Raw genomic sequence first — 55,572 nt, 5'->3', positions numbered from 1 at the left:
ACCAGGGCCTGGATACCGGACAGGAAGATGTTGCCGGTCCTGGCGGTGTATTTGTCGTCGAGGGTAACGGTGGTCAGGCGGGACGAATAGTCCGGCGTCGCCGCTTGTGGCGTGACGGTATCAGGCATGGGTGTCTCCAGAATCGTGAATCGGGTGTTCCGGGCTGGCTGCCGGGTAGGCAGGGCGGATGGAACGGGGTCGCGGTAGCGACAAGGCGTGCTAAGGCACTTTTATTCGCGTGGAGTGTAGGGACTTCGACCCGCCAGGGCCAATAGGGAATGCGGATGGGGGTATAAGTAAATCTGATGACCGTTATGCGACCAGCCGCGCGCCTGGCCAGGCGCCGCGTTCACACAGGTCTTCGGTCACTTCGCGCACCAGTTTCGCGATCGCCGCTGAGGCATTCGTCAGCGGGATATTCCGTGAGGCGCACAGGGTCACGCGGCGCGTCACCGCCGGCTCGCCCACCGGCCAGGCGGCCATCGCGCCGCGTTCGATGTCGGCCAGCAGCGGCGCGACCGGCAGCAGGGTAGCGCCCAGGTCGGCCAGCAGGGCGGAGCGCAGAATGGCGAGCGAATTGATTTCGAGGACAGTGCCGAGCGCCAGGCCGGCGCCTTGCGCCGCCTGCTCGACCAGCGGCCGCACGCCGTGCTGGCGCGCCGGCAGGATCAGGGTGCTGGCCAGGGCCTCGCGCAGGCTCAGCCTGTCCACCGTCGGTGCGAAGTGCGAGCCGGCCCGGCAGATGAACATCAGGTCTTCCTCGACCAGCGCGGTGGCGGTGAATTGCCCGGCCGGGACGACCTCGAACAGCACCGCCAGGTTCAGGCGGCCCGACTTGAGCTGTTCGGTGAGGCTGCCCGAGATTTCCTCGGTCAGTTGCAGGGTGATTTCCGGATACCTGGCCCGGGTGGCCTTCAGGAGCGGCAGCGCCAGCGCGCCCGAAATACTGTGCGGCAGGCCGAGCGACACGCTGCCCGAAGGCCGCGTGGTCGACTGCACCACCGCCGAACGGGCATCGGCCACCTGCTTGAGGATGGCCTGCGCGTGTTCATAGAAGATCTTGCCGGCGTCGGTGCTGACGACGCCATGGGCCGAGCGGTGCAGCAGCTGCGCGCCCAGTTCCTCTTCGAGCTGGCGCAGCTGCTGGGTCAAGGCCGGCTGCGCCACGTGCAGGACCAGCGCGGCGCGCGATAGCGAGCCGTGATCGACAATGGCGACGAAATACCGGAGTTGACGAAGTTCCATCCTGCAGTGTTGTGTCCAGCAAGCAACAAATAATGATTGTCTGTAACAAAATTGTTATACTGCCCCGCGGCCAATGGGCGCCGACATTATTACAGAGCAGAGTAGCGACATGTTGAAAAAGGTGGATGCATCGCAGCTGAGGATTGGTATGTATATCCACGATCTCGATTGCGGCTGGATGGACCATCCGTTCGTGCGCGCCCGTTTCGAGCTCACCACGGACGAAGAAATCTACAAGATCCGCAATGCCAAGATCCGCGCTGTCGTCATCGACTGCAGCAAGGGCCTCGACGTGGACGACGCGCCGACCCTGGCGCAGGCCGACGCCGCCACCGAAGCGGAAGTGACGGCGATCGCCGCCGCGCCGCGGATCGTCACCCGCGTGTCCCTGGGTGAAGAGCTGCAGCGTGCCGTGCATATCCGCAAGCAGGCCGCCGGCCTGGTGCGCACCGTGATGGCCGACGCCCGCCTCGGCAAGGCCGTCGAGCTGGACAAGGTGGGGCCGGTCGTGGAGAGCGTGACCGAATCGATCCTGCGCAATTCCGGCGCGCTGCTGGGCCTCCTGCGCATCAAGAACAAGGACGACTACACCTTCCTGCATTCGGTCAGCGTCTGCGCGCTGCTGGTCGCGTTCTGCCGTTCGCGCAAGATGGACGAGGACACGATCTACCAGGCCGGCCTGGGCGGCCTGTTGCACGACACCGGCAAGGCGCTGGTGCCGGACAGCATCCTGAACAAGCAGGGCCGCCTGACCGACGAGGAATTCGACATCATCAAGCGCCACCCGCGCGACGGCTACGACATCCTGGCCAAGACCCCGGAGATCGGCCCGATCCCGCTCGACATCACGCTGCATCACCACGAGCGGCGCGACGGCAGCGGCTATCCGGACAAGCAGGGCGAAGGCAGCATCAGCGAACTGGCGCAGATGGCGGCGATCGTCGACGTCTACGACGCCATCACCTCGGACCGCTGCTACCACAAGGGCATGTCGGCGGCCGAAGCGCTGCGCAAGATCTACGAGTGGAGCAAGTTCCACTTCAACCCCACGCTGGTCCAGGAGTTCATGCGCTGTGTCGGCATCTACCCGGTCGGCACCCTGGTGCTGCTCGAATCCGGCCGCCTGGGCGTGGTAATCGAGCCGCACGAAACCAGCCTGCTGACGCCGAAGGTCAACGTGTTCTTCAGCACCAAGAGCCAAGGCTACATCAAGCCGCAGACCCTCGACCTGTCCAAGCAGCTCGGCTTCGGCGGCGGCGACAAGATCCTGCGCCACGAGTCGGCCGAGAAGTGGAACGTCAATCCGCTGCAGTTCATGAACATCGCCTGAGCTCCAGGCCGCGCCTCACAAGCCGCCCGCGCAGCGCAAGGTCGTCCCGGTGACGTAGGACGCGGCGGGCGACAGCATCCACAGCACCGCTTCCGCGATCTCGTCGGGCGTGGCCAGGCGCCCCATCGGGATGGCCGGCGCCACGCGCTCCGGCCGGCCCGGCTCGCCGGCCGCCGCATGGATGCCGGTCAGCGTCGAACCGGGCGCCACCGCGCACACACGGATACCCTCCGGCGCCATCTCGCGCGCCAGTCCCAGCGTGAAGCTCTCGACCGCCGCCTTGCTGGCGGCGTAGTGCACGTACTCGCGAGGGCTGCCGGTGCTGGCCGCGATCGAGGACAGGTTGACGATCACCCCGCGCGTGCCATGGCGCCGGAAGGCGTCGATCGCCGCGCGGCAGCAGTGCATGGTGCCGTACACGTTGGTGCGGAATACCGCTTCGATGGTGGCGGGATCGGTATCCATGAAGCGCGCGATGCGCCCCGTGATGCCGGCATTGTTGACCAGCGCCGCAGGCGGTCCGAGTTCCTGCTCGGTGCGCGCGAACAGCTGCGCCACTTCCGCTTCGGCCGCGACGTCGGCCTGGATCGCGGCAGCCTGCCCGCCATCGGCGCGGATCGCCGCCACCAGCGCCTGCGCCGCCGCTTCGTCATGACGGTAGTTGACCGCCACCGCATGGCCGCCGGCGGCCGCCTGCCTGGCGATGGCGGCGCCGATGCCGCGCCCGGCGCCTGTCACGATCAGTACCTTGCTCATCCCGACACTCCTGTTGTGGTGGCAGGCAACTGCCTGCATACTCCTCACACTATACAAGCGAGGAAGGCGGCCATGCACCCACCCATCGAGTTCTGGTTCGAGTTCGGCAGCAACTACAGCTACCTGTCGGCCATGCGCATCGAGGCGCTCGCACGTAGCGCCTCCGTGCCGCTGCACTGGAAGCCCTTCCTGCTCGGGCCGATCTTCCGTGAACTCGGCTGGCAAAGCTCGCCCTTCGCGGAGCAGAAGGAGAAAGGCGAGTACGTCTGGCGCGACATGGCGCGCCGCGCCGCGAAATACGGAATTCCTTTTACGCGTCCCTCGGCCTTCCCGCGCCGGGCCCTGCTGCCGATGCGGGTCGCGCTGCTCGGCGCGCAGCAAGCCTGGATGGGCGAATACTGCCGCCGCATCATGCTGCGCAACTGGTCCGAGGATGCCGACATCGACGATGCCGGCGCCGTGCTGGCGGCGCTGGAGGGGCTGGTCGCCGAGCCGGAAGCGGTGCTGCGCGAGGCGGAAGGGGAGGCCAACAAGGCGGCACTGCGCGCGCAGACCGCGGCCGCACGCCGCTTGGGGCTCTTCGGTGCGCCTACCTTCATCGTGCAGGGCGAGCTGTTCTGGGGCGATGACCGCCTGGAAGACGCTCTTGAATTCGCGCAGGCCCGGCAGGCGCCCTAGAAGAACTCGGCGGTGTCGTTGGTGGCGACGGTCTGCAGCAGGCCGTTCGCCACCAGTTCCTCGTAATGGCAGGCGCGGTTGCGGCCGTTGGCCTTGGCGAAGTACAGGGCCTGGTCCGCGTGGCCCAGGGTCACGACCGGCGAATCGGTGGCGCTGATGCTGGTGAAGCCGACGCTCACGGTGACGCGGCCTACCTGGGGGAATACGTGCGCCTCGACGTTGGTGCGGAAGCGGTCGATGATCTTGCGGGCATTCTCGAGCGTGGTCGAACGCAGCAGCACCACGAACTCTTCGCCGCCGAAGCGGAACACGCGGTCCTGCGAACGGAACGAGGACTGCAGCAGGTTCGCGACGAGGATTAGCACTTCGTCGCCGTACAGGTGGCCGAAGCGGTCGTTCACCATCTTGAAATGGTCGACGTCGACCACGGCCAGCCACTGCTTTTCCTCGGCCCCGTGCTGGCGCCGTTCCAGCTGGCCCGGCACCAGGGGTTCGGTGTCGCCGCTGTGCAGCATGCGCGCCAGCTGGTCGTCGAAGGTCTTGCGGTTCAGTAGTCCGGTGAGCGAGTCGCGCTCGCTGTAGTCGAGCAGGTTCTGGAAATTGCGGTAGACGCCGACGATTCCGCTGATCGTATGGATCGATTCGGCGGTGAAGCCTTGTGCGTGCACGATCTCGAGGCAGGTATCGGCCTTGTCGCCGAACCAGATCGGCAGCCACAGGCGGCGCAGGCCGTCGCGGCCCAGGCCTTCGGCACGCGAATCATGATGTTCGAGGCAGTGCGCCAGTTCGGGAAAGGCCGAGAGCGGCTCGCCCGGGCTGCCGCTATCGTGCTGCTCTTCCGGGCAGGCGACGCCGCCGGCGCGGATGCAGGCGCGCGAACGCACGAATCTCTGCCCGCAGACCGTCGTGATGGTCAAGACCCGGGTCTGCAGCGCGCCCGCCAGTTCCTGTACCGCCGAAATCACGGAGATGTCGAGCATCGTGTGATCGCGGTGGCCAGTCATGTCCACCATGTGTCGCAGCAGGGAATCCATGTCGGTTTTTTTCAGAAACGCAGAGAAACTGAGTCAAGCAAGAGCACGGCCGGGTTGGTAGTACGGCTGCCGCTTTTTTAGGCGGGCAAGAGGGACAGCATAAAGCGTTTTTGTATTGTAGGCAACTATTCTTAACAATATTTATCTTTTTAATGCCCGGAAGGTAATGCTTGGTGGCCGTCTGCTTGTGCACGCGCAAGTCCATGCAGAAACACGAATTTCCACATGGCAAGCTTGCCCGACGTCAACTTGCCGTGCGGCACTATTCGGTACAGTGAACTCACTGACAGACGCAGTCGAAAGCAGCAAAAGACGGGGCCCCGTCTGTCAGTAAGACCCAGTAGTAGATGTTCCATCAACCATCACAAGGAGTTCATCATGAGCACCATTACCTCCGCCATCAAAACCTTCATTGCCGATGAAAACGGGGTGACGGCCATCGAATACGGCCTGATCGCTGCACTGGTCGGCATTGCGTTGGCAGGGGCTGCCGAGGCTCTCGGCGCTGATATTACCGCGCTGTTCAACAAGATTGGCGAAGAGCTGAACCCGACTCCGCCTGCAGGCCCTTAATATCGCTAACGCCTCCGGTGCCATTCGGCCCCGGGGGTTTTTTTTTGTGAGACGATCATGGTTGTCGCACCTTACCTCGACATACTGCTCCTGCTGCTCGTAGCCGTCGCTGCGATCAACGACCTCGCAAGCCGACGTATTCCGAATCTCCTGCTGCTGACAGGCCTTATCGCCGCCTTGTCCCTTCACGCAGTATCACCGCAGCCCGGCGCAGCCTTGCTGGCCTGTTTCGGTGGTGCCGCCGTCGGACTGCTGGTTTTTCTTCCTTTCTACCTGATGCGCGGCATGGCCGCCGGCGACGTCAAGATGATGGCCACGGTAGGCGCCTTCACCGGTCCGGCGGCTGCCTTGCACATCGCGATCTTCGCCTGGTGCGCCGGTGGTGTGATGGCCCTGGCCTTCATCCTTTTCCAGGGCCGCTTGCGGCTGGCGCTGACCAACGTCTGGAGCATGGTGCGCCAGGCTGCCTTGCGTCTTCCCATCACAAGAATGGAGGCGCAGCCGAGCGCCGGTTCGATACCTTACGGCGTCGCGATTGCCGCCGGGACGATCTACTTCCTGATGAGCCGTTAAGCCCTGTTTTTGGTGTTCCCGCTTCCTTGCCGGAAGTCAAACGGGGAGGGGGAAGCGATGGTTAGAATCAATTTAACAAATGTAAGAAATATCCGCACCTCATCAGGAGGTTTCCTTATGGAAGTGTTTTCGCCACCCAGGCCAAGCGCTCCTTGCGACGCGCGGCCGGCAGCTGGAGCCGGCAGCGGACCCGAGGCCGATCCCGCTCCGGTCCTGCCGCGCCAGCCACGCACAGTGCGGGATACCGGCCTCGACGCGCGTCTGGTCACCGCACTCACGGTCAAGATCATGCATGCCAGCGGCAAGATTCCGCTATCGCTCCTTACCGGACGGCTGCGCCTGTCGGTCAGCGTGGTGCGTGAAGTGCTGCAGGGGCTGGTTGCGGAGCAACTGGCCGAGGTGGCCTGGCAAGGCGATTCCGACATCGACGTGCATTACCAGCTGACCGCCTTCGGGCTGCGCGCTGCTGCCGAGTACCTGGCGGAATCGCGCTATATCGGGCCGGCCCCGGTGACGCTCGACGCTTACCGCAGCGTCGTGGAAAAGCAGTCGCTGCGCCAGCCCGGCGCCCCCCGCGTCACGCCCACAGAGCTGCAGGCCACCCTGGCGGAGGACGGCATCGATCCCGCGGTGCAGGAGTTGATCGGTGCGGCGCTGCATTCGAACCGTCCGCTGATGCTGTACGGTCCTTCCGGCAGCGGCAAGACGAGCCTGGCGCGCAAGTTCGCGCGGCTGCGCCAGGAGCCGGTGGCCATTCCGTACGCGGTGCTGGTCAACCACGAGATCGTGCAGATATACGCTCCGGACCTGCATCCCGCGCCGCTGCAGCCGCGCGCCCTGGAAGAACGGCGCAGCTGCGACGCGCGCTGGGTACTGTGCCAGCGCCCGCTGGTGCATGTGGGCGCCGAACTGGCGTGCGACATGCTGGAACTGCGCATCGACGCCGCCAGCGGCGTGCTGCGTGCACCGCCGCACTTGCTGGCCAACAATGGACTGCTGGTGCTCGATGACATCGGCCGCCAGCGGGTGCCGGCTGCCGAGGTGCTGCACCGCTGCCTGGGCGCGCTCGAGAGCGGCACCGACCATGTCGCGGTGCCGGGTGGGGCCAGCCATGCCCTGCCGTTCGACGTGTCCCTGGTGCTGGTCACGAGCCTGGCGCCGCAGGCGGTGCTGGATGAATCCTGCATGCGCCGCGTCGGCTACCGGATTCCCGTGGGCCCGCTTTCCGAAGCCGGCTACCGCGCGCTGCTGCGGCGCCAGTGCCGGATGCGCGGCATCGAGGCCGACGACGACGCGGTCGATTACCTGATCAACGAACTGCACCGCCGCACCCGGCGTCCGTTGCTGGCTGCCTGGCCGCATGAGCTGCTGGGCCGGATTGCCGACTTCGCCGGGTTCGCCGACCACACGCCACGTCTCGACGTGAATAGCGTGGTCCAGGCGTGGAGCAGCCTGTTCGGTTCTTGCGCGGCGCTCGAACCCGGTAACCTGGGAGATGCTCGATGAAAAACAAGCGTGCCGTGATCGTGATGACGCTCGCGATCCTGTTCGGCCTGACGGCCGTCCTGCTGGCCTCGCGCTGGCTGCTGACACAACCGGCCAAGCGCGCCGATCACATCGTGGTGGCGGGGGCCGACATCAGCATCGGCCAGCGCCTGACGCCCGAGATGCTCAAGCTGGTCGAATGGCCGGCCCACAGCGTGCCGAAAGGCGCGTTCGACGATCCGCAGAAGCTTGGCGGCCGGGTGCTCAAATCGAGCATCCTGATGGGTGAGCCCCTGAGCGAGGCCAAGCTGGCCCCGGTCGGCACGGTGGGCGGCCTGTCGGCCCTGATCACCGAGGGCAAGCGCGCCATCACGGTTCGCGTCAACGACGTGATCGGCGTGGCCGGTTTCGCGCTACCCGGCAACTACGTCGACATCATCGTCAGTACCCAGACCGAGACCAAGGCGCAGGACGGACAGCAACGCGAGCGAAGCATCTCCAAGATCGTGCTGGAACGGATCCTGGTGCTAGCGGTGGCGCAGGAAGTCAACCGCGACGAGACCAAACCGAAGGTCGTGAATGCCGTCACGCTCGAAGTCACGCCCGAGCAGGCCGAAAAGCTCGACCTGGCGCGCAGCGTCGGAACCCTGTCGCTGGCGCTGCGCAACCAGATCGACCCGGCTCCGGCCGAGACCCTTGGCGCCACCAAGGAGAACCTGTTGCCGGCGCCGGCCTCGCCCGTGCGGGCCGTGGCGATGCCGGTACGCGCACCCCGGCCGCAGGCGCAGGCGCCGCGTCCGGTCCCTGCAGCGGCACCGCGGCGCGACTGCGTCAAGGTCATCAATGGCCTGCACGCTTCACAAGAATGCTTCTGACCTTATCGATCCGGGATGGATGCCATGAACAGACGCCTCAATCTTGCACGGTTTGCCGCTGGCCTGGCGCTGGCCGCCGCCGCGCCTTCCCAAGCGGCTTCCGCAGCCAAGCCTGCAGCTGCCGCTCCCGCCAAACCAGCTGACAGTGCCGCTGCCAAACCGGCAGCCGCCAAGCAAGCGGAAACGCGTTCCCAGCCCGCGATGGGCTGCAGCGGCGAAGCCGCGCGCCCTGCCACGCTGTCGCTCAACATGGGCAAGTCCACCATGCTGCGCCTGCCCGAGCGGGTGCTCAACCGCAGCGTCGGCAATCCGGCGATCGTGCAGGCGATGCTGGTGTCGCCGGACACGCTGTACATCGCCGCTGTCGACGTCGGCACCACCAACATGATCGTGCAGGGAAAAAGCGGCTTGTGCAGCGTGGTCGACATCGTGGTCGCGATGGACCCCGCCGTACTGCAGGCGACCCTGGCCGCAGCAATGCCCGAGGAAAAGGATATACGGGTGATGGCCGCCGCCGATTCGCTGGTGCTGACCGGCACCGTCAGCGACGCCGGCGCGCTCACCCGCGCGGTCGAGCTGGCGACGGCGTATGTGCGGCGTCCGCTGCGCCAGCTGCCGTCCGCCGACAAGGCCAATGATAACGACGGCGTCATTCCGCTGGCCAACAACAACGGCGGGGGCAGCGCCGGCGGCGCCGCCGCGGCAGCCACGCGCGTGATCAACCTGCTCAATGTCAGCGCACCCCAGCAAGTGCAGCTTGAAGTCAAGGTGGCCGAGGTGTCGAAGACCCTGCTCGAGCGGCTCGAGACCGACGCGGCGTTCAGCTTCGGCTCGGGCAGCTGGACTACCCGGCTGGTGTCGAATTTCCTGACCGGACGGACAACCAACGGCATTCGCTTCGACAAGGACAACGGCAACCGGCTGGTGGGGGCGGCCGATAAACAGGACGGCCTGGTGCGCGTGCTGGCCGAGCCGAACGTACTGGCCATCAGCGGCCAGGAGGGCACCTTCCTGGCCGGCGGCAAGTTCTACATCCCGGTTGCCCAGGACAACAACAAGGTCACGCTTGAGGAAAAGGAATTCGGCGTCGGCCTGCGCTTTACCCCGACCGTCCTGTCGGGGGGACGCATCAACCTGAAGGTGGCGCCGGAAGTGTCCGAGCTGTCGCGCGAAGGGATCGGCGTGTCGGCGTTCGGCATTACCGGCAGTTCGATCCTGCCGGTCGTGACCACGCGCCGCGCCAGCACCACCGTGCAGCTGTATGACGGCCAGAGCTTCGCCATCGGCGGCCTGGTGAAGAACAACCTGGTGGCCAGCCTGAAGGGCCTGCCGATGCTGGGCGAAGTCCCGGTGCTGGGCGCGCTGTTCCGCAGCACCGACTTCCAGCAGGACCGCACCGAACTGGTGTTCGTGATCACCGCGCGGCTGGTCAAGCCGATCGCGGGCGCCGGTTATTCGCTGCCGACCGACAAGGTGGGCATACCGACGCGTGGCGAGGTGATGCTCGGCGGCCGCCTCGAGGGCGATGCCCCGGCCGCGACCACCGCCGCCGCGTCCACGCCGCAAGTCGCGCCCCCCGCTGCGCAGACCGCCGGCGGCTTCGAACTCAAATAGGAGGCATCCGTGAAGAACCCGACCTACTTTCTGCTGCCGGCGCTGGTGGCCGCCTGTCTGCAGGGCTGCATGCATACCACGCCGGAGTGGGACAGGCAATTCGGCACCGCCACGCGCGCCAACCTGGCCATCCAGGTGCTCGACCCGGCCGCAGCCAGCAACCGCGATCCTGCCGTCGGGGTGGACGGCCGCGCGGCCAAGGGAGCGCATGAGCGCTACCAGCGCAGCTTCGCCCAGCCGGAAGCGGCACCGGCGCCGATCTTCGTCACCGCTGGCAGCGTGCGATGAGCGCCTGCCTTCCACTTTGACCAGATGCGCCAGCAACGAGGCCCGCCATGAAAGCGCTACTTATCAGCCGCGACAGCCAGCTCTATGCGGAGATCGCCTCCCAGGGGGCGGCCCGCGTGCCGCCGCTGAACCTCGGTGCCGTTCGCGCCAGCCTGCGCGAGGCACTCGACCGCCCCGAAGCCGACACCCCGCAGCTGGTCATCATCGACGCCACCCAGACCGAACCCTCGGAAGCCCCCCTGCTTGAACGCCTTGGCCGCCAGTATCCCGAAGCCCATCTGATGCTGCTGACCGACCAGAACCATCCGGACCTCCTGATCCACGCCATGCGCGCAGGCGTGCGCGAAGTGCTGCAGCTGCCTCTGGTGCACCGTGCCTTTCACGAGTCGATGGACCGCATTTCGGCCGCGGCCGGGGTGTCGGGCCTGCGCGACGGGAAGATCCTCGCCTTCATCGCCTGCAAGGGCGGCAGCGGCGCCACCTTCATCTCGACCAATTTCGGCTACGCGCTCGCTACGCTGGCCGCCAAGAAGGTGCTGCTGATCGACCTGCACGGCCAGTTCGGCGACGCCGCGTTGTACGTGTCCGACCAGAAGCCGAGCATGACCCTGTCCGACGTCTGCGCCCAGATCGCGCGCGTGGACGGGCCCTTCCTCGATTCCTGCGTGGTCCATGTGACCCCGGGCTTTGGCGTGCTGGCCGCGGCCGACGACGCCGCCCACGCGAAGGAAGCCAAGCCGGAGCACATCGACACCATCCTGCGCGTCGCGCGCCAGCACTACGACTACGTGCTGCTCGACGTCGGCCGCCAGATCGACGCGGTGTCGCTGCGCGCCCTCGACGTCACCGACACGATCTATCCCGTGCTGCAGCTGGCGCTGCCCGACATCCGCGATGCGCGCCGCCTGCTCGACATCTTCCGCTCGCTCGGCTACGTGCTGGACCACATCCGCCTGATCGTCAACCGCTACGAAAAGGGCGGCAAGCTGCGCCTGCAGGACCTGCACGCGGCCTTGGGGTGCGAAGTGGTGCACACCTTCCCCAACGACTACGTCGCCGTCACCGACTCGGTCAACCAGGGCGTCCCGGTGCTGCAGCTGTCGCGCTCGAGCGCGGCCGCGCGCAGCCTGGCCGACATGGTCGAACTGGTGACGACGCGGCGCGTCCAGGAGAGCAGGGGACTGCTCGACCGCCTGTTCGGCCGCGGCGAAGACGACTGATCAACACGAAACAGAACGACACGGAGCCACCCATGTCCTTACGTGAACGCCTTGCGAGTACCGGTCAGGAACGCCAGCCCGGCGTGGTCGTGCCGGAAGTCGCCAACCAGGCCTATCAGGAGCTCAAGAAGCAGATGCACCAGATGATCCTGGACCGCATCGACCTCGAGCGCCTCAAGCGGCTCACCGCCGAGCAGTTCAAGCACGAGCTGGCCCTGCTGATCCAGCGCATCATCGAGGAGGAGCGCATCGTGCTGAACCAGCACGAACGCCACCACCTGGTGCTCGATATCCAGCACGAGATGCTCGGCTTCGGCCCGCTCGAGCCGCTCCTGAACGACCCGAGCGTTTCCGACATCCTGGTCAATACCGCCAGCAAGGTGTATGTCGAGCGGCGCGGCAAGCTCGAACTCACCGACATCAGCTTTCACGACAATGCCCACCTGATCAAGATCATCGAAAAGATCGTCTCGCGCGTGGGCCGGCGCGTCGACGAATCGAGCCCGATGGTCGATGCGCGCCTGCCGGACGGTTCGCGCGTCAACGCGATCATCCCGCCGCTGGCGGTGGACGGGCCGCTGCTCTCGATCCGCCGCTTCGGCTCTTCGCCGCTGTCGGTGCAGAACCTGCTCGACTATAAAAGCCTGACCCCACCCATGATCCGGGTGCTGGAGAGCCTGGGTGCGGGCAAGGTGAACATCCTGATCTCGGGCGGCACCGGCAGCGGCAAGACCACCTTGCTGAACCTGATCTCCGGGTTCATCCCGGCCACCGAGCGCGTGCTGACGATCGAGGACGCGGCCGAGCTGCAGCTGCGCCAGCCGCACGTGGTGCGCCTGGAAACGCGTCCGCCGAACATCGAAGGCAAGGGCGAGGTGACCCAGCGCGCGCTGGTGCGCAACGCGCTGCGGATGCGTCCCGACCGCATCATCCTGGGCGAGGTGCGCGGCGCCGAGGCGCTCGACATGCTGCAGGCGATGAACACCGGCCATGAGGGCTCGCTCGCGACGATCCACTCCAACACGCCGCGCGACGCGCTGTCGCGGCTGGAAAACATGGTCAGCATGGCCGGCGTCAACCTGACGGCGCGCGCGATCCGCCAGCAGATCGCTTCCGCCGTGACGGTGGTGGTGCAGGTATCGCGCCTGACCGACGGCACGCGCAAGGTGGTCAGCCTGCAGGAAATCACCGGCATGGAAGGCGACATCATCTCGATGCAGGAGATCTTCCGCTTCGAGCAGAGCGGCGTGGACGCCGACGGCAAGGTGAAAGGGCGTTTCAGCGCCACCGGCGTCCGTCCGCGCTTCGCCGAGCGCCTGAAGATGTTCGGCGTGCCGGTGCCGGAAGACACCTTCGATCCCGACCGGATTTTCGACTGAGGAGGCAGCATGGACGTGCTCTTCTACGCTTTCGTGGTATTCCTGTTCGCGGCCGCGGTCCTCGCGATCGAGGGCACCTACCTGTGGTGGATGGGCACGCATGGCGCGGCGGCGCGGCGCATCGCGCGCCGGCTGCAGGTCATGTCCGGTTCGTCCGGGCGCAGCGGCGAGCGAATCTCGATCCTCAAGCAGCGTCCCTACAGCCGCAACGCGGCCTTCGACCGCTTCCTGCACCGCATCCCGCTGGCGGACCGGATCGATGCCCTGCTGGTGCAGGCCGGCACCACCAACACGGTCGGTCAATTCCTGGCCTGGTCGCTAGGCTGCATGGCCCTCGCCGCCGTGGTGTCGCTCGGCTGGCAACTGCCGGCCGCATTGCGCGCCCTGGTGGCCCTGCTCGGGCTGGGCGTGCCGTGGGTCCTGCTGCGCCGTACGCGGCAGCGACGCCTGATCCGCATCGAGCAGCAACTGCCGGATGCCGCCGATTTCATCGCCCGCGCACTGCGCGCCGGCCACTCGTTCAGCAACGTCCTCCAGATCGTCGGCAACGAGCTGCCGGAGCCGCTCAGCGGGGAGTTCCGCATCGCCCGCGAGGAGATCAACTACGGCGCCCCGATGAACGAGGCCTTGCACGCCATGGCTGCGCGCATCCCGCTGACCGACCTGCGCTACCTGATCATCGCGGTGCTGATCCAGCGTGAATCGGGCGGCAACCTGGCCGAGATCCTGGGGAACATCAGCCAGATCATCCGCGCCCGCCTGAAACTGGTGGCACACGTGCGCGTGCTGTCAGCGGAAGGAAGAATGTCGGCGATGATCCTGACCGTGCTGCCGTTTGCCGTGCTGGGCATGATGCTGGCGATGAACCCGAAATACATCAGCGTGCTCTGGACCGACCCGAACGGCGTGCGCATGATGTGGTACGGCCTTAGCATGATGCTGGTCGGCGTCGTCTGGATGCGCAAGATCATCCGCATCCGCATCTGAGTCCGGCCCGCATCCCTCCAGAGGTGAACATGACATCCTCCCAGCTGATCTTCCTGTTTATCGTCCTGTGCGTCGTCACCGGTCTGGCCTGGCTCGGCCTGGTGCTGTTTGCGCCGCTGGCCCTGCGCGATCGCCTGCGCCGCTTCCTCGGCAATGCAGAGCAGAGCCAGCTCGATGCCGGGGGCGGCTGGGTCGAACGGGTTGCGAGCGCAGCCAAGCCCCTGACCAAGCTGTCGGTGCCCGAGGAGGGCTGGGAGAAATCCAGCCTGCGCACGCGCTTCATGAATGCCGGCTGGCGCAATCCGTCCGCCCTGTCGCTGTATTTCGCGTCGAAGACGGCGCTCGCACTGGTGCTGCCGGCACTGGTGGTGCCGCTGACCATCGTCTACAGCAAGGCGCTGCTGGGCTGGCGGATGATGGCCTTGCTGCTCACCGCGGCCGCCATCGGCTATTACCTGCCCAACATGATCCTCGAACGTATCGTGCAACGCCGCCGCCGCGAGATTTTCGAAACCATCCCCGATGCGCTGGATCTGCTCACGGTGTGCGTCGAGGCAGGCCTGAGCCTGGAGCGTGCGCTGGTCAAGGTGGCGAACGAGATCCACATCAAGAGCGCGGTGCTGGCGCAGGAATTGCAGCTCGTCCTGATGGAAATGCGCGCCGGTTTCTCCAAGGAGAAGGCGCTACGCAACTTCGCGCTGCGTTCGGGTGTCGAGGATGTCGACACGCTGGTGGCCATGCTGATCCAGTCCGAGCGTTTCGGCACCAGCGTCGGCGATGCGTTGCGCGTCCAGTCCGACAGCCTGCGTCACAAGCGCCGCATCGTGGCCGAGGAATGCGCCGCCCGCATCGGCCTGAAGCTGTTGTTCCCACTGATTTTCTGCATATTCCCCATGCTGCTGATGGTACTGCTCGGCCCCGCCATGATCCAGATTTCGCGGACCCTGGGCAAAGTGGCCGGTGCGGATTGAACACGAAGGAGCCCCCCATGCCAAGCCTTACCTTGTTCGCACGTCTGGCGCTGCTGTGCGCCGGCGCTACCCTGGCGGCCTGCGCGCCCTTCGGCGCCCGTCCCGCCTTCGACGGCGCCGCGCCGGCCGCCGACGACGCCTATCTTGCCGGCCGCAACCACCACCTGGCGCGCCGCTACGAGGAAGCGCGCGCCGCCTACCAGGCCGCGCTGCAGATGGCGCCCGCACACGTGAACGCCCGTAACGGGCTGGCCACGCTGTATGCGGAGCAGCGCGAGTTCGCCACCGCGATCGCCTTGTGGCGCGCATTGACCGAATCGCTGACGATGTCGTCCGGTCCCGGCAAGGCCTACCTGTTCAGCAACCTCGGGCAGGCCCATTTCCTCAACGCGGAATATGACGATGCGCTGGTCGCGCTCGAGAAAGCCTGCCTGCTCGACCCGCTCAACCACCGTTCCTGGCAACTGCTGGGCGAAACCTTGCGCAAGCTCGGGCAGGAAGAGCGCGCGCAGCAGATGCTGAGCCAGGCGGATGCCTTGCGCGCCCACGACCTGCGCGCGGACTATGCCGCTGCCGGCAGCCAGAGCCAGGTGGCGGCGATCGACCGCGCGCTCAAGGCGCCGGCGCGCGAGGAGGCGGGCTGGAGCCAGGTGCAGCTGCTCGTCGGCGCGGATGGCATGCTGGAGCTGCGCCGCGCTCCGCCGCCGGCAGGCCCGTCCGCTCCGGCAAGGCTGCCGGAACCGGCGCCGGCGCCGGCCACGCCGGGGCGGGACGCGCCACTCCTCGCGCTGGTAGAGATGCGCAATGGAAATGGCGTCTCGGGCATGGCACGCTCGCTGGCACGCCAGGTCGGCACGGGCGGGCTGAAAGTGACGCGCCTGTCGAACCAGAAGGGTTTCGGCGTGCGCCAGACCCGCATCGAATATGAAGCGGCCTACCGCGAGGCGGCCGAACGCCTGGCCAGCCGCTTCGGCAGCGCGCAGCTGCAGGAGGTGCCCAGCTGCGCCCCCGCCAACCTGCGCGTGGTGCTCGGGCGCGACGTCGCCCACCGGGGTTTCGCCTTGCGTCCTGCGGCCCCGGCTGGCGATGCGGCAGCGCCGGTACTGGCATTGAACAAAGCTGACTAAAAAAAGGTCCGTCTGCACGTTTGGCCGGCATCAAACGTCGACCGCTGGTACCCGAGAGAATGGGCTGGTCTGCCTTCTCTTGGGAGCCCTCCATGAACCTTTCCTACCGCATCCATCTGATCCTGCTCGGCGTGGTACTGGCTATCCTCAGTGCCTGCGCGCCGTCCGGCACGCACCGCGGCACCGGTGAATACATCGACGATGCCGCCATCACCACCCGGGTCAAGACCGCTTTGGCCACCGATCCGCAGGTCAAGGCAACCGAGGTCCAGGTCGAAACCTACAAGGGAACGGTGCAGCTCAGCGGTTTCGTCGATTCGTCCGAGAGCGTCGCGCGGGCGGCACAGCTCGCCCGGGAGGTGCCCGGGGTGAAGGAAGTGCGGAACAGCATGGTCGTCAGGGATCGGCTCCGCCAGTAGGGCCGTTCCCGGGCAGCTTACTTCCAGCTGACCTTGCCCATGCCGTTGGTGTTGGCATTGCGCGTCGCCGGGTTGCCATAGACAGTGGCCGAACCCATGCCGCTCAGGTCGATCTCGGCCGCGCGGGTCGCGTGCACCGTTGCGCCGCCGAGGCCGCTCATGTCGAGGTCGACCGATTCGGCGCGCAGGCCTTGGGCTTCCAGGCTGCCGACACCTGCCAGCTTGGCGCGCAGCAGCTTGCTCTCGCCATTGACGCTGATGCGGCCGGCGCCGCGCAGGCTGAGGTCGACGCGTTCGGCGCGCACGCCGTTCAGGGCGAGTCCGCCGACGCCGCCCAGGCGCGCGTCGATGGTGCGGTAATTGCTGTTCATGGTGACCGATCCGGCGCCGTCGAGGGCAAGCTGGATCGCATTGCCCGAGAAGCCGGTGACGGTCGATGCGCCCACGCCCTGCGAGGTGAACTCGGCGAGGTTGGGCACGGTCAGTTCGGCGCGCAGCTTTTCGCTCATGTCGCCGCGGCGGGTATTGAAGGATTCGGTACCGATTTCCAGCGTGTCGCCGCGCTGGGCGGTGGTGATGCGTTGCACGAAGCGGCGGTCACCCGAGACGACCAGGGACGGCGTATTGCCCTGGCGCAGGACCAGGTCGACGATGCCATCCAGTTTCACCTTGGTGACCCTGGCATCGACGCTGCGGTTCTCGCGCACGACGTCGTCGGCGATGACGGGGCTGGCGACCAGTGCGAGCGTGGCGGCGACGGCGGCGGCACTCAACAGTTTTTTCATGCTTGTTCTCCGGTAGGTTGTCGATGGAGGCACTATAGGCCGCTGTCGTGCCGCATCCGAGCCGATTGCGATGAACTGCGCAAACCACGGTCTGGAGCGTAAAAAACCGGCATGGCGCGAACAGGCCGCATGGCGCGCCGGCAGCGGCGCAGCCTGCGGCCAGGGGCTTACTGTCCCGGCGTGGCGCGCCGGTAGACGCGCACATAATCCACCAGCATCCGCTGCGGCAGGACCGTGCTGCTGTCCGGATTGCCGGGCCACGCGCCACCGACGGCCAGGTTCAAGAGCACGAAGAAGGGATGCTCGAATACCCAGTCTCCCTTGACCAGGTTCGGCCGCGCCGTATGGTAGTGGATGCCGTCGCGATACCAGCGGATCTCGCCGCGCTCCCACTCCACTGCGAACACGTGGAAGTCGTCGGCAAAGATGCCGCTCGCCAGGGTCGAATGGGTAGTAAAGGCCTTGTCGCCCGAATAGCCGGGACCGTGCAGCGTGCCGTGCACGTTCGACGGCTCCTTGCCGATGATCTCCATGATGTCGATCTCGCCGCTGCGCGGCCAGCCGACCTTCCCGATGTCCGCGCCCAGCATCCAGAAGGCCGGCCAGATGCCCTGGCCCTTCGGCACCTTGATGCGCGCCTCGAAGCGGCCATGCATCTGTTCCATCAGGCCGGCGGTCTTGAGGCGCGCCGAGGTGTAATCCTTGCCGCCATAGGCTTCCCGGCGCGCCTCGATGACAAGCATGCCATCCTCCACCCGGACGTTCTCCGCCCGGCCGGTGTAATGCTGCAGTTCCTGGTTGCCCCAGCCATGGCCACCGGTCTCCGCCACCCATTTCGTGCGGTCGAGCTGGTTGCCGTCGAATTCGTCGCTCCATGCCAGCGTCCAGCCGGCCGGTGCGTCTGCGGGCGTGGAGGCGCAGCCGGTGGCGGCCAGTGCAAGCAGGGTGGACAGGGTGGCGGCGAAAAGGCGGATCGGTTTCATGGGTCTCCTTGTGGCCTCAGGGCGCCGCCGGGGGACGGGCCTGCTGCTGCCTGACGTGCTGCATGATGTTGATGAAGGTATCGGTCCAGACCAGCTGGCGCTTGTCCGCCAGGAAGCGCAGCAGTTCCACGTGGGCCTGCGCGGAAACGCTGAGGTAGTCGCCGCCGATGCCATGGAAGGTGAAGTTGACCATGGTGCCGCGCTGAATCGCCTGCTTGACGATGGCGATCAGCTCCGCGCCGCTGCTGCCGCTAGGTGTCGCCACCGGCACCGCGAGTGGATCGAGCGTGTGCATCGCATCGATGACGCCGCTGCCGCCGGTGACCTTGATCGCGACGAAGGCGGCGCGCACCGCGGGCAGGTAGTCGCGTCCGCCGGCCTGGGTGTCGCCGCAGGGCAGCGTGAAGGTGCGTTCCTGGCGTCCGTCGATCGCCGCCAGCATGGTATTGGCCAGCAGGACCTGGTCGCCCATCTGCGCCACGCTCATGGCATCGAGGTCGCGGTGCGGCTCGACCCAGTCGCGCCCGGGCTTGCTGCGCGCACACTGGTGGAACAGGCTGTGGTTGCCGAGTTCGTGCCCGGCCCGTGCGGCGGCGCGCCATCCCTCCATGCGCCGCGCCACCGCCGGATTCGACAGGGTCAGGTAGAAGCTGCCCTTCAGGCCGAGCTTGTCGAGGGCGGGCAGGGCATGGTCGAGCTGGGAATCGAGGGCGTCGTCATAGGCGAGGCTGACGGCGGCCCGCGCCCCCTGCGGCCAGGCGAAGCCGCTGCGGGTGTCGGCTACCGCGGCGGCAGGCATGGCGCCATGCAGCCCTGCGGCCAGCACACAGGCGAGCACGCGGCGGCGCCACGTTCCTCTCTCCAGCAGGTCCGCACGCGGCGCGCTACCGGCAACGTCGTCCGCGTTTTCAGCTCGCTCCATGTTCATCCTTTTCCGCCCTTATTTGGAAACGTTACCAGAATGTCAACCCGACTATAGCACTGAGGATTTTTCAGTGTCAATTGCGCGGCGGCGCGGGAGACAGGCACGAACGAACGCCAGTCTTCACTCTCACGTGTAAGCAATGTTGCAAATCAGCCGCATTTCGACACGTACCTACGCGGAATATTCCGTTGACAATTTTTTTTGCTAACCCTAATATTCAAACAACTTTACATGGAAACGTTTCCATGTGCCTGACGGATGGTTGAAGAATTGCTTGATCAACGAAGCATCGCAAGATGCGAGCCTGAGCGATTACAGATGAACGAGCGCAGCGCGCACCGCTTTACCCGCTACCTGGCAGCGAGGACATCGGCACCGGCCGCATGTCCTCGCTGTGCCGTCTGGTGGCAGGACGCGCCATGCGGCCAGGACCGGCGCCTGAAGGCACCGCGGCGAGGAGGTGCCCAGCGATAGGGACGGCAGCAGGGACGACAGCAAGGACCGCCGGCGGCGTGCAGCCTGGATTCAGCCGGCACAGGTAGTGGAGACACCGTTGGATTGGGTGACGGTCATTTAAAAAAAAACAGGAGAGCACCATGTATTACCCCAAGGCTAAGCAGACATTGATGAGCCTGGCAGTAGCCAGCGCATGCGCGGCATTCATCCCGGCGCATGCCCAGGAAGTCGCCTCGACCTCCGGCGCCGCCGCGACCACCGACCCGGCAGCCCTTACCCCGCAAGAGGCCAGCACCCCATCCTCGCCGGCCGGCGTCCAGACCGTCGTCGTGACCGGCCTGCGCGCCAGCCTCGAATCCTCGATGGCCCTGAAGCGCAACGCGCAGGGCTTCGTCGACGGCATCGTCGCCGAAGACATCGGCAAGTTCCCGGATACCAACCTGGCCGAATCGCTGCAACGCATCAGCGGCGTGTCGATCGACCGCAGCATCGGCGAAGGTTCGAAGGTCACCGTGCGCGGCGTCGGTCCCGACTTCAACCTGGTGCTGCTCAACGGCCGCCAGATGCCGACCTCGATCCTGGGCGATCGTCCGGGCCGCGCCTACGATTTCGCCAACATCGCGTCCGAAGGCATCTCCCAGCTGCAGGTGTACAAATCGGCGCGCGCCGAGACCCCGACCGGCGGCATCGGCGCCACCATCAACGTCATTACCGCACGTCCGCTGTCGCGTCCCGGCCTGCAGGCCACGATCGGCATCAAGGGCGTGCACGACACCTCGGCAGAGAACCTGCCGGGCGACGTCAAGCGTGGCGGCAAGGTCACGCCCGAAGTGTCGGGCCTGTATAGCAATACCTCGGCCGACGGCCGCTTCGGTATCGCCCTGTCGGGCAGCTACCAGGAGCGCAACCTGGGCTACAACGTGGCTTCCGTCGGCAACGGCTGGAAAGGCCCGTTCCGCGGCGACGAGAACAACTGGGGCACCATTCCGCAACCTGGCACGCCGGGCTCGGAAAACATCACCAACCGTCCGAAGCCGACGGACCTGTACCAGGTGCCGCAGAACATGAACTACGCCATGAACGGCATCCAGCGCCAGCGTACCAACGGCCAGCTGACGCTGCAGTACGCGCCGAGCAAGGCCCTGACCACGACCCTCGACTACACCTACTCGCAAAACAAGATCCAGACCCGCCGCCAGGACCTCTCGGCCTGGTTCAACTTCGGTCCATCGTCGAGCACCTGGACCGATGGTCCGGTCGCCGCGCCGCTGGTGTACACCGAGATCATCAACCCGGCCAACAGCGACATCGCCATGGGCGGCGCCGACTTCGCCACCAGGACCGAGAACAATTCGCTCGGCTTCAACGCTGCATGGAAGGTCAACAGCGACATCCGCCTCGAGCTCGACGCCCACCGTTCCACCGCCGAATCGAAGCCGGACAGCCCCTTCGGCTCCAGCAACACCCTCGGCACCGCCAGCTTCAGCCGCGGCACCACCAGCGTCGACTTCTCGAAGGACCTGCCGGTCCTGAGCATCCAGGGAGCCGACTTCCAGCGCGCACCGCAGCAGGTGACCGGCTCGGTGTTCGAGAACGCCTACGTCAAGAGCGAGATCAGCCAGGTCCAGACCCATGGCAGCTGGAAGATGCTGGAAGCGTCCGAGCTCAAGTTCGGCCTCGCCACCACCGACGCCAAGAACCGCTCGGCCTTCTCGGTGCAGCAGCGTGACGACACCTGGGGCGGTGCGACCAAGGCGTCGGATTACCCGGCCAGCTACTTCCACCAGGAGAGCCTGCGCCAGTACTTCGACAACATCGACGGCCACGACAACCCGAACCTGTTCAACACCTTCTACACCTTCGACTTCGCCGCCTTGCGCCAGCTGGCCGCGCAGGTGACCGGCAAGCCGGAGCTGTACATGCCGAAGTCGGGCTATACCACCGACCAGCGCACCCGCGAGAAGTCGAAGAGCCTGTACCTGCAGTTCAACACCGACTGGGATTTCGCGATGCCGGTGCACACCTCGGTGGGCGCGCGCTACGAGACGACCGAGGTCACCTCGACCGCGCTGGTGCCGATCGCCTCGTCCTACACCTGGGTGTCGCAGAACGAGTTCGCGGTGGGCCTCGGCACGCCGGCCTTCACTACCCTGACCGGCAAGTACCATCACTGGTTGCCGAGCTTCGACGCCGACATCGACCTGCGTTCCGACATGAAGGGCCGCTTCAGCTACGGCGAGACCATCGGCCGCGCGCGCTATGACCAGCTTACCGGCGGCCAGGTGCTCGAGACCCTGGGCCGTATCGAAGGCGGCCGTGGAAGCCAGGGCAACCCGGGCCTGCTGCCGGTCAAGTCGAAGAACATCGACCTGGCCTGGGAGTGGTACTACGACAAGTCGAGCTTCGTCTCGGTCGGCCACTTCCGCAAGAGCCTGGAAAATTACGCCGGCGTGTCGCAGGTCACGGCCCAGCCCTTCGGCCTGCGTACCCCGGTGGGCGGCGCCTACTGGAACGCGGCGATCGGCGCCGGTTGCGCGAGCTCGGACACGATGTGCATCCGCAACTATATCTTCCGCAACTTCGCAGGACGTCCTGGCGTGACGCGTGGACCGGATGACGTCAACGGCAACGCCACCGGTTCGATCGCCGGCCAGCCGAACGACCCGATCGCCAACTTCCTGATCACGAGCTACTCGAACCAGAAGGCGGCGCGCCTGCGCGGCCTCGAGTTCAACGTGCAGCACATGTTCGGCACCTCGGGCTTCGGCCTCCAGGCCAACTACACCAAGGTCGACTCGGGCCTGGGGTACGACAACGCCAGCATCGGCGAGCAGTTCGCGCTGGTGGGCATGAGTGACTCGGCCAACCTGGTGGGTATCTTCGAGAACGACAAGTGGAACGTGCGCGCGGCCTACAACTGGCGCGACAAGTTCCTGGCAGCGACCTTCGACGGCGCCGGCGCGAATCCGCAGTATGTCGAAGCCTACGGCCAGCTTGACCTGAGCATCGGGTACAACGTCAACAAGAACATCAGTGTCCAGTTCGAAGGTATCAACCTGACCGACGAGATCCGGCGTCTGCATGGCCGCAACGAGCGCCAGGCCCTGTATGTGGAGCAGTCCGGTCCGCGCTACATGCTGTCGGCCCGCTACAAGTTCTAAGCAGACAGGAAGTGCACATCAGCGGACCGTGGCCCTCGCCATGGTCCGCTGTGTTCATTTTCAGGTTAGACTTGCCCAGCATTAGTTTTTATTGAAAACAAATATGGCGAGCACCATCATCAGGCATGTCGTCATCGTAGGGGGAGGATCGGCCGGCTGGCTGACCGCCGCCGTCCTGGCATCGGGCTTCCAGGCGCTCGAGCAGGGTGGCCTGCGCGTGACGCTGATCGAATCGCCCGACGTGCCGACCATCGGCGTCGGCGAAGGCACCTGGCCGACCATGCGCGACACCCTGCGCGCGGCCGGCCTGTCCGAATCCGCCTTTTTCCGCGAGTGCGACGCCGCCTTCAAGCAGGGCTCGCGCTTCAACCGCTGGGTCAATGGCGGCGACCACGATTACTACTTCCACCCCTTCGTGCTGCCGCAGGGCTGGGGCGAGGCCGACATGGCCGGCCGCTGGCTGGAACGCCATACCGATATTCCCTTCGCCGACCTGGTGAGCTACCAGCCGCACCTGTGCGTGCACGGGCGCGCGCCCAAGCAGGCCGCCACGCCGGAATTCGCGGCGGTGGCCAACTACGGCTACCACCTCGATGCCGGCAAGTTCGGCCTGTTCCTCAAGAAGCACTGCCTGGAAAAGCTCGGCGTGCACTATGTGCCCGACCATGTCACCGGCATCCGCTCCCACGAATTCGGCGAAATGAGCGGCGACATCGCCGCCCTGCACACCAAGGCGCACGGCGAGCTGGCGGGCGACCTGTTCGTGGACTGCACCGGCATGCAGTCGCTGCTGCTCGGGAAGCACTACGGCGTGCCTTTCATCCCGCAGCGCGGCGTCCTGTTCAACGACAGCGCACTGGCCGTCCAGGTGCCGTACCTGGCGGAAGACGATCCGATCGCCTCGCAGACCACCTCCACCGCGCAGGAAGCCGGCTGGATCTGGGACATCGGCCTGCCGACCCGGCGCGGCATCGGCCACGTGTATTCGAGCGCGCACACGAGCGACGAGCAGGCCGAACGCGCGCTGCGCGCCTACATCCGCGCCACCGGCGGCCCGGACGACATCCCCGCGCCGCGCAAGCTGAGATTCGAACCCGGTTACCGCGAGCGCTTCTGGCACCGCAACTGCGTGGCCATCGGGTTGTCCGCCGGCTTCATCGAGCCGCTGGAGGCGTCGGCACTGGCCATGGTGGAGCTGTCGGCCTCGATGCTGCTCGACGAGATGCCGGCCACGCGTGAGCAGATGGAGATCAGCGCCCGGCGCTTCAACGAGACCTTCACTTACCGCTGGGAGCGGGTGATCGACTTCCTGAAGCTGCACTATGTGCTGAGCCGCCGCGAGGGCGCGCTCGATCCGCATGGCTACTGGCGCGACAACCGGAGCAGCGAGACCATCCCGCAGCGCCTGGCCGACCTGCTGGCGCTGTGGCGCCACCATCCGCCTTCGCGCTACGACTTCAATCGCATCCAGGAAGTCTTCCCGGCGGCGAGCTACCAGTATATTTTGTACGGCATGGGTTTCCTTCCGGAACCCGGCCAGGCGCGGCGCGAGCGCATCGGCGAGGGGAGCGGCGCCATGGCGGACGGCTTCCTGCGCCAGGCGGCCGAGCTGACGCGCCGGATGCTGCCGGCGCTGCCGGACAACCGTGCGCTCATCGCGCACATCGTGCGCCACGGCCTGCCGACCTGACAAGACAACGACAACGAGAAAGAGACACCACATGGCCAAGCCAGTACTGCTGAATAACATCGACCACAAAGACCTGCGCATCATCACCCGTCACGGCAGCAAGCTGGACGACAGCCACGCCTATGTGCAGACCTTCGCCGGCGAATTCCGCCTCCTGCAGGCCCACTACCCGATCATCTTCCGCAAGCAGAGCGAGGCCCATGCCTACGAGCCGATCGCCCTGTTCGGTTTCGAGACCGACGAGAACCTGTTCCTGGAAGAAGACCGCTGGGACGCGCCCACCCTGCCGCTGCTGGTGGAGCGCCTGCCTTTCCTGATCGGCCGCGAGGGTGACGAGCTGATGATCCATATCGACGTCGACAGCCCGCGCGTCAGCACCACGGAGGGCGAGCCGATCTTCCTGCCGCACGGGGGCATGAGCCCCTACCTCGAGCACGTCAACTCGATGCTGCTGACCATCCACGAAGGCATGGGATCCAACGCCGCCTTCATCGAAGCGCTGGAGAAGCATGAGCTGCTCGAAGGCTTCTCGCTCGACATCACGCTCGACGACGGATCGGAGAACCGCCTGGCCGGCTTCTACACCATCAACGAAGAGCGCCTGGCCGCGCTGGACGCTGCTGCACTCGACAGCCTGCACAAGGCCGGCTGGCTGTCCGCCATCTACTTCCAGGTCGCGTCGCTGTCGAACTTCCGCGCCCTGATCGACCGCAAGAATGCACGCCGTGCTGCCCGCGCCTGAACCCATCCGGGAAATCAGCGGCCTGACGCCGCGCGACCTCGGCCCGAGCATTCTCGAATCCTCCGAGCCGATCGTGCTGCGCGGCCTGGTGGCAGGGTGGCCGATGGTTCAGGCGGCGCGTCAGTCGCCGGCAGCCGCCGACGCCTACCTGCGCCGCTTCTACCGCGACGCCACCGTCAACGCCATGCTCGGCCCGCCCGAGATCGAAGGCCGCTTCTTCTACAACGAGGCGATGGACGGCTTCAACTTCGCCCCGGTGCGCGTGCGCCTGGACAAGGTGCTGGCCGAGCTGGAGCGCTACCGCGGTGTCGACAATCAGCCGGCGATCTACGTCGGCTCGACCACGATCGACACCTGCCTGCCCGGTTTCCACGACGAGAACCGCATCGACCTGGGCGGACGCGACGCACTCGGTTCGATCTGGATCGGCAACCGCACCCGCATCGCCGCCCATTACGACCTGCCGGACAACCTGGCCTGCGTGGTGGCCGGACGGCGCCGCTTCACCCTGTTCCCGCCGAGCCAGGTCGAGAACCTGTACATCGGCCCGCTCGACCTGACGCCGGCCGGCCAGGCCATCAGCCTGGTCGACTTCGTCAAGCCCGACCTGGGGCGCTTCCCGCGCTTCGCCACGGCGATGGCGCATGCGCTGGCGGTCGAGATGGGGCCGGGCGACGCGCTGTTCATCCCCAGCATGTGGTGGCACCATATCCAGGCGCTGGAAGACTTCAACGTGCTGGTGAACTACTGGTGGCGCCAGTCCCCCGACTACATGGACACGCCGATGAACGCGATGATGCACGCCTTGATGAGCGTGCGCGACCTGCCTTTGGCGCAGCGCGAGGCCTGGGCCGGACTGTTTCGCCACTACGTGTTCGAAGCGGACGACCAGACCGCGGCCCACATCCCGCCGAACGCGCGCCGCGCCCTGGCCCCGATGGATGCCGAGAGCGTGCGCAACATCCGCGCCCAACTACTGAAAAGAATGAATCGCTGAGGAGGGAGACATGGAACAAGGATTGAATGGTATCGGAAAGCCCATACGCCGCGTCGTCATCGCCGGCGGCGGCACCGCCGGCTGGATGGCGGCCGCCTGCATCTCGAAGGTGCTGGGCAAGCGACTCGACATCAAGCTGGTCGAGTCCGACGAGATCGGCACCGTGGGCGTGGGCGAGGCGACCATCCCGACCCTGCTGAACTTCCACAACCTCCTCGAGATCAACGAGCAGGAGTTCATGGCCGAGACCAAGGCCACCTTCAAGCTCGGCATCAGCTTCGAAAACTGGCGCAACGTGAACGAGGATTACATCCACTCGTTCGGCCTGGCCGGCACCGACCACTGGACCGCCGGCTTCCAGCATTTCTGGCACAAGGGCCGCGAGCGCGGCCTGGCCGGCGACTATGGCGACTACTGCCTGGAGCTGCGCGCTTCCCAGGAGAACAAGTTCGCCCACCTGCCGCGTAGCGGCATGAACTACGCCTATCACCTCGATGCGAGCGCCTATGCGCGCTACCTGCGCAAGTTCAGCGAGCGATTCGGGGTGCAGCGCATCGAGGGCAAGATCGTCGACGTGACCACCAGTGCCTTGAGCGGGCAGGTGCGCTCGATCACGCTCGATTCGGGTGCGGACATCGAGGGCGATCTGTTCATCGACTGCACGGGTTTCCGCGCGCTGCTGATCGGGCAGGCGATGGGCGTCGAGTACGAAGACTGGTCGGAGTGGCTGTTCAACGACAGCGCGGCCGCGCTGCAAACGAGTTCGGTGCGCGACGCGATTCCGCTCACGCGTTCGATCGCCCACCCCTTCGGCTGGCAATGGCGCATCCCGCTGCAGCACCGCGTCGGCAACGGCATCGTGTTCTCGAGCCGCTACGTGGAAGAGGGCGCGGCCATCGAAGCGCTGCTGGGGAACATCGAAGGCGAAGCCTTGATGAAGCCGCGCGTGATCCGGTTCAAGCCGGGCCAGCGGCGCCAGATCTGGAAGAACAACGTGGTCGCGGTCGGCCTGTCGAGCGGCTTCCTGGAGCCGATCGAGTCGACCAGCATCCACCTGATCCAGCGCAGCATCATCCGCCTGATGCAGATGTTCCCGACCAGCGGCATCGTCCAGAGCGACGTCGACGAATTCAACCGGCAGGCCTGGGAAGAGGTAAGCCAGATCCGCGACTTCATCATCCTGCACTACAAGGTCAACAACCGGATCGATGCGCCTTACTGGACGGACGCGCGCAACATGGAGGTGCCGAAGTCGCTCCAGCACCGCATCGACCTGTTCCGCGAAACCGGGCGCGTCTTCCGCATTTCGAACGAGCTGTTCGCCGAGAACTCGTGGATCCAGGTGATGCTGGGGCAGGGCATCATGCCTTACCGGCACCACCAGTCGGCCGACCTGATGGGCGACGAGGAGCTGTCGCACTTCCTCGGTTCGATCAAGGGGCAGATCGACCGTACGGTGGCCGGCCTGCCTTCGCACCAGTCCTATGTGGAGCGCTATTGCTCGACGCCGAAGTAGGCCAGCAAGGGCTACCAGCCGTGCTCCAGCACGTGCAACCAGGTGCCCGCGCTGACCGCCAGGGCGATGCAGGCCGCGCTCCCGAGGATGCCGGCATCGCGCCGGTTGCGCGACCTGAACTCGCGCCATGCAATCCAGGCAAGGCATAGCCCGATCAGGCCATTCGAGACAAGCATGGCGTTCATGTCGTGCAGCTCCTCAGTCCCATTCCATCGCTCCTTTCTTCCATTCGTAGGCGAAGCCCACCGCCAGCAGGCCCAGGAACACCATCACGGCCCAGAATCCGGCGCTGTCGAGCTCCATCAGGGCCGCGGCCCAGGGGAACAGGAACACCACTTCCAGGTCGAACAGGATGAACAGGATCGCGACCAGGTAGTAGCGCACGTCGAACTTCATCCGTGCATCGCCGAAGGCTTCGAAGCCGCACTCGTAGGCGGACAGCTTTTGCGCGTCCGGCCGGTGCGGCCCGAGCGCGCGGCCCAGCAATTGCGGCACGACGCCCACGGCGATGCCGACGAGGATGAAAAGCAGGACCGGCAAGTATTCAGAAATATCCATGATCGCTCGTTCAGTGTGAAACCATCTTCAGGCCGACGATGCCGGCGCCGATCATCGCGATGCACAGCAGCCGTGACGGCGAGGCCGACTCGCCCAGCAGCACGATGCCGACGATCGCGGTGCCGATCGCGCCGATGCCGGTCCAGATCGCATAGGCTGTCCCCACCGGCAGCGTCTTCAGTGCATAGGACAGCAGGCCGAAGCTGACGGCCATCGCCGCCAGCGTGCCGACCGAGGGCCACAGGCGCGAAAATCCTTCGGTGTATTTGAGGCCGACCGCCAAGGCGATTTCGAACAGGCCGGCAACGAGGAGGGCTCCCCAGACCATGATGTTTCCTTTCCATGCAAAAACGATGACGGCATCTTATTTCTGTATTCGAGATAGAAAAAGTCAGAAGCTGTCAGTAAAATTGAAAGATGGCCTTTGACCTCGACAACCTGAAAGTCTTCCTGGCGGCGGTGGACCACGGTTCCTTCTCGGCCGCGGCGCGGGCGCTGCGGCGCGTGCCGTCCGCCGTGAGCATGGCGATCGCCAACCTGGAGGCGGAACTCGACCTGCAGCTGTTCGACCGCAGCGGCCGCGAGCCGCGGCCCACGGCGCATGCCGCGGTGCTGCTGCCGCAGGCCCGCCTGCTGGTCGAGCAGCTGCAGCGCATGAACAGCCATGCGCTGTCGCTGACCCGGGGACTGGAAACCTCGCTGACGATCGCCCTGGTGCCCGAGCTGCTGGCGGCGGCGCCGTGGAGCGAAGCGCTGCGCCGGCTGGCGTTGGAATACCCGCTGCTGAAGGTGGAAGTGCTGACCGCGCCGCAGGCCGATGCGCTCGCCATGCTGCAGAGCGGGCGCGCGGACCTCGCCCTGGTCTATGAGCGCTATGGACGCGAAACCAACGAAGCCTTCGAGGAGGTGGCCGAGGAAAGGCTGGTCGCGGTCGTCGCGCCCGGCCATCCCCTGTGCCAGCGCATGGGCAAGGAAGCCATCCGCGACGAAGACCTGCTCGCCGAGCGCCAGGTGCTGGTCGCCGGCCGCGACACCGAGTACGTCGACAAGCGCATCGCCGTCGCGCGCATGCAATGGCGAACCGATAACCCGGCCGCGGCGCTGGCGCTGGTGAAGGCCAGCCTGGGCTGGGCATGGCTGCCCTCGGGCCTGGTGCGCGAGCATCTCGAGCATGGCGAACTGGTCGAGATCCCGACCGCGAACTTCACCAATGTGCTGCGCTTCTTCGTCGACGTCATCTGGAACAACGAGCGTCCGCCGGCCCTGGCGGCGCGCCGCTTCATCGCGCTGATGGAAGCGCTGCGCGAGGACGAAAAAAATGCCCGCTTGTCAGGCGGGCATCCTGGAAGGGCTGACGGCTTCAGGCCGCCGCCACCGGCTGCTTGTGCAGGTTCGCGTACTTCAGGCCGAAGTACAGGATGAACAGGTAGCACACGGCCGGCACCAGGAAGGATGGCTGCAGGCCGATGGTGTCGGCAAACATGCCCTGCACGAAGGGCACCACGGCGCCGCCGACGATGGCCATGCACAGGATGCCCGAGCCCTGGCCGGTGAACTTGCCCAGGCCGTGCAGCGCGAGGCTGAAGATGGTCGGGAACATGATCGAATTGAACAGGCCGACCGCGATGATCGCCCACATGGCCAGCTGGCCTTCGCCGAAGGTCGCCGCCAGCACCAGCAGGATCGAACCGAGGGCGTTGACGGCCAGGGTCTTGCCCGGGCTGACGTAGCGCATCACGGCGAAGCCGATGAAGCGGCCCACCAGGGCGCCGCCCCAGTACAGGCTGACGTACTGCGCCGCATCCGCATGGCTCAGGCCCGCGATGTTGCCCTCGCCGAGGAAGTTGATCAGGAAGCTGCCGATGCTGACTTCCGCGCCCACGTACAGGAAGATCGCGACCGCGCCCAGCACCAAGTGGCGGTAGGCCATGGCGCCGCCCTTGCCGTCGGTGGCCGGCTTGCCGTCGTCCGCATGGCTGATCTTCGGCAGCTTGGCCACCGCGAACAGCACCGCCAGCAGCGCCAGCGCCGCGGCCAGGCCGAGATACGGGCCCTGCACGGCGGCCGCTTCGGCCGCCTTGTGCGCGGCCTGCTCGGCGCTAGGTAATGCCGCCAGCTGCTCGGCGCTCAGCGCGACCGTGGACAGGATCAGGATGCCGCCCAGCGCCGGCGCCACCGTGGTGCCGAGCGAGTTGAAGGCCTGGGTGAGCGTGAGGCGGCTGGACGCGGTGCGCGCCGGCCCGAGCACGGTGACGAAGGGGTTCGCCGCCACCTGCAGGATCGTGATGCCGCTCGCCAGCACGAAGAAGGCGAACAGGAACAGGCCGTAGCCGCCTTTCGAGGCCGGGTAGAACAGGGCGCAGCCGGCGGCCGCGATCATCAGGCCGGTGACGGCGCCGTTCTGGTAGCCGATCTTGCGGATCAATGCCCCGGCCGGCAGCGACACGATGAAGTAGGCGCCGAAGAAGCAGAACTGCACCAGCATCGCCTGCAGGTAGGTGAGGGTGTAGATCGACTTCAGGTGCGGGATCAGGACGTCGTTGAGCGACGTGAGCAGGCCCCACATGAAGAACAGGATGGTGACGATGACGAGCGCGCCGGTGTGCGGGTTGTGCTCGGATTCGAGCGCCTGCGCCGCCGCCGGCGCCGGGTTCTTGACTGTGTTCTGCATGGGGTCTCCGTTTATTGCAGGGTCGCGATATGGTCCGACAGCATCGCGGATACGCCGCGCAGCGCCGGGTACTGCTCGGTAATCAGGTAGGTCGGGATGCGTGCGAGGTAAGGACTGAGACGCCCCTTGTCCTCGAAACGTGCGCGGAAAGCTGATTCGGTGAACAGTTTACCAAGCCTTGGCACGATGCCGCCACCAATATACATGCCGCCGGTCGCGCCCAGGGTCAGCGCGACGTTTCCCGCAACGCTCCCGAGCACCGCGCAGAAGATCTCGACCGTCTTGACGCAGTCGCTCGATGTGCCGTCGATCGCGGCGCCGGTGATGCTTGGGGCGTCGACGCGCTTGCCGCTCAAGGCCCAGTGGATCAGCTCCAGGCCCATGCCCGACAGCAGGCGCTCTGCCGACACGTGGCCGTATTCCCCCCACAGCGCTTCCAGGATCGCCACTTCCTCCTTCGTCGAGGGCGCAAAACTCACGTGGCCACCTTCGCCGGCGAGGGCGATCCAGCGCGTCCCCGCCGGGATCACGCCCGATACACCGAGGCCCGTGCCCGGGCCGATCAAGCCGATGGGCCGGTTCGCCAGTTCGATGCCGCCGCCGATGCGCTCACGCCCGCTTGCCGCCAGGTGCGGCAGCGACATCGCCAGCGCGGCGAAATCGTTCACCACCAGCAAGCTGGCCAGGCCTTGTTGGCGGCGCAGCTCCTCGATCGAGAAACTCCAGTGGTGGTTGGTCATGCTGACCCGGTCTTCCTCGACCGGGTTGGCGATCGCCAGCGCCGCATGGCGCACGCTGTCGACCGCGAGTCCGCGGCCGGCCGCCTTGCCGAGGTAGGCCTGCATGGCCTCGCCTAGGGTCGGATAATCGGCACAGGCCAGCACCTCGACATCGATGAAGTCCTCTCCCGACTGCAGGGCGAAGCGGGCGTTAGTGCCGCCAATGTCCGCCAGCAGCCTTGGCTCTGCGCTCATCGCAGTTCCTCGCAGCGCACCGCATCGGCTTCGCTCGCTGCGCCGCCGGCGATCTCGATGTTGGTGAAGGCGGCGGCAAAAGCGGCGTCGCTGCTGATGCTGAACGGTGTGTCCACCTTGGCCAGGTCGGTGCCCTTGGCCTGGAAGCAGGTCAGCGGAATAGCGACGGTCTGCTTGCCCTTGCCGGCCAGGCGCTTGAACAGGGCGGTGGTGTCGAGGCCGCCGGCGCCCATGCGCATCGTGACCTTGCCGCTTGGCGCGTTTGAAACGATGGTGTCGAAGCGCAGCGCCGCCCGGGTAGCGGCCGCGGCCGGCAGCACCATCGCGCGGGCACCGCGCGCCTCGACGGTGGCCGGGCCGGTCCAGGTGACCAGCTTGGCGTCCTGCTGGGTGTTCACCTGCGAAGTTTGCACGCTCACGCCCGGCAGGCTGAAGGTCGAGTTCAGGTCGGCGCCCAGCACCAGGGTTTGCCCGCCGCTGCGGATCGTCAGCGGGAAGCTGGCGCGGTCGGCCTGGCTGAACACCGGGAGGCTGTTGCTGACGCCACAGCCGCCTTGCGGATAGGCGGTGTCCAGCTTGCCGACTTTCGAGCGCGTGGCGGCCTTGAGGCCGTAGCCATAGGCGAACAGCGGCGCGTAATTCTTGTCGCCCACGTTCAAGTCGGTCTGGCAGGCCGATTTCGGCCACGAGAAGGGCAGCTTGCCGCTGAAGTCGTAACGCTTGGCGCTGGATACCAGCAGGTCCGACACGCCCTTGCCCTCGGTGCCCGGCAGCCAGGCGGCCACGAACAGGTCCGACAGGTTGAGCAGGTCGTTCACATAAAGCGGGCGGCCCGAGACGAACACGGTGACCACCGGCTTGCCCTTGCCGGCGACCGCCTGCAGCACCGCCAGGTCTTCCGGATAGCGGCTGGAATGGCGCAGGGTGCCGTTCGGACCGATGTCGCCGTCTCCTTCCGCATACGGGCGCTCGCCAATCACCGCCACCACCACGTCGAACTTCGCTATGTCAACGCCCTTGCCGTCGACGCTGAACGTGACATTGTCCTTGCCGGCCGCCTCGCGGATGCCGGCCAATACCGTGTCGCCATTCGGGAAGTCAGCATTGGTGTTGGCCGTGCCCTGCCAGGTGATCGACCAGCCGCCGCTCTGGTTCGACATGTCGTCCGCGGTCTTGCCGACCACCAGGATCTTCTTGCCGCGTGCGATCGGCAGGACTGGCTGATCGTTCTTGAGCAGCACCAGCGACTCGCGCACCGCGCGGCGCGCCAGCTCGCGCGGCTGCATGACATCGTCCTTGCCGGCGTAGGCGTTCTGCGCCGGGCTCTTGTCGAACAGGCCGGCGCGCAGCTTGACGCGGATGATGCGGCTCACGGCATCGTCGATGCGCGCCATCGGGATCTCGCCGCTTTCCACCTGCCTGATGGTGTTGGCGATAAACGCCTTCCAGTCGTCCGGCACCATGATCATGTCGTTGCCGGCATTGATCGCGGCCGCGCAGCTGTCGTTGCGGCAGCCCGGCACTTCGCCATGGCCGTTCCAGTCGGTGATGACGAAGCCGTCGAAGCCCATCTTCGTCTTCAGCACGTCGGTGAGCATGGCGCGGCTGCCGTGCATCTTGCCGTAGTTGGTGCCGCCCGCCACGTCGTTCCAGGAGTTGAACGAGGACATGACGGTTTGCACGCCCGCTTCCAGGGCCGGATAGTAGCCGGCGCCGTGGATGTTGATCATCTGCGATTTGCTGGACTTGTTGACGCCGCGGTCCTTGCCGAACTCGGTGCCGCCGTCGCCAATGAAATGCTTGGCGGTAGCGATGGTGTTGGCGTCATCCTTCAAGTTGCCCTGCATGCCGCGCACGTAGGCGCCGGCATAGCTTTTCACGATGTCCGGATTCTCGGAATAGCTCTCGTAGGTGCGTCCCCAGCGGTCGTCGCGCACCACGGCCAGGGTGGGGCCGAAGACCCAGGCGATGCCGCTGGCGCGCGTGGCTTTCGCGGTGGCCGCGCCGATTTCCTCCATCAGCTTCGGGTTGCGCGCCGCGCCCAGGCCGATGTTGTGCGGGAACAGGGTGGCGCCGAACACGTTGTTGTGGCCGTGGACGGCGTCCGTGCCCCACACGACCGGCACCTTGACCGCCATGTCGGTGGCCATCGAGGCCTCGTGGTAGCGCTGCGCCAGCGCCAGCCATTCGGCCGCCTTGGCATGCTTGTTCCCGTTCGGCCAGCTGCCGCCGCCGTTCAGCACCGAACCGAGGTAATAGCGCTTGACGTCTTCCGGCGTGGCGCTCTTGATCTCGGGCTGGGTCATCTGGCCGACCTTCTGCGCCAGGGTCATCTTGCCGACGATGTCGCGGACGCGCTGTTCGAGCGCCGCGTCCTTGCCGATGGCGCTGCGCACGGCAGACCAGTCGGTCAAGGGAGCTGCCGTGGCAGGGAGGGCCAGCGCGATGGCCAGCGCCAGTGCCGGGTTGCGAAGCATGGGTGTCATGGGGTCGTCTCGCTTGTTATGGTTTGTCTTGTTCGCCGCGCAGGAAGGAACGGTACCACTTGCCGCTGCCCTTCAGGCGGCGTTGCTGGCTTGCGTAATCGATGTGGGTGAGTCCGAAGCGCTTCAGGTAGCCCTCCGCCCATTCGAAGTTGTCGAGCAGGCTCCAGGCGAAATAGCCCTTGACCGGCACCCCGTCCCTGATGGCCGCGTTCAAGGCGGCCAGGTGGCGCATCAGGTAGTGGCGGCGCTCGACGTCGTCGATCTCGCCGTCGGCGCCCACCTCGTCGGCATAGCAGGAGCCGTTCTCGGTGATGTACATCGGGCCCGGATGGTAGTCCTTCTCGATGCGCAGCAGGAGTTCGGCCAGGCCCTGCGGCGCCACTTCCCAGCCCATGTAGGTGGTCTCGACGCCGGGGGCGGGCGGCAGCACGCGCGCCGACAGGGGGCCATGGCCCGGGGCGTGCTGGATGGTCTCGGGGAAGTAGTAGTTCACGCCGAGGAAGTCGGTCGGCACCGCAATGGCCTCGAGGTCGCCCGGCAGCACGACGGGGGCGGCATCGCCGATCGCTTCCAGGATCGCCTGCGGGTAGCCGTGGCCGTAGAGCGGATCGAGGAACCAGCGGTAGCGCAGGCCGTCGTGGCGTTCGGTGGCGGCGATGTCCTCAGGCTGGCTGGAAGCCGGGCGCACCGGATGCAGGCTCAGGGCCAGGCCGGCCTTGGCATTGCGGACGTTGGCGCGGATCAGCGGCACCGCCTTGCCGTGCGAGAGCAGCACGTGGTGCGCCACCTGCAGCGCGGTCTTGAAATCGGTATTGCCCGGCGCATGCCAGCCTTCGTAGTTGCCGATGATGGCCGTGCACCAGGGTTCGTTGTGGGTGATCCAGTGCTGGACGCGGTCGCCCAGGCGGCGCGTCATCGCATCGACGAAGGCGAGATAGGCGTCGACGGTGGCGCGATTGTTCCAGCCCCCGCGGTCCTGCAGGTACTGCGGCAGGTCCCAGTGGTAGAGCGTGGCCCAAGGCTGCAGGCCGCGTTCCAGCATGCCGTCCACCAGGCGCGAATAGAAATCCAGGCCCTTTTCGTTGGGCTTGCCGCCCACCTCGGAGAAGATGCGCGGCCAGGCGATCGAGAAGCGGTAGGCGTTCAGTCCCATGTCGCGGCCGATGTCGAAATCTTCCGGCCAGCGGTGGTAGTGGTCGCAGGCGACCGAGCCGTTGGAGCCGTCCTTGATTCTACCCGGCGTGGCGGCGAAACGGTCCCAGATCGATTCGACCCGGCCGTCTTCCTGGCCGGCGCCTTCGATCTGGTACGACGAGGTGGCGCAGCCCCACAAGAAGTCGGGGGCGAAATCGCCGCGCGATGGGGCGCTCGGCTCGGGACGGGATGCTTTTGTCATGGTCTGGTCTGGTTGAGCTTGTTACGCTAGGATATTTGGAAAGCTTTCCAATTGCAATCTAAAAAAAAGGCCGACGGGCGGCCCTCCCTCTTATTTCTTTCTGCTGCGCGTGCGTCCGGCCGCGCTTTCGCTCGGCCCTTTGGCCAGCGAGGCGCGCAGCGTCACGCTCACCGGGAAGGTGCGCGTCACCGGGCGGTGCAGGTCGTAGCAGCGGTTGAGCAGGGCGTTCAGGCCATTGAGCGTCATCTCGCGCCAGGGCATGTGCACCGAGGTCAGGCGCGGGGCCGAGAACGCGGCGCTCGGGGTGTCGTCGTAGCCGATCACCGACAGGTCGCGCGGCACGCTGATGCCGGCTTCCTGGAAGTAGGCCAGCGCGCCTACCGCCATCTCGTCGTTGGCGCAAAACAGGGCGGTGCATTTGGTGCCGGAATCGACCAGCGCCTTGGTCGCCGACCAGCCGCCCTGGGGCGAGAAGTCGCTTTCCATCATCCAGACCTTCTTGGTGTCGATGCCCTCGGCCTGCAGCTCGCGCATGAAGCCGTCGATGCGGGCCACGTTGTCGGCCAGCGCCGACGGGCCGGCAATCACGGCGATATCGCGGTGCTTGTAGTCGAGCAGGGTGCGCGCGGCCAGGCGCCCGCCCAGCACGTGGTCGACCGTGAAGCACTGCTCGGGAATCTGCTTGAACTCGTGGTTCAGCGCGACGATCTGCTTCTGCTTGCCGCCCAGGTTGGCCAGGTCCTCGTCGCTGAGGGCGCTAGTCATCATGACGATGCCGTCGCAGCCGCGCTCGACCAGGAACTCGATGCCCTCGATGGCCTGGCGCCGCGCGTCGCCGAGGCCGACGCCGAAGGCCACCACCATGTGCAGGCCGGCGGCGCGCAATTCGGTGTCGATGATCTGCAGGATCGGGGTGTAGAAGGTGCCGCTCAGGACCGGGATGTAAACGCCGACCATCCGGCTGGTGCCGGACAGCAGGGCGCGCGCCGCGTGCGAGGGACGAAAGCCCAGCTCGTCGATCGCCTTGCGCACGCGTTCCAGCGTGGCCGGCGACACCGAGCCCTTGCCGCTGACCACGCGCGAGGCGGTGCCGAGGCCGACGCCGGCGAGACGCGCTACGTCCTTGATGGTTGCCACTGAGAATCCCTATCTGCTTGTTTAGTTATTCGATAAACACCGAAGCATACTGCATTCGTCGAGCGCTGGCACCTGTCTTAAAGGCGCTTGCCGCTGCTTGGGTCGAACAACGAGACCCGCGCCGCGTCGATGTCGAAGCGCACCGCCTGCCCGGTGGCCAGCGGCCGCGGGTCGTGCGCGATGCTCGAGAGCTGGTGGCCGCCGCAGTCCAGCCAGACGACCTGGTGGTTGCCCATCGGCTCGACCAGCGTGACCGTGGCCTGCAGCGGGCCATCTGGAATCAGGTGGATGTCTTCCGGCCGCACCGCCAGCGTCACCGCGCCCGATGGTGCGACGCAGTCCGGCGCCAGGTTCAGCGTCAATGCACCGACGCTGAAGCGGCGCTGCACATCCAGCTCTCCCTCGAGCCGGCCGTCGACGAAGTTCATCGACGGCGAGCCGAGGAAGCCCGCCACGAAACGGTTGGCCGGACGCCCGTAGACTTCGCTCGGCGTACCGATCTGCTGGATGCGGCCGCCCTGCATCACGACGATGCGGGTGGCCAGGGTCATCGCCTCGGCCTGGTCGTGGGTCACGTAGATCATGGTCGAACCGAGCGCCTGGTGCAGCATCTTGAGTTCGCGGCGCAGTTCCGCGCGCAGCTTGGCGTCCAGGTTCGAGAGCGGCTCGTCGAACAGGTAGACCCCGGCTTCGCGCACCAGGGCGCGGCCGATCGCCACGCGCTGGCGCTGGCCACCCGAGAGCTGGGCAGGTTTGCGGTCCAGCAGCGACTCCAGTTGCAGCATCGCGGCCGCCTTCTGCACGCGGCGCCCGATCTCGGCCTTGGGTGCGCCGGAGATGCGCAGGCCGAAGGACATGTTCTTCTCGACCGTCATGGTCGGGTACAGCGCATAGGACTGGAATACCATGCCGATCCCTCTTTCACTCGGATCGGCATGGCTCATGTCGCGCCCGCCGATCTCGATCGAGCCCTCGACCAGGTCGATCAGGCCGGCGATGCTGTGCAGCAGGGTGGACTTGCCGCAGCCGGAAGGCCCGAGCAGGACCAGGAACTCGCCCGGCTCGACCTGCAGGTCGAGGTCGCGGATGACCTGGTTGCTGCCGCGGGTGATGCACAGCTTGCGGAGGTGGACGTTCGACATGCTCGTTTATCCTTTGACGGCGCCGGCGGCGATGCCGCGCACGAACCAGCGTCCCGAGATGAAATAGATCGCCAGCGGCAGCGCGGCCGTCAGCATGGTCGCGGCCATGTTGACGTTGTACAGGCGGGTGCCGGTGGTGGTGTTGATCACGTTATTCAGCTGCACCGTCATCGGCGCATTGTCGCGGCCCGCGAACACCAGGCCGAGGATGTAGTCGTTCCACACGCCGGTGACCTGCATGATGGCGGCGACCACCACGATGGGAAGCGACATCGGCAGCATCACCTGCAGGAAGATACGCCAGAAGCCGCCGCCGTCGATGCGCGCGGCCTGGAACAGCTCGTGCGGCACCGAGGCGTAGTAATTCCGGAACAGCAGGGTCATGATCGGCATGCCGAAGATGACGTGCACCAGCACGATGGCCGGCAGCGAACCGAACACGCCGGCGCGCGCCATCATCCACACCAGCGGATAGATCATCACCTGCACCGGAATGAAGGCGCCGGCCAGCAGCACCCCGAACAGGACATTGGCGCCGCGCGGCTTCCAGAACGACAGCGCGTAGCCGTTGATGGCGCCCAGCAGGATCGGGATGACGGTGCTGGGCACCGTGATCGCCACCGAATTCCAGAAGCCGCCGCTGACCTGGCTCCAGGCGTTCTTCCACGGCTCCACGGTGGCCAGGAGGGGCAGGGCAAACACGTTGCCGTTCCTGATCTCGTCCATCGACTTGAAGGAGGTGATGATCATGACGTACAGCGGCAGCAGGAAGTACAGCGCGGCGCTGAAGAGGAAGGCGTAGACGCCGATGCGCGCCGGCGACAGGCGCTTGCGGCGCGCGGCTGGGGCGGTTTTCACGGGTTCGAGCGGCATCACGGGAACGGCCGGCTGCAGGGTAGTGGAGCTCATGCGCGTTTCCTCCGGCTGCGTGCGTAGGCATAGGGCGCCAGCAGGGCCAGCACCGGGATCAGCAGGGTGACGGCGCCGGCCGAGGCCAGGCCGATGTTCGAACGCAGGAACAAATGGTCCATGATGAACTTGGCCGGCACTTCGCTGGCAGTGCCCGGGCCGCCGCCGGTCATGGCCACCACCGCGTCGTACAGTTTCACGACGGCGGTGCACAGCAGCAGGAACACGGTGGCAACCGTCGGCCCCAGCATCGGCAGCACGATCTGCAGGTAGACGCGCCAGGCCGGAATGCCGTCCAGGCGCGCCGCCTTGTAGATCTCCGGATCGATGCCGCGCAGGCCGGCCAGCATCATCGCCATCACCAGGCCCGAGGCCTGCCAGACGGCGGCGATGACGATGGTGTAGATGACCATCTCCTGGTCGATGATCCAGTCGAAGCTGAAACCGGGGAATCCCAGCTGGCGCACCGCGCCCTCGATGCCGGCGCCGGGCGCCAGCATCCACTGCCACACCAGGCCGGTGGCGACGAAGGACATCGCATACGGATACAGGAAGACCGTGCGCAGGAAACCTTCGCCGCTGACGTTCTGGTCGATGAAGGCCGCCAGCAGGAAGCCGAGCACCATGCAGGCGACGATGAACAGCGCGCCATAGACGGCCAGGTTGTTCAGCGAGATCAGCCAGCGCTCGTTGTCGAACAGGCGCACATACTGGGCGGCGCCGATGAAGTTATCCGACGGGAAGGTGCGCGAGGCCGTGAAAGAGGTGCGCAGGGTCCACAGCGCCGCGCCGACGTAGGCGACCAGCACCGTCAGCGCCATCGGCAGCAGGGCAATGTGGGGACTGATTCTATGGGCGCGGAGAAGGAGCATGGCGATCAGTATTTGAGGGCGTTGGCGATGCTCTTCTGGGCGCGTTCGACCGGCATATTGGTGTTCCAGTAGGCGGTCAGGACGTCCTGCATGGCGCCGTTCTGGTCCGGCGTCAGGTAGACCTCGGTGACGCCGGCCTGGCGCGCGCGGTCTTTCATGATCTCGATGCCCTTCTGCGCGCACAGGTCGAGTCCTGTCGCATCGGCATCGGTATGCACCGGGATCGAGCCTTTCAGCTTGCTGAAACCCACTTGCAGGCCGGGTTGCGACACCACGTTGGCGAGTAGCTGCTGCGCCTTGACGGCCTGGCCCTTGTCGGTGCGCGGGAAGACGAACACGTCGCCCTGGATCAGGTAGGGCGTGGCCGGGGTGAAACCGGCCATGCAGCCGTAGTGCTGGCCCGCGACCTGGCCTGCGTTGGTGAACTCGCCCTTGGCCCAGTCGCCCATCACCTGGAAGCCCGCCTTGCCACTGATGACCAGGGCGGTGGCGTCGTTCCAGTTGCGCCCCGGCGATCCTGCATCGACATAGGATTTCAGGCGTTTGAAGGCCAGCAGCACCTGGCGGAACTGCGGCGAGAGCAGGGTGGCCTGGTCGCGGTCGCGGATGGCCTTGAGGTACAGCTCCTTGCCGCCCATGTTGGCCAGGATCGCCGAGAACAGCACGGTCTCCTGCCAGGACTGGCCGCCGTGGGCGAGCGGGATGATGCCGGCGGCCTTGAGCTTGTCGAGCGCGTCGAAGAATTCGCTCATGCTGCCCGGCTCCTTCGCGATGCCGGCCTTTTTGAACGCGGCCTGCGAATACCAGAACCAGGTCTGCATGTGGATGTTCAGCGGCACCGCGTAGTAGTGTCCCTGCACCTTGATCACGTCGATGATCGGGGTGGGCAGCATCTGGTCCCAGTTCTGGGCGCGCGCGACGGCGTCGACGTTGTTCAGCATCCCCGCTTCGATCACGTCGAGGAACTGCTTGGAGGTGTTGAACTGGGCCGCGGTAGGCGGGTTGCCGCCGACGATGCGGTTGATGGTCACGGCACGGGACTGGTCGCCGCCGGCGATCGCGGTGTCGATCCACACGCCGCCGGCATCGCGGTAGGCCTGGGCGACCTGCTTGACCGCGGCCGATTCGCCGCCCGAGGTCCACCAGTGGATGACTTCCGCCCTGGGACCGGCGGCTACCGACGCGGCATGCGCCGGCGCGGCAGGCGTCATGGCAGCGGCGAGCCATGCGCAGGCCGTCGCCAAGGTGCGTGGTGTGAACATCGTGTCTCCGTTATGTGCCGTTTTTTTGGTAAAGTTGGAAACGTTACCACTGGCTTTGCCCGACTATAGCACCGGGTGAAATCGGGGTCAAACAAATATTGCAATCAGGATTCTGGCACATTTTCAATGTCGCCAAGATAAGAAAAGATGCGCAAAAAATAGGCGACACCCCATGTCCCCGCAGCCGAATGGTGTGGTATCGTTTCCAGTCGTTGCCTGCGTTCAGCACACTACAATGTCCGCCTTGCGCAATGCAAGAGACAAGGACAGGCCTGGAGAGACCATGAATACCACCGAGATTTTCCTGATCGCGATGCTGCTCATTTTCGTTGCACCCTACCTGGTGTGGCGGCTTGGCAAGACCGATTATTTCGCGCCGCTGGCTGTCGTCCAGATCATCATGGGCATCCTGCTGGGACCCGGCATCCTGGGTGCGGTCTATCCCGAGTACCACCGCTTCGTCTTCAACCCGGACGTGGTGAAGACGCTGAACGGCATTGCCTGGTGGGGCGTGATGCTGTTCGTGATGCTGGCCGGGATCGAGCTCGACCTGAAGAAGGTGTGGCGGTACCGCCGCGAGAGCGTGACCACGGCCGGCCTGTCGCTGAGCGTGCCGCTGTTGTTCGGCTGCGGCGCAGCCCTGCTGCTGCTCGCCTACGAAGGCTGGATCGGTCCCAGCGGCGCCCCCTGGCAGTTCGTGCTGGGCATTGGCATGGCCTGCGCGGTGACGGCGCTGCCGGTGCTGGTGCTCCTGATGGAAAAGCTCGACATCCTGCGCCAGCCGATGGGCCAGCGCATCCTGCGCTATGCGAGCCTGGACGACGTCGCCATCTGGGGCGTGCTGGCGCTGATCATGCTGGACTGGGAACGCGTGGGGCGCCAGCTCGGCTTCCTGCTGGCCTTCGGCGTGCTGACCATCCTGTTCCGGCGGCTGATGCTGCGCCTGCCCGCAAGGGACCGCTGGTATGTCGCCCTGATCTGGCTGATCGCCTGCAGCCTCGGCGCCGACTGGGCCGGCCTGCACTACATGGTGGGCGCTTTCCTGGCCGGCGTGGTGATGGATGCGGACTGGTTCGAGCAGGAGAAACTGGACGCGCTGTTCAAGAACGTGCTGCTGGTCTTGATGCCGGTGTTCTTCCTGAGCACCGGCCTGCGCACGAAGTGGGACGTGGGCAGTTATCCGGTGTTCTTCGTGGCCGGGCTGCTGCTGCTGGCCTCGGTGGGCGGCAAGCTCGCCGGCGCGCACGTCGCCGGCCGGGCGCTGGGCTGGAAAAAGGGCGAGGCCTCCATCATCGGATGGCTGCTGCAGACCAAGGGCCTGATCGAGATCATCTTCGCCAACATCCTGCTCGACAAGCAGATCATCACCAGCGAGACCTTTACCGCGCTGCTCCTGATGGCGGTGGCCAGCACGATGCTGACGATCCCGATCGTTCATCCGAAGCTGAGCCGGGTACAGAACAGGGGATTGGTCGAACAGGCCAGTTCCTGATGCGAGAGGCCGCCGATCCGGCGGCCTTGTTCTTTCCAGGCGGCTGAAATTTCCTGCCAGATTCTTGTGCCAGGCTGCAAGGTGTTTGCGCAAGGAATGTGGGTGCGACGCGAGGCCTGTCTGCGCTCCCTCAACTGCCGGGCACGCTCCTTTCCTATGATGAGTTCAGAGCCGGTGACCACGCACGGCGCCGGCGCTTGCGAGCACTCCTTGGGAGGAAATCATGTCCATCTCAAAAAGCACGGCGACGCTGGACGCGGCACCCCGGTCCTCGTCGCGCGCTGCAGCGCTCCTGGCGGAGAACGAGGAGCACCTGACCCATCCGAACGTCGCCGCCTTCCTGAAGGCGATCGCGGCAGCCGAAGGCGGCGGCTATGATTTCCGGTATGGCGCGCTGAAGGGAAGGGCGGACGATCGCTGGCGCTTCACCGACATGTCGACCCATCCGGGCCCGGGCATCGGCGGCAAGTCCACCGCGGCCGGGATGTACCAGATCACCCGTCCTACCTGGCAGCATCATGGCGCCAAGCTCGGACTACGGGATTTTTCGCCGCGTACGCAAGACCTGATTGCGGTGGAGATCCTGCGCAGCCTGGGTGTGATCGACGCGATCAAGGAAGGCAGGATCGCCGAGGCGATGCCCAAGGTTGCGCGCATCTGGGCCGCCCTGCCGAAAGGGCCTGGGCAGCGCAACCACTACCCACCCCAGCGTTACGTCGGCTTCGACGCCTTCCTCGGCAGTTATCGCGCTGCCGGTGGAGAAACCGCTTGAATGACGGGCCAGCCGCACCTTGTCCTGCGCTCAGAAAGCAAAAAGCCCAGTCAAAAGGCTGGGCTCAATGCTTGAAGATACTGGTGCCGACTGCAGGACTCGAACCCGCCACCTGATGATTACAAATCAACTGCTCTACCTGATGAGCTAAGTCGGCTTAATCTTGGAACAACGATTATACGCTATTTGATGCGTGTCAACGTTGGACGCCCACCCTTCTTGGGCGGCTCGTCGTCATCGCTCGGCGTGGAAGCGGTTTCAGCCGCCGGCGTTTCCGCCTGCTTGCCCGGCACCGCCGACAGCGACGGCGCAGCCGCTTCCTCGGCAGACGGCGGCGCCATCTCGGACGCAGTCACGTTCACCTCGAACGCCATCCCCTGGCCGTTCTCGTTGGCGTAGATCGCCAACACGTTCTGCACCGGAATGTACAGCTCGCGCGAGACGCCATTGAAGCGCGCCCGGAAGTGGATCGCGTCGTTGTCCATCTTCAGGCCCGAGGTGGCGCCGTAGCTGATGTTCAGGATGATCTCGCCTTTGCGGACGTATTCCATCGGCACCGTCGTGGCGGCGTCGACCTTGACCGCGAGGTAGGGCGTGTAGCCGCTGTCCGTGCACCATTCGTAGATGGCGCGCAGCAGGTAGGGCTTGGTGGAGATCTCTGACATGGATGTGATAAAAAAAGCTATACCTGACCGCGCCAGTTTACCGGATTCGCCTGGGCGGCGTCCGAAACCGGCGCGTATCGAATCGAGCGACGCTCAATGCGGGCACGAAGACGCACCCGCAGTGAACATCAGCGGCGCATCACCTTCTCGGACGGCGTCAGCGCCTCGATGTAGGCCGGACGCGAGAAGATGCGCTCGGCGTACTTCATCAGCGGGGCCGCGGTCTTCGACAGCTCGATGCCGTAGTGGTCCAGGCGCCAGAGCAGCGGGGCGATCGCGACGTCCAGCATCGAGAACTCGTCGCCCAGCATGTACTTGTTCTTCAGGAACAGCGGGGCCAACGTGGTCAGGCGGTCGCGGATTTCCGAACGGGCCTTGTCGTGGCTCTTGTCGTTCGTCTTGTTGCGCTCGCTTTCCAGCGTGTGCACGTGGACGAACAGTTCCTTCTCGAAGTTGAACAGCATCAGGCGGGCACGGGCGCGCATCAGCGGGTCGGCCGGCATCAGCTGCGGGTGCGGGAAGCGCTCGTCGATGTACTCGTTGATGATGTTCGACTCATACAGGATCAGTTCGCGCTCGACCAGGATCGGCACCTGGCCGTAGGGGTTCATGGTCGAAATGTCTTCCGGCTTGTTGAACAGGTCGACGTCGCGCACCTCGAAGTCCATGCCCTTTTCGAACAGGACCAGGCGGCAGCGTTGGGAGAACGGGCACGTGGTGCCGGAGTAGAGAACCATCATGGTTTATAGTTCCTTAAGAAACAATGGGGTGAAGCGCCTAGCGATTCACCCCGAAAAATGATTGCCCGTATTATAGCCAACCGGGCAATGAAAGCGAATTTACTTCACTTCTTTCCAGTAGGATTTGTTTAAAAGCCAAGATAGGAAGGCAAATCCTGTCATGAACAGCAACACGATAACCCCCAACTTCTTGCGCGTGTCTTGCGCTGGCTCAGCCATCCACACCAGGTAGGCAACCAGGTCGGCGGTGGCGGTGTCGAACTCCTGCTGGGTCATCGTGCCCGGTTGTACCGCTTCGAAACCGACGAACTTGTGCAGGGTCTTGCCGGCTTCGTGCGGGTCAGGCACGTCCTGGAACTTCGCCTGGCGCACGCCCTGTTCCTGCCACATCACGTGCGGCATGGCCACGTTCGGCACCACCATGTTGTTCCAGCCGGTCGGGCGGGTGTCGTCCTTGTAGAAGGTGCGCAGGTAGGTGTACAGGTAGTCCGCGCCGGTGCCCGAGGGCGAGGCCTTGGCGCGCGCCATCACCGACAAATCCGGCGGCACGGCGCCGAACCAGGCCTTGGCGTCGTCCGGGCGCATGGCCGTGGTCATCATGCCGCCAACCTTGTCTTGTGAAAACAACAGATTGTTCTTGATCTGCTCTTCGGTCAGGCCGATGTCGCGTAGGCGGTTGTAGCGCATGGCGGACGCCGAGTGGCAGTTCAGGCAGTGGTTCACGAACAGCTTGGCGCCGTTCTGCAGCGACGAAAGGTCGCTGCGCTCCGGTGCCGGCTCGAGCGGGAAGCCGCCTTCTGCGGCGAATGCCAGTCCCGGCACCAGGGCCAGGACCGCGATCAGTTTCTTCGCAAATTTCATGTGTCTGTCCTTTGGTCCGTGATTAGTGTGCCGAGTAGGTCAGGCGATTCGGGACCGGCTTGAACCGGCCCATCGTGCTCCACCACGGCATCAACAGGAAGAACGCAAAGTACAGCAGGGTCGCCACTTGCGAGATGATGGTGTAGGCCGGCGTCGGCAGCTGGGTGCCCAGGTAGCCCAGGGTCACGAAGCACAGGCCGAACAGGATGTACACGTACTTGTGCCAGTCCGGACGGTAGCGGATCGAGCGCGCCGGCGAGTGGTCGAGCCACGGCAGGAAGGCGATGATCACCACCGACGAACCGAACAGCACCACGCCCCAGAACTTCGCATCCAGCACCTGCGGCAGCATGCCGACGATCAGGACCAGGCCGATCACGGCCACGGCGATCTTGGTCTTGTAGGCCAGGCGCGACTTGAGCCAGATGAACACGACGTAGGCGGCAATCGCGGCCATCAGCACGTACATGAAGTCGGCGGTGGTGGCGCGCAGCACCGAGTAGAACGGCGTGAAGTACCAGGTCGGCGCGATGTGCGGCGGGGTCTTCATCGGGTCGGCCGGCAGGAAGTTGTTGTACTCCAGGAAGTAGCCGCCCATTTCAGGCGCGAAGAACACGACCGCCGAGAAGATGGTCAGGAACACCGCCACGCCGAAGAAGTCCTTGGTCGAGTAGTAGGGGTGCGAGGGGATGCCGTCCACAGGATGGCCGTCCGCGTCCAGGTTGTCCTTGATCTCGATGCCGTCCGGGTTGTTCGAGCCGACTTCGTGCAGCGCGATCAGGTGCGCCGCCACCAGGCCCAGGATCACCAGCGGCAGGGCGATGACGTGGAAGGCGAAGAAGCGGTTCAGGGTGGCGTCCGACACGACGTAGTCGCCGCGGATCCACAGCGACAGGTCCGGGCCGATGACCGGGATCGCGCCGAACAGGTTGACGATCACCTGGGCGCCCCAGTACGACATCTGGCCCCACGGCAGCAGGTAGCCGAAGAAGGCTTCGGCCATCAGGCACAGGAAGATGCCGAAGCCGAACAGCCAGATCAGCTCGCGCGGCTTGCGGTAGGAGCCGTACATCAGGCCGCGCGCCATGTGCAGGTAGACCACGATGAAGAACATCGAGGCGCCGGTGGAGTGCATGTAGCGCACCAGCCAGCCCCAGGGCACTTCGCGCATGATGTATTCGACCGAGCCGAAGGCCAGGTTGGCGTCCGGCTTGTAGTGCATGGTCAGGAAGATGCCGGTGACGATCTGCAGCACCAGCACCAGCATGGCCAGCGAACCGAACAGGTACCAGACGTTGAAGTTCTTCGGCGCGTAGTACTTGCCCCACTGGTCGTTCCACAGCTTCGACAGCGGGAAGCGGTCGTCGACCCAGGCCAGTGCCCTGGTGCCTGCGCCCGCGTTGGCCGGGACTTGGGTTTCTTTGAATGGGCCGCCCATGTTATGCCTCGCCTTTCTCGTCTTTGCCGATGATCAGCTTGTTATCGGAGAGGTACATGTACGGCGGGACGTCCATGTTGGTCGGCGCCGGCTTGTTGCGGAAGACGCGCGCCGACAGGTCGAAGGTCGAGCCGTGGCAGGGGCACAGGAAGCCGCCCGGCCAGTTGTCGGGCAGATTCGGCTGGGGGCCGGACGCGAGGCGCGAGGAGGGCGAGCAGCCGAGGTGGGAGCAGATGCCGACCGTGACCAGCACTTCCTTGTGGTCTTCGCGCGCGCGCCAGGGGTTCCTGGCGTATTCGGGCGTGGGCAGCTGGTATTCTTTTTCGGAGTTGGGGTCGGCCAGTTCGGCCGTGTCCTTCTCGAGGGTGGCCATCATCTCCGGGGTGCGGCGCAGGATCCAGACCGGCTTGCCGCGCCATTCGACCACCTTCATATCGCCTGGCTTGACGTCGGAGATGTCGACCTCGACCGGGGCGCCGGCGGCTTTCGCCCGCTCCGACGGCTGGAAGGTACTCACAAGAACGCCCGCCGTGGACACCCCGACGACGCCACCAGCAGCGCATGTCGCGACGAGCAGTCCGCGTCGGCCTGAATCGACCTGCTTTTCAATACTCATACCAACCCCACTCCGTGAAAATACGAATCTTAAGAATCAATAAAGAGCTTCCAGCAACACAAAATTATATGTGAACGGCAATACCGATTGGAAAAAAATTATCAAGCGGACACATCCGCGTGGAATTGACCCTCCTGTTAGACCACAAAGCTGCGTGTGCATCCGTAGCATTGTCGCTTGGGGTATCATGAAATCGCATGACTCAATAACAACCTAAGGGGAACAAACATGTCAATGATGGGAGAGTTCAAAACCTTCGCCATGCGCGGCAACGTCGTCGATCTTGCGGTCGGCGTGATCATCGGCGGCGCCTTCGGCCGCATCGTCGATTCGCTGGTGAAGGATGTCATCATGCCGCCGATCAGTATGTTGTTCGGCGGCCTCGATTTCTCGAATTACTACCTGCCCCTGAATGGCCAGGACACCGCGCTGCCGCTGGCCGAGGCCCAAAAGGCGGGCGCCGTGCTCGCCTACGGCAACTTCCTCACCATTCTGCTGAACTTCATCCTGCTCGCCTTTGTCATCTTCCAGATGGTGCGCGTCGTGAACCGCCTGCGTGGCCCGGTCGAGGCGCCGACGCCGGCCGAGAAGGAAGAGATCCTGCTGCTGCGCGACATCCGCGACTCCCTGAAGAAGCCCTGAGAAAGCAAGCCATGAGCGACAGCGTCCATGAACTCAAGCCGCCGGGCATGCGCCCGCGGCGCCAGCCGGGAGCGTTCAGGCGCTTCTGGCTGCTGTTCGCGCAGGCCGTCACGGTCGCGCTGGCGCTGTATTTCGTGGTCGCCGCCATGCGGCCGGACTGGCTGGAGCGCGCGCCCTCGCGGGTGGCGCTCGGCCCGGCCGGCCAGCAGGTGCCGGTGCTGCAGGGGGCCAGCGTGCCGGCCAGCGGCAGCTACCGCGAGGCGGCCGGGCGCGCCATGCCGGCCGTCGTCAACATCCTCACCAGCAAGGCCACGCGCGAGACGCATCCGCTGCTCAAGGACCCCTTCTTCCGCCGCTTCTTCGGCGACCGGATGCCGCCCGACGAGCAGCTGGCCAGCCTCGGCTCGGGCGTGATCGTCAGCGGCGACGGCTACATCCTGACCAACAACCACGTGATCGAAGGCGCCGACGTCATCGAGGTCGGCCTGGCGGACGGGCGCAAGGCGGCGGCGCGCGTGGTCGGTACCGATCCGGAGACCGACCTGGCCGTGATCCGCATTGCGGAGCGCAAGCTGCCCGTGATGGTGCTGGGCGATCCGGAAGGCGCGCGGGTGGGCGACGTGGTGCTGGCCATCGGCAATCCGTTCGGGGTCGGCCAGACCGTCACCCTCGGTATCATCTCTGCGCTGGGGCGCAACAACCTGCACATCAACCACTTCGAGAATTTCATCCAGACCGACGCCGCGATCAACTTCGGCAACTCGGGCGGGGCGCTGGTCGACACCAACGGCCAGCTGCTCGGGATTAACTCGGCCATCTATTCGCAGACCGGCGGCTCGGTCGGCATCGGCTTCGCCATCCCGGTCAGCACCGCCAAGATGGTGCTGGACTCGATCGTCAAGCATGGCCAGGTGGTGCGCGGCTGGATCGGCATCGAATCGCAGGACATCACGCCCGAACTGGCCGAAAGCTTCGGCCTGGGGCGCTCGAGCGGCGCCATCATCGCCGGCGTGGTGCGCGGCGGCCCGGCCGACCGTGCCGGTATGCGTCCCGGAGACATCCTGGTCGCGGTCGGCGGCAAGGACGTGGCCAACACCAGCGAGATGCTCAACCTGATCGCCCAGCTCGAGCCGGGCGAAAAGGCGCCGCTGCGCATCCTGCGCAAGAACCGCGAGTCCACGCTCGACGTCACCGTCGGCAAGCGTCCGCGCCAGCCCCAGTAAACTTTTTCGGACCTCTTCATGCACCTGCGTGACCTGACGCAATTCTTAAGCGAGCTCAGCGAGAACAACAACCGTCCCTGGTTCCTCTGGAACAAACCACGCTACGACATCCTGCGGGCCGAATTCCTGCAAGTGGTCACCGAATTGATCCATGAATTAGGCGCGTTCGACAAGGGGGTGGCCGCCTGCGATCCCAAGAAGGCGCTGTTCCGCATCCACCGCGACGTGCGCTTCGCCAAGGACAAGCGGCCCTACAAAACCCATTTCTCGGCCGGCATCGCGCCGCTCAACAAGCGCCGTCCGAGTGCGGCGGGCGGCCCGACCTATTACTTCCACATCGAGGCCAACGGCAACCTGCTGTTCGGCGCGGGCGAATACCTGCCGCCGGCGCACCGCCTGAAGGCGATCCGCCAGCACGTGGTCAACGATGCGACAGGCTTCAGCAAAATGTTGAAGAATAAGCATCTCCGCGCGACCTATGGCGACCTGCAGTTCGAAGACGTCCTGCAGCGGCCCCCGAAAGGCGTCGACCCGAACCACCCGCTGGTCGAGTACCTGAAGCTGAAGAGCTATTTCGTCTGGGTCGAGGTACCGCTGCTGCTCAACTCACCCGAGTTGCTGGTGCCGCAGCTGGCGAGCGGAATGAAGGATGCGTTCCCGCTGGTGACCTGGCTGCGAGGTGTACCAGATGAGGTGCCGGAGCTGCGGGAAGAACAGGAACCAAGCGAATAAGGAGGGCGACCATGGCCTTGCAACATGCAGTTTCGGGCGAGCGCATCGTATTACAGCGCGGCGACGACGACATCGCCCATTTCACGTCGATTGCGCTCATCAAGACCGAGCACATGGAACTGATCCGGCTGGTGCTGCCGAAGGAAAAACCGATGCCGGAGCACCGGGTCGAGGGCGAGATGACCCTGGTGTGCCTGGAAGGAGAAATCGCCTTCGACGCACACGGGCGCACCACGATCCTGCGGCCGAACGAGATGGTGTATCTGGCGGGCGGGGAGCCGCACGCGATCCGCGCCAACAAGGATGCGGTGGCCTTGATGACCATCCTGCTGGGGCCGGTGCGGACGGGTGGGCCGACGAATGATCCGCGTGGGTCGGGGAACTGATGCGTTAGCGTTACGCGAAGGAATTGGGTCCCGGCCTGCGCCGGGACGACGTTGATTCAGTGTGCGGTAACGACAGTGTTGTTGGTACCCATAGCTTCAAAACCGTCGTACCGGCGAAGGCCGGTACCCAATTTTGCCTGAGCAGCCACTAACTCACGCCAACTCATCCCGCGGATCCCGCGCCAGCAACCTCTGCGCCATCTCCGTCGCATTCACGCCATCGAACAGCACCGCGGCCACCGCCTCGGTAATCGGCATCTCCACGCCCAGCCTGCGCGACAGTTCGCGCACCGCCTTCGCGCACGGCACGCCTTCCGCCACGTGCCCCAGTTCGGCCACGATGGTGTCCAGCTGCTTGCCCTGGGCCAGCGCCAGCCCGACGCGCCGGTTGCGCGACAGGTCGCCGGTGCAGGTCAGGATCAGGTCGCCCATGCCGGCGAGGCCCATGAAGGTGCCGGCCTGCGCGCCCAGGTGCACGCCCAGGCGGGTGATCTCGGCCAGGCCGCGGGTGATCAGGGCCGCGCGGGCGTTCAGGCCCAGTCCCAGGCCGTCCGAGACCCCGGTGGCGATCGCCATCACGTTCTTGACCGCGCCGCCCACTTCCACGCCGACCATGTCGTCGCAGGCGTAGACCCGCATGTTGTCGGCGTGCGCCGCGGCGACCACGCGCTCGCGCAGCGGCGCCGAGGTCGAGGCCACAGTCAGGGCGCAGGGCAGAACGCGCGCCACTTCCTGGGCAAAGGAGGGACCGGACAGCGCCGCTGCCGGCACGCTGTCGCCCAGCACCTCGGCCACCACCTGGTGCGGCAGCAGGCCGGTGCCGGCTTCGAAGCCCTTGCACAGCCAGACCACGTTCGGAATGGCGCGGCCCTTCAGCTGCCCCAGCAGGGGGCGCAGGCCGGCCACCGGGCAGGCCAGGATCAGCAGCGGTGCTTCGTCAGCCGAGGCGCCGGCCACGTGGGCCAGCGCGGCCTCGAAGTCGGCGCTCACGCGCAAGGAGGAAGGCAGCGGGTAACCGGGCAGGTAATGCAGGTTCTCGCGCGCTGCCTGGGTTTCGGCCATCTGCTCGGGATTGCGGCCCCACAGCAGCACGTCGTGACGGGCGGCCAGGGCGATGGCCACGGCCGTGCCCCAGGCGCCGGCGCCCAGGACGGTGATCTTGTAGGGAGTTTTCTGTTGTTGCATGCGCATTAGTTAAAACTGCGGGGCATCACAGGCCCCAGACGTCGTTCGCACGGACATAGCCGTCGATGCCGTCACGGTGGCGAATCCGGATCCAGGTGAGGGCGGTCGGGTCGACCAGTTCGAGCAGGACGCCCCTGTCGGCCGTCATCAGGACCTGGCTGGTCTCGTCGGGGCCGGCGAATACCTTGGCCCCGGGCGTGCGAACCACGAGGTTGCGGCGCGGGCTCAGGCCCTTGGCTTCGGTCCAGGCCAGGTCGCCGTTGGCGTCGCGGACCTTGAACCACTCTGCGTAGCTCGACACCACCTGCAGCGGCATGCCGCGCGGGGCGATGTACATCCTGGCGCCCTTGGTGCTCGGGGTGTCGTACAGGATCACCGGGGCCGCGCCCACGCTCTTGAAGTCGAAGGCGAATGCGGACGGTGCCGCCAACAGGAGCACGCTTGCAAGGAGACGGGATGGAATCATGGCGGGCCGAAGGACGAAGTGACCGGGGCGCCGGAGGCACGGACACCGCAAGCAGCGGCGCCCGTGGATGGGAACAACTTATTGTGCCGGGGTGGTAGCGGCCTGGGCCATTGCCTGCTGGCGCTGCTGGTAGAAGGCTTCGAAGTTGATCTCGGCCAGGTGCACCGGCGGGAAGCCTGCACGGCTGATCACGTCAGCGATGTTGGCGCGCAGGTACGGGTAGACGATGTTCGGGCAGCCGATGCCCAGCAGCGGATCCATCTGGTCAGCCGGGATGTTGCGGGCTTCGAAGATGCCTGCCTGCTTGCCTTCGACCAGGAAAGCGACCTTGTCCTTCAGCTTGGCGGTGACGGTGATGGTCACGGTCGATTCGTAGATGCCTTCGGCGATCGACTCGGCGCCGACGTCCAGCGACACTTCGATGGTCGGGGCTTCCTGCTCGAGGAAGATCGACGGGGAATTCGGTTGTTCCAGCGACATGTCTTTCAGGTAGACGCGTTGGATTTGGAATACTGGTTGCAGGTTTTCGTCGGACATGGAACGCTTTCGTTTTAAATGATGGTGGACGGACGCGCCGTCCCGGTACTTTGGTCAAACGCGAGGGTAATTGTATCAAAATCAATTCTGATGCAATACCCCCAGCGCCCCGGACCCCAAAGCCCGTCAAATCAAGCTTGCTGACCCTTCAGCAGCGGATCCAGGCGGCCTGCTTGCTCGAGTGCGTACAGGTCGTCGAAGCCGCCGACGTGGGTGTCGCCCACGTAGATTTGCGGCACGGTGCGGCGGCCGGTGCGCTGCATCATGATCTGGCGCTGCTCCGGATCGAGGTCGATGCGGATGCGTTCGATGTCGGTCACGCCCTTGGCTTCGAGCAGGCGCTCGGCGCGGACGCAGTAGGGGCAGCTGGCAGTGTGGTAGAGAACGACGTGTGCGGTCATGATGCTTCCTTTCCCATAAATTATTTAGTCACCGGCAAGCCGGCCGCGATCCATGCCGCCTGGCCGCCTTCGAGCGCATGCGCGTCCTCGAAGCCTGCCGCCGCTAGCAGTCGCGCCGCCTTGTCGGCGCGGGCGCCGGTCTGGCAGACGACGATCACGGTGCGGTTCTTCGACTTCTCCAGCTCGCCGATCCGCTTGCCCAAGTCTGCCAGCGGGATGTGTTTCGCGTCGCGCAGGTGGCTGGCGGCATATTCCTCGGCAGTCCTCACGTCGAGCACGAGGCTCTTGCCGCGGTTGATCATCTGCGTGGCCTGCAGCGGGGTGACGCGCTTGCCGCGCGGGCCCAGGGCCGGCCAGAGCAGGGCGCCGCCGGAAATCACGGCGATCGCTACGATGAAGATATTATCGAGAATGAAATTCACAAGGGTTCCGTTGGTTGAACTGAATCGGCGCATTATAAAATAGATGCTGGACCGGATTTCAATTGCATTTTTTCTTGAGAAGAGCTTATGTACAAAATCGTATTCATGCGCCACGGCGAATCCACCTGGAACCTGGAAAACCGCTTCACCGGCTGGACCGACGTCGACCTGACCGAAAAAGGCATCAACGAAGCCAGGAGCGCCGGCCGCGTGCTCAAGGAAGCCGGTTTCACCTTCGACGTGGCCTACACCTCGGTGCTCAAGCGTGCGATCCGCACCCTGTGGCTGGCGCTGGACGAGATGGACATGATGTACCTGCCGGTGAAGAACGACTGGCGCCTGAACGAGCGCCACTACGGCGCCCTGCAGGGCCTGGACAAGGGCGAGACCGCCGCAAAATTCGGCGACGAGCAGGTGCTGGTCTGGCGCCGCAGCTACGACACCCCGCCGCCGGCGCTGGAAGAAAACGATCCGCGTACCTCCTTCAATGACCCGCGCTACGCGGCCCTGGCGAAAGAGCAGATCCCGCTGACCGAATGCCTGAAGGACACCGTGGCGCGCGTGATGCCGTGCTGGGACGAGGAAATCGCCCCGGCCATCCGCGCCGGCAAGAAGATCCTGATCTCGGCCCACGGCAACAGCCTGCGCGCCATCATCAAGATGCTGGACAACATCAGCGACACCGACATCGTCGGCCTGAACATCCCGAACGGCCAGCCGCTGGTGTATGAACTGGATGCGGACCTGAAGCCGATCAAGCACTACTACCTGGGCGACCAGGAAGCGATCGCCGCCGCCGTGGCGGCCGTGGCCAGCCAAGGGAAGGCGAAATAAGTCTTGCGTTTGCCATTCACGAAGTTCGCCGGCAGCGCGCTCCTGGGCGCGCTGCTGGCCGTCGCCCTGCTTGAACCCGCTTTTGCCCAACGCCAGACCGAACGCAGCCGCCAGAAGCTGACTGCGGAGAAGCAGCGCACCGGTATCCAGCAGAAGCTGGAAGCGATCAAGCGCGACATCGCCCGCACCGAGGACGCGCGGGCCGACGCCGCCGACGAGCTGGCGGCGTCCGAGGCCGCCATCTCCGACGCCAACCGCGCCTTGCGCGACCTGGCCGAGGAACAGGACGCAACCAGCACGCGCCTGAATGAGCTGTCGAAACAGGGTGAAGGCTTGCAGCAAACAATTGTTAATCAAAAGAAACAATTGTCACAACTGCTGCGCGAACACTACGTGGCCGGCAACGAAGACCGGATCAAGCTCCTTCTGTCTGGCGACAACCCGAACCGCATCAACCGCGACCTGCAGATGATGGCCTATGTGTCGCAGGCCCAGGCAAAACTGCTGGACTCGCTGCGTGCCAACCTGGCCGAAGTCGAGGCCAACCGCGACAAGGTCGAGAACGCCCAGCTGGAGCTGCAGGAAATCGCCGGCGAGCAGCAGGAACAGAAGGCAACGCTGGAAAAGGAAAAGGCCAAGCGCGCCGGCTTGCTGCAGAACCTGTCGACCAAGCTGGCCGACCAGCGCAAGCAGGCCGACCGCCTGCAGCGCGACGAACAGCGCATGACCGAGCTGGTGGACCGCCTGTCGCGCCTGATCCGCGAGCAGGCCGAGGCCGAACGGCGCCGCCAGGCCGCCCTGGCCGCGGCCAAGGCCAAGGCTGAAGCGGAAGCGAAGGCGCGCGCCCTGGCCCGCGCCAAGGCCGCCGCCGAGCGGGCCGAGCGCGAGCGCATCGCACGCCAGAGCGGCAAGCCGGCGCCCAAGCCGGAGCTCGAGCCGCCGCC

Annotated in this window: 57 protein-coding genes and 1 tRNA gene (1 of these 58 only partly in view); 28 read left to right on the top strand and 30 right to left on the bottom strand. The window is 65.6% G+C overall.

Annotation, left to right across the window (positions count from 1 at the left end; genetic code table 11):
* A protein-coding gene (locus B2R83_RS18150) for an indolepyruvate ferredoxin oxidoreductase family protein (protein ID WP_292044044.1) crosses the window boundary here: on the bottom strand, positions 1–128 show its beginning. 3,430 nt of this gene lie to the left of the window's left edge; 128 of the gene's 3,558 nt are visible here — the first part of the coding sequence; its start codon is at positions 126–128; the stop codon falls past the left edge of the window.
* Positions 129–312: 184 nt separating this feature from the next.
* Positions 313–1,245 (bottom strand): LysR substrate-binding domain-containing protein, encoded by a 933-nt coding sequence (locus B2R83_RS18145; RefSeq protein ID WP_292044043.1) that lies wholly within the window; start codon positions 1,243–1,245, stop codon positions 313–315.
* A 73-nt stretch (positions 1,246–1,318) separates the two neighbouring features.
* Between B2R83_RS18145 and B2R83_RS18140 the strand changes: the two genes are divergently transcribed.
* Positions 1,319–2,575, top strand: a complete 1,257-nt coding sequence (locus tag B2R83_RS18140; RefSeq protein WP_349681062.1) for an HD-GYP domain-containing protein — start codon at positions 1,319–1,321, stop codon at positions 2,573–2,575.
* A gap of 15 nt (positions 2,576–2,590) precedes the next feature.
* Here B2R83_RS18140 and B2R83_RS18135 read toward each other — a convergent pair whose 3' ends face one another.
* Positions 2,591–3,331, bottom strand: a complete 741-nt coding sequence (locus tag B2R83_RS18135) for an SDR family oxidoreductase (protein WP_292044041.1) — start codon at positions 3,329–3,331, stop codon at positions 2,591–2,593.
* A gap of 72 nt (positions 3,332–3,403) precedes the next feature.
* Here B2R83_RS18135 and B2R83_RS18130 point away from each other — a divergent pair, with 72 nt between their 5' ends.
* The gene (locus tag B2R83_RS18130; protein ID WP_292044040.1) at positions 3,404–4,009 is read left to right on the top strand and encodes a 2-hydroxychromene-2-carboxylate isomerase; all 606 of its coding nucleotides are present in this window, start codon (positions 3,404–3,406) and stop codon (positions 4,007–4,009) included.
* Here the strand turns inward: B2R83_RS18130 and B2R83_RS18125 are convergent.
* Positions 4,006–5,043, bottom strand: a complete 1,038-nt coding sequence (locus B2R83_RS18125; RefSeq protein ID WP_292044039.1) for a GGDEF domain-containing protein — start codon at positions 5,041–5,043, stop codon at positions 4,006–4,008. The two genes, B2R83_RS18130 and B2R83_RS18125, sit on opposite strands and share 4 nt — an antisense overlap.
* Positions 5,044–5,421: 378 nt before the next feature.
* Between B2R83_RS18125 and B2R83_RS18120 the strand changes: the two genes are divergently transcribed.
* The 12 genes from B2R83_RS18120 to B2R83_RS18065 all read left to right on the top strand — a co-directional run bounded on the left by B2R83_RS18120 (position 5,422) and on the right by B2R83_RS18065 (position 16,554).
* Positions 5,422–5,616, top strand: a complete 195-nt coding sequence (locus tag B2R83_RS18120; RefSeq protein WP_027864520.1) for a Flp family type IVb pilin — start codon at positions 5,422–5,424, stop codon at positions 5,614–5,616.
* A gap of 57 nt (positions 5,617–5,673) precedes the next feature.
* Positions 5,674–6,189 carry an A24 family peptidase gene (locus tag B2R83_RS18115; protein WP_292044038.1) on the top strand — a complete coding sequence of 172 codons (516 nt, stop codon included), beginning with the start codon at positions 5,674–5,676 and terminating at the stop codon, positions 6,187–6,189.
* 117 nt (positions 6,190–6,306) lie between these two features.
* Positions 6,307–7,695, top strand: coding sequence for an ATP-binding protein (locus B2R83_RS18110; protein ID WP_292044037.1), 1,389 nt, complete (start codon positions 6,307–6,309; stop codon positions 7,693–7,695).
* Positions 7,692–8,549, top strand: coding sequence for a Flp pilus assembly protein CpaB (gene cpaB / locus B2R83_RS18105; protein WP_285378056.1), 858 nt, complete (start codon positions 7,692–7,694; stop codon positions 8,547–8,549). Before B2R83_RS18110 ends, cpaB begins: the two co-directional genes overlap by 4 nt.
* A 24-nt stretch (positions 8,550–8,573) precedes the next feature.
* Positions 8,574–10,163, top strand: coding sequence for a type II and III secretion system protein family protein (locus tag B2R83_RS18100; RefSeq protein ID WP_292044036.1), 1,590 nt, complete (start codon positions 8,574–8,576; stop codon positions 10,161–10,163).
* A gap of 9 nt (positions 10,164–10,172) precedes the next feature.
* On the top strand, positions 10,173–10,451 hold the full coding sequence (locus B2R83_RS18095) for a hypothetical protein (protein ID WP_292044035.1): 279 nt from the start codon (positions 10,173–10,175) through the stop codon (positions 10,449–10,451).
* Between the two features lie 47 nt (positions 10,452–10,498).
* A complete protein-coding gene (locus B2R83_RS18090; RefSeq protein ID WP_027864516.1) occupies positions 10,499–11,671 on the top strand; it encodes an AAA family ATPase in 1,173 nt (390 codons plus the stop codon).
* Between the two features lie 32 nt (positions 11,672–11,703).
* Positions 11,704–13,050 (top strand): CpaF family protein, encoded by a 1,347-nt coding sequence (locus tag B2R83_RS18085; RefSeq protein ID WP_292044034.1) that lies wholly within the window; start codon positions 11,704–11,706, stop codon positions 13,048–13,050.
* Between the two features lie 9 nt (positions 13,051–13,059).
* On the top strand, positions 13,060–14,037 hold the full coding sequence (locus B2R83_RS18080) for a type II secretion system F family protein (RefSeq protein WP_292044033.1): 978 nt from the start codon (positions 13,060–13,062) through the stop codon (positions 14,035–14,037).
* Between the two features lie 29 nt (positions 14,038–14,066).
* Positions 14,067–15,008 (top strand): type II secretion system F family protein, encoded by a 942-nt coding sequence (locus B2R83_RS18075; RefSeq protein ID WP_027864513.1) that lies wholly within the window; start codon positions 14,067–14,069, stop codon positions 15,006–15,008.
* A gap of 17 nt (positions 15,009–15,025) precedes the next feature.
* Positions 15,026–16,135, top strand: coding sequence for a LytR C-terminal domain-containing protein (locus tag B2R83_RS18070; protein ID WP_285378046.1), 1,110 nt, complete (start codon positions 15,026–15,028; stop codon positions 16,133–16,135).
* A gap of 92 nt (positions 16,136–16,227) precedes the next feature.
* The gene (locus B2R83_RS18065; RefSeq protein WP_209589505.1) at positions 16,228–16,554 is read left to right on the top strand and encodes a BON domain-containing protein; all 327 of its coding nucleotides are present in this window, start codon (positions 16,228–16,230) and stop codon (positions 16,552–16,554) included.
* Positions 16,555–16,571: 17 nt separating this feature from the next.
* Here B2R83_RS18065 and B2R83_RS18060 read toward each other — a convergent pair whose 3' ends face one another.
* From B2R83_RS18060 to B2R83_RS18050, 3 genes are all read right to left on the bottom strand, one after another.
* Positions 16,572–17,339, bottom strand: coding sequence for a GIN domain-containing protein (locus B2R83_RS18060; protein WP_292044032.1), 768 nt, complete (start codon positions 17,337–17,339; stop codon positions 16,572–16,574).
* Between the two features lie 167 nt (positions 17,340–17,506).
* Entirely contained in the window at positions 17,507–18,322 is an 816-nt protein-coding gene (locus B2R83_RS18055; RefSeq protein ID WP_292044031.1) for a glycoside hydrolase family 16 protein, read from the bottom strand.
* 16 nt (positions 18,323–18,338) lie between these two features.
* On the bottom strand, positions 18,339–19,244 hold the full coding sequence (locus B2R83_RS18050) for a polysaccharide deacetylase family protein (protein WP_292044030.1): 906 nt from the start codon (positions 19,242–19,244) through the stop codon (positions 18,339–18,341).
* A 629-nt stretch (positions 19,245–19,873) separates the two neighbouring features.
* Between B2R83_RS18050 and B2R83_RS18045 the strand changes: the two genes are divergently transcribed.
* From B2R83_RS18045 to B2R83_RS18025, 5 genes are all read left to right on the top strand, one after another.
* A complete protein-coding gene (locus B2R83_RS18045; protein WP_292044029.1) occupies positions 19,874–22,864 on the top strand; it encodes a TonB-dependent receptor in 2,991 nt (996 codons plus the stop codon).
* A 103-nt stretch (positions 22,865–22,967) separates the two neighbouring features.
* Positions 22,968–24,554 (top strand): tryptophan halogenase family protein, encoded by a 1,587-nt coding sequence (locus B2R83_RS18040; RefSeq protein WP_292044028.1) that lies wholly within the window; start codon positions 22,968–22,970, stop codon positions 24,552–24,554.
* 31 nt (positions 24,555–24,585) lie between these two features.
* Positions 24,586–25,296, top strand: coding sequence for a SapC family protein (locus B2R83_RS18035; protein ID WP_292044027.1), 711 nt, complete (start codon positions 24,586–24,588; stop codon positions 25,294–25,296).
* The gene (locus B2R83_RS18030) at positions 25,271–26,293 is read left to right on the top strand and encodes a cupin-like domain-containing protein (RefSeq protein ID WP_292044026.1); all 1,023 of its coding nucleotides are present in this window, start codon (positions 25,271–25,273) and stop codon (positions 26,291–26,293) included. The genes B2R83_RS18035 and B2R83_RS18030 overlap by 26 nt, the downstream gene beginning before the upstream one ends.
* A 10-nt stretch (positions 26,294–26,303) precedes the next feature.
* Entirely contained in the window at positions 26,304–27,809 is a 1,506-nt protein-coding gene (locus tag B2R83_RS18025) for a tryptophan halogenase family protein (protein ID WP_292044025.1), read from the top strand.
* 11 nt (positions 27,810–27,820) lie between these two features.
* Here the strand turns inward: B2R83_RS18025 and B2R83_RS18020 are convergent, their stop codons facing one another.
* Genes B2R83_RS18020 through sugE form a run of 3 tightly spaced genes read right to left on the bottom strand, consistent with a single transcriptional unit; the run spans position 27,821 to position 28,695 of the window.
* Positions 27,821–27,994 (bottom strand): hypothetical protein, encoded by a 174-nt coding sequence (locus B2R83_RS18020; protein ID WP_161783924.1) that lies wholly within the window; start codon positions 27,992–27,994, stop codon positions 27,821–27,823.
* Positions 27,995–28,007: 13 nt separating this feature from the next.
* Entirely contained in the window at positions 28,008–28,367 is a 360-nt protein-coding gene (locus B2R83_RS18015) for an NADH-quinone oxidoreductase subunit A (RefSeq protein ID WP_027864502.1), read from the bottom strand.
* 10 nt (positions 28,368–28,377) lie between these two features.
* Positions 28,378–28,695, bottom strand: a complete 318-nt coding sequence (gene sugE / locus B2R83_RS18010; RefSeq protein WP_292044024.1) for a quaternary ammonium compound efflux SMR transporter SugE — start codon at positions 28,693–28,695, stop codon at positions 28,378–28,380.
* An 89-nt stretch (positions 28,696–28,784) separates the two neighbouring features.
* On the opposite strand from sugE, the gene B2R83_RS18005 reads away from it, so the two are divergent.
* Complete coding sequence (locus B2R83_RS18005; RefSeq protein ID WP_292044023.1) at positions 28,785–29,789, top strand: LysR family transcriptional regulator; 1,005 nt, start codon at positions 28,785–28,787, stop codon at positions 29,787–29,789.
* Here the strand turns inward: B2R83_RS18005 and B2R83_RS18000 are convergent.
* From B2R83_RS18000 to B2R83_RS17960, 9 genes are all read right to left on the bottom strand, one after another.
* Positions 29,728–31,038, bottom strand: a complete 1,311-nt coding sequence (locus B2R83_RS18000) for a sugar MFS transporter (RefSeq protein ID WP_292044022.1) — start codon at positions 31,036–31,038, stop codon at positions 29,728–29,730. The two genes, B2R83_RS18005 and B2R83_RS18000, sit on opposite strands and share 62 nt — an antisense overlap.
* An 11-nt stretch (positions 31,039–31,049) precedes the next feature.
* Positions 31,050–32,012 carry a glucokinase gene (locus B2R83_RS17995; protein ID WP_292044021.1) on the bottom strand — a complete coding sequence of 321 codons (963 nt, stop codon included), beginning with the start codon at positions 32,010–32,012 and terminating at the stop codon, positions 31,050–31,052.
* Complete coding sequence (locus B2R83_RS17990) at positions 32,009–34,498, bottom strand: glycoside hydrolase family 3 protein (protein ID WP_292044020.1); 2,490 nt, start codon at positions 34,496–34,498, stop codon at positions 32,009–32,011. Before B2R83_RS17990 ends, B2R83_RS17995 begins: the two co-directional genes overlap by 4 nt.
* A 16-nt stretch (positions 34,499–34,514) precedes the next feature.
* Positions 34,515–35,894, bottom strand: coding sequence for a GH1 family beta-glucosidase (locus B2R83_RS17985; RefSeq protein ID WP_292044019.1), 1,380 nt, complete (start codon positions 35,892–35,894; stop codon positions 34,515–34,517).
* Positions 35,895–35,984: 90 nt separating this feature from the next.
* Complete coding sequence (locus B2R83_RS17980; RefSeq protein WP_292044018.1) at positions 35,985–37,031, bottom strand: LacI family DNA-binding transcriptional regulator; 1,047 nt, start codon at positions 37,029–37,031, stop codon at positions 35,985–35,987.
* Between the two features lie 77 nt (positions 37,032–37,108).
* On the bottom strand, positions 37,109–38,173 hold the full coding sequence (locus tag B2R83_RS17975; protein WP_292044017.1) for an ABC transporter ATP-binding protein: 1,065 nt from the start codon (positions 38,171–38,173) through the stop codon (positions 37,109–37,111).
* Positions 38,174–38,179: 6 nt separating this feature from the next.
* Positions 38,180–39,046: a carbohydrate ABC transporter permease gene (locus B2R83_RS17970; RefSeq protein WP_292044206.1), complete on the bottom strand. Its 867-nt coding sequence runs from the start codon at positions 39,044–39,046 to the stop codon at positions 38,180–38,182.
* Between the two features lie 32 nt (positions 39,047–39,078).
* Positions 39,079–39,954, bottom strand: coding sequence for a carbohydrate ABC transporter permease (locus B2R83_RS17965; protein ID WP_292044016.1), 876 nt, complete (start codon positions 39,952–39,954; stop codon positions 39,079–39,081).
* 5 nt (positions 39,955–39,959) lie between these two features.
* A complete protein-coding gene (locus B2R83_RS17960) occupies positions 39,960–41,216 on the bottom strand; it encodes an ABC transporter substrate-binding protein (protein ID WP_292044015.1) in 1,257 nt (418 codons plus the stop codon).
* Between the two features lie 283 nt (positions 41,217–41,499).
* Here B2R83_RS17960 and B2R83_RS17955 point away from each other — a divergent pair, with 283 nt between their 5' ends.
* Positions 41,500–42,708 carry a cation:proton antiporter gene (locus tag B2R83_RS17955; RefSeq protein WP_292044014.1) on the top strand — a complete coding sequence of 403 codons (1,209 nt, stop codon included), beginning with the start codon at positions 41,500–41,502 and terminating at the stop codon, positions 42,706–42,708.
* A 223-nt stretch (positions 42,709–42,931) separates the two neighbouring features.
* A complete protein-coding gene (locus B2R83_RS17950) occupies positions 42,932–43,480 on the top strand; it encodes a glycoside hydrolase family 104 protein (RefSeq protein ID WP_292044013.1) in 549 nt (182 codons plus the stop codon).
* Between the two features lie 81 nt (positions 43,481–43,561).
* Here B2R83_RS17950 and B2R83_RS17945 read toward each other — a convergent pair.
* The 6 genes from B2R83_RS17945 to petA form a co-directional block, all read right to left on the bottom strand.
* A tRNA-Thr gene (locus B2R83_RS17945) sits at positions 43,562–43,637 on the bottom strand.
* A gap of 25 nt (positions 43,638–43,662) precedes the next feature.
* The gene (locus B2R83_RS17940) at positions 43,663–44,145 is read right to left on the bottom strand and encodes a ClpXP protease specificity-enhancing factor (protein ID WP_292044012.1); all 483 of its coding nucleotides are present in this window, start codon (positions 44,143–44,145) and stop codon (positions 43,663–43,665) included.
* Positions 44,146–44,273: 128 nt separating this feature from the next.
* Entirely contained in the window at positions 44,274–44,885 is a 612-nt protein-coding gene (locus B2R83_RS17935) for a glutathione S-transferase N-terminal domain-containing protein (RefSeq protein WP_026354566.1), read from the bottom strand.
* 99 nt (positions 44,886–44,984) lie between these two features.
* Positions 44,985–45,746 (bottom strand): cytochrome c1, encoded by a 762-nt coding sequence (locus B2R83_RS17930; RefSeq protein WP_292044011.1) that lies wholly within the window; start codon positions 45,744–45,746, stop codon positions 44,985–44,987.
* Positions 45,747–45,768: 22 nt separating this feature from the next.
* Complete coding sequence (locus B2R83_RS17925) at positions 45,769–47,184, bottom strand: cytochrome b (RefSeq protein WP_292044010.1); 1,416 nt, start codon at positions 47,182–47,184, stop codon at positions 45,769–45,771.
* 1 nt (position 47,185) lies between these two features.
* Entirely contained in the window at positions 47,186–47,800 is a 615-nt protein-coding gene (gene petA / locus B2R83_RS17920; protein ID WP_036205961.1) for a ubiquinol-cytochrome c reductase iron-sulfur subunit, read from the bottom strand.
* A 228-nt stretch (positions 47,801–48,028) separates the two neighbouring features.
* Between petA and mscL the strand changes: the two genes are divergently transcribed.
* Genes mscL through B2R83_RS17900 form a run of 4 tightly spaced genes read left to right on the top strand, consistent with a single transcriptional unit; the run spans position 48,029 to position 50,783 of the window.
* Positions 48,029–48,442 (top strand): large conductance mechanosensitive channel protein MscL, encoded by a 414-nt coding sequence (mscL, locus tag B2R83_RS17915; protein ID WP_036205960.1) that lies wholly within the window; start codon positions 48,029–48,031, stop codon positions 48,440–48,442.
* Between the two features lie 47 nt (positions 48,443–48,489).
* Entirely contained in the window at positions 48,490–49,665 is a 1,176-nt protein-coding gene (locus B2R83_RS17910) for a Do family serine endopeptidase (RefSeq protein WP_292044205.1), read from the top strand.
* Positions 49,666–49,683: 18 nt separating this feature from the next.
* Complete coding sequence (locus B2R83_RS17905) at positions 49,684–50,397, top strand: DUF2461 domain-containing protein (RefSeq protein WP_292044009.1); 714 nt, start codon at positions 49,684–49,686, stop codon at positions 50,395–50,397.
* A gap of 11 nt (positions 50,398–50,408) precedes the next feature.
* Positions 50,409–50,783, top strand: a complete 375-nt coding sequence (locus B2R83_RS17900; protein ID WP_036205958.1) for a cupin domain-containing protein — start codon at positions 50,409–50,411, stop codon at positions 50,781–50,783.
* A gap of 153 nt (positions 50,784–50,936) precedes the next feature.
* On the opposite strand, the gene B2R83_RS17895 is transcribed toward B2R83_RS17900, so the two are convergent.
* The 5 genes from B2R83_RS17895 to B2R83_RS17875 form a co-directional block, all read right to left on the bottom strand.
* Complete coding sequence (locus B2R83_RS17895) at positions 50,937–51,968, bottom strand: NAD(P)H-dependent glycerol-3-phosphate dehydrogenase (protein WP_292044008.1); 1,032 nt, start codon at positions 51,966–51,968, stop codon at positions 50,937–50,939.
* Between the two features lie 25 nt (positions 51,969–51,993).
* Entirely contained in the window at positions 51,994–52,434 is a 441-nt protein-coding gene (locus B2R83_RS17890; protein WP_292044007.1) for an SH3 domain-containing protein, read from the bottom strand.
* A gap of 78 nt (positions 52,435–52,512) precedes the next feature.
* The gene (gene secB, locus B2R83_RS17885; RefSeq protein WP_027867490.1) at positions 52,513–52,971 is read right to left on the bottom strand and encodes a protein-export chaperone SecB; all 459 of its coding nucleotides are present in this window, start codon (positions 52,969–52,971) and stop codon (positions 52,513–52,515) included.
* A 131-nt stretch (positions 52,972–53,102) separates the two neighbouring features.
* Positions 53,103–53,372: a glutaredoxin 3 gene (grxC, locus tag B2R83_RS17880; protein ID WP_027867491.1), complete on the bottom strand. Its 270-nt coding sequence runs from the start codon at positions 53,370–53,372 to the stop codon at positions 53,103–53,105.
* Positions 53,373–53,392: 20 nt separating this feature from the next.
* Positions 53,393–53,794 carry a rhodanese-like domain-containing protein gene (locus tag B2R83_RS17875; RefSeq protein ID WP_292044006.1) on the bottom strand — a complete coding sequence of 134 codons (402 nt, stop codon included), beginning with the start codon at positions 53,792–53,794 and terminating at the stop codon, positions 53,393–53,395.
* An 87-nt stretch (positions 53,795–53,881) separates the two neighbouring features.
* Here B2R83_RS17875 and gpmA point away from each other — a divergent pair, with 87 nt between their 5' ends.
* Both gpmA and B2R83_RS17865 read left to right on the top strand, forming a co-directional pair.
* Entirely contained in the window at positions 53,882–54,628 is a 747-nt protein-coding gene (gpmA, locus tag B2R83_RS17870; RefSeq protein ID WP_292044005.1) for a 2,3-diphosphoglycerate-dependent phosphoglycerate mutase, read from the top strand.
* Between the two features lie 9 nt (positions 54,629–54,637).
* Positions 54,638–55,572: murein hydrolase activator EnvC family protein (locus B2R83_RS17865; protein ID WP_292044204.1), on the top strand; the 935-nt coding region annotated here is incomplete at its 3' end.

This window comes from Massilia sp. UBA6681 (genome assembly GCF_002454935.1).
GTDB classification, from domain to species: domain Bacteria; phylum Pseudomonadota; class Gammaproteobacteria; order Burkholderiales; family Burkholderiaceae_D; genus Telluria; species Telluria varians.
The sequence above is the reverse complement of the archived record's forward strand: the minus strand, read 5'-3'. Positions and strand labels throughout refer to the sequence as shown.

Excerpts from the sequence above, each read along its gene's own strand:
- B2R83_RS18030 (WP_292044026.1), top strand. The coding sequence starts at position 25,271 with ATGCACGCCGTGCTGCCCGCGCCTGAACCCATCCGGGAAATCAGCGGC.
- B2R83_RS18035 (WP_292044027.1), top strand. The coding sequence starts at position 24,586 with ATGGCCAAGCCAGTACTGCTGAATAACATCGACCACAAAGACCTGCGC.
- B2R83_RS17900 (WP_036205958.1), top strand. The coding sequence starts at position 50,409 with ATGGCCTTGCAACATGCAGTTTCGGGCGAGCGCATCGTATTACAGCGC.
- B2R83_RS17935 (WP_026354566.1), bottom strand. The coding sequence starts at position 44,885 with ATGATGGTTCTCTACTCCGGCACCACGTGCCCGTTCTCCCAACGCTGC.
- B2R83_RS18060 (WP_292044032.1), bottom strand. The coding sequence starts at position 17,339 with ATGAAAAAACTGTTGAGTGCCGCCGCCGTCGCCGCCACGCTCGCACTG.
- B2R83_RS18005 (WP_292044023.1), top strand. The coding sequence starts at position 28,785 with ATGGCCTTTGACCTCGACAACCTGAAAGTCTTCCTGGCGGCGGTGGAC.
- B2R83_RS18125 (WP_292044039.1), bottom strand. The coding sequence starts at position 5,043 with ATGGATTCCCTGCTGCGACACATGGTGGACATGACTGGCCACCGCGAT.
- B2R83_RS17940 (WP_292044012.1), bottom strand. The coding sequence starts at position 44,145 with ATGTCAGAGATCTCCACCAAGCCCTACCTGCTGCGCGCCATCTACGAA.
- secB (WP_027867490.1), bottom strand. The coding sequence starts at position 52,971 with ATGTCCGACGAAAACCTGCAACCAGTATTCCAAATCCAACGCGTCTAC.
- B2R83_RS18020 (WP_161783924.1), bottom strand. The coding sequence starts at position 27,994 with ATGAACGCCATGCTTGTCTCGAATGGCCTGATCGGGCTATGCCTTGCC.
- B2R83_RS17970 (WP_292044206.1), bottom strand. The coding sequence starts at position 39,046 with ATGCCGCTCGAACCCGTGAAAACCGCCCCAGCCGCGCGCCGCAAGCGC.
- B2R83_RS18130 (WP_292044040.1), top strand. The coding sequence starts at position 3,404 with ATGCACCCACCCATCGAGTTCTGGTTCGAGTTCGGCAGCAACTACAGC.
- B2R83_RS17905 (WP_292044009.1), top strand. The coding sequence starts at position 49,684 with ATGCACCTGCGTGACCTGACGCAATTCTTAAGCGAGCTCAGCGAGAAC.
- sugE (WP_292044024.1), bottom strand. The coding sequence starts at position 28,695 with ATGGTCTGGGGAGCCCTCCTCGTTGCCGGCCTGTTCGAAATCGCCTTG.
- B2R83_RS18080 (WP_292044033.1), top strand. The coding sequence starts at position 13,060 with ATGGACGTGCTCTTCTACGCTTTCGTGGTATTCCTGTTCGCGGCCGCG.
- B2R83_RS18085 (WP_292044034.1), top strand. The coding sequence starts at position 11,704 with ATGTCCTTACGTGAACGCCTTGCGAGTACCGGTCAGGAACGCCAGCCC.
- B2R83_RS17975 (WP_292044017.1), bottom strand. The coding sequence starts at position 38,173 with ATGTCGAACGTCCACCTCCGCAAGCTGTGCATCACCCGCGGCAGCAAC.
- B2R83_RS18055 (WP_292044031.1), bottom strand. The coding sequence starts at position 18,322 with ATGAAACCGATCCGCCTTTTCGCCGCCACCCTGTCCACCCTGCTTGCA.
- B2R83_RS18135 (WP_292044041.1), bottom strand. The coding sequence starts at position 3,331 with ATGAGCAAGGTACTGATCGTGACAGGCGCCGGGCGCGGCATCGGCGCC.
- B2R83_RS18050 (WP_292044030.1), bottom strand. The coding sequence starts at position 19,244 with ATGGAGCGAGCTGAAAACGCGGACGACGTTGCCGGTAGCGCGCCGCGT.
- mscL (WP_036205960.1), top strand. The coding sequence starts at position 48,029 with ATGTCAATGATGGGAGAGTTCAAAACCTTCGCCATGCGCGGCAACGTC.
- B2R83_RS18075 (WP_027864513.1), top strand. The coding sequence starts at position 14,067 with ATGACATCCTCCCAGCTGATCTTCCTGTTTATCGTCCTGTGCGTCGTC.
- B2R83_RS18145 (WP_292044043.1), bottom strand. The coding sequence starts at position 1,245 with ATGGAACTTCGTCAACTCCGGTATTTCGTCGCCATTGTCGATCACGGC.
- B2R83_RS17950 (WP_292044013.1), top strand. The coding sequence starts at position 42,932 with ATGTCCATCTCAAAAAGCACGGCGACGCTGGACGCGGCACCCCGGTCC.
- B2R83_RS18045 (WP_292044029.1), top strand. The coding sequence starts at position 19,874 with ATGAGCCTGGCAGTAGCCAGCGCATGCGCGGCATTCATCCCGGCGCAT.
- B2R83_RS17890 (WP_292044007.1), bottom strand. The coding sequence starts at position 52,434 with ATGATTCCATCCCGTCTCCTTGCAAGCGTGCTCCTGTTGGCGGCACCG.
- B2R83_RS18065 (WP_209589505.1), top strand. The coding sequence starts at position 16,228 with ATGAACCTTTCCTACCGCATCCATCTGATCCTGCTCGGCGTGGTACTG.
- B2R83_RS18025 (WP_292044025.1), top strand. The coding sequence starts at position 26,304 with ATGGAACAAGGATTGAATGGTATCGGAAAGCCCATACGCCGCGTCGTC.
- B2R83_RS17955 (WP_292044014.1), top strand. The coding sequence starts at position 41,500 with ATGAATACCACCGAGATTTTCCTGATCGCGATGCTGCTCATTTTCGTT.
- B2R83_RS17910 (WP_292044205.1), top strand. The coding sequence starts at position 48,490 with ATGCGCCCGCGGCGCCAGCCGGGAGCGTTCAGGCGCTTCTGGCTGCTG.
- B2R83_RS18140 (WP_349681062.1), top strand. The coding sequence starts at position 1,319 with ATGGGCGCCGACATTATTACAGAGCAGAGTAGCGACATGTTGAAAAAG.
- B2R83_RS18090 (WP_027864516.1), top strand. The coding sequence starts at position 10,499 with ATGAAAGCGCTACTTATCAGCCGCGACAGCCAGCTCTATGCGGAGATC.
- B2R83_RS17965 (WP_292044016.1), bottom strand. The coding sequence starts at position 39,954 with ATGCTCCTTCTCCGCGCCCATAGAATCAGTCCCCACATTGCCCTGCTG.
- B2R83_RS18120 (WP_027864520.1), top strand. The coding sequence starts at position 5,422 with ATGAGCACCATTACCTCCGCCATCAAAACCTTCATTGCCGATGAAAAC.
- cpaB (WP_285378056.1), top strand. The coding sequence starts at position 7,692 with ATGAAAAACAAGCGTGCCGTGATCGTGATGACGCTCGCGATCCTGTTC.
- B2R83_RS18015 (WP_027864502.1), bottom strand. The coding sequence starts at position 28,367 with ATGGATATTTCTGAATACTTGCCGGTCCTGCTTTTCATCCTCGTCGGC.
- B2R83_RS17930 (WP_292044011.1), bottom strand. The coding sequence starts at position 45,746 with ATGAAATTTGCGAAGAAACTGATCGCGGTCCTGGCCCTGGTGCCGGGA.
- B2R83_RS18115 (WP_292044038.1), top strand. The coding sequence starts at position 5,674 with ATGGTTGTCGCACCTTACCTCGACATACTGCTCCTGCTGCTCGTAGCC.
- petA (WP_036205961.1), bottom strand. The coding sequence starts at position 47,800 with ATGAGTATTGAAAAGCAGGTCGATTCAGGCCGACGCGGACTGCTCGTC.
- B2R83_RS17960 (WP_292044015.1), bottom strand. The coding sequence starts at position 41,216 with ATGTTCACACCACGCACCTTGGCGACGGCCTGCGCATGGCTCGCCGCT.
- B2R83_RS17925 (WP_292044010.1), bottom strand. The coding sequence starts at position 47,184 with ATGGGCGGCCCATTCAAAGAAACCCAAGTCCCGGCCAACGCGGGCGCA.
- B2R83_RS18110 (WP_292044037.1), top strand. The coding sequence starts at position 6,307 with ATGGAAGTGTTTTCGCCACCCAGGCCAAGCGCTCCTTGCGACGCGCGG.
- grxC (WP_027867491.1), bottom strand. The coding sequence starts at position 53,372 with ATGACCGCACACGTCGTTCTCTACCACACTGCCAGCTGCCCCTACTGC.
- B2R83_RS18040 (WP_292044028.1), top strand. The coding sequence starts at position 22,968 with ATGGCGAGCACCATCATCAGGCATGTCGTCATCGTAGGGGGAGGATCG.
- B2R83_RS17985 (WP_292044019.1), bottom strand. The coding sequence starts at position 35,894 with ATGACAAAAGCATCCCGTCCCGAGCCGAGCGCCCCATCGCGCGGCGAT.
- B2R83_RS18000 (WP_292044022.1), bottom strand. The coding sequence starts at position 31,038 with ATGCAGAACACAGTCAAGAACCCGGCGCCGGCGGCGGCGCAGGCGCTC.
- B2R83_RS18070 (WP_285378046.1), top strand. The coding sequence starts at position 15,026 with ATGCCAAGCCTTACCTTGTTCGCACGTCTGGCGCTGCTGTGCGCCGGC.
- gpmA (WP_292044005.1), top strand. The coding sequence starts at position 53,882 with ATGTACAAAATCGTATTCATGCGCCACGGCGAATCCACCTGGAACCTG.
- B2R83_RS17990 (WP_292044020.1), bottom strand. The coding sequence starts at position 34,498 with ATGACACCCATGCTTCGCAACCCGGCACTGGCGCTGGCCATCGCGCTG.
- B2R83_RS17895 (WP_292044008.1), bottom strand. The coding sequence starts at position 51,968 with ATGCAACAACAGAAAACTCCCTACAAGATCACCGTCCTGGGCGCCGGC.
- B2R83_RS17995 (WP_292044021.1), bottom strand. The coding sequence starts at position 32,012 with ATGAGCGCAGAGCCAAGGCTGCTGGCGGACATTGGCGGCACTAACGCC.
- B2R83_RS18100 (WP_292044036.1), top strand. The coding sequence starts at position 8,574 with ATGAACAGACGCCTCAATCTTGCACGGTTTGCCGCTGGCCTGGCGCTG.